Origin of the sequence: Acinetobacter lwoffii, assembly GCF_022967985.1 — a bacterium.
GTDB lineage: Bacteria > Pseudomonadota > Gammaproteobacteria > Pseudomonadales > Moraxellaceae > Acinetobacter.
The window spans coordinates 1-57671 of the sequence record NZ_JALJVC010000013.1 but is presented as its reverse complement, the minus strand read 5'-3'; the positions used below and the strand labels follow the sequence as shown (position 1 = coordinate 57671).

Here is a 57671-nt window from a genome sequence, read left to right as displayed (position 1 = left end):
CATCGACTTCACGGGCAATCAGACGTGAAATACTGTCCATGGTATCAAACGCATTTTGTACATCGCTATGCGGTAAAGCCAGGAAGAATGCCAAACCTTTCACTTCCTGCGTTGACAGGGTTTCCAGATCAAAGCCTTCCATTCCGGTATCGGTCATTTGCAATACCGAAAACAGCAGTTTTGAACCATCTTCACTATAACGGTGGAAACAGGCCAATTCACCATAACGCAGGCCATATTTCAATAAAACCTTCAAGGTTTTCTCACCCGAAAGTACACGGCCTTGCGGATAGATATGCAAAGAAATAATGGTTTCAGCATTGGACAAAGCACTTTCTTCATCCACTATTTTTTGCTCATGCAGATGTGCATCCAGAATACTGCTTTCATCATTAAATTCAGAAATTTCTGCTTTTTCGATGATGCTGTTCAGGCTGAATTCAGGCGTTTCTTCCTTGGTTTCAGTCTGGCTATTCTCCTGTTCTGCTTTTACTTGCGGAATATCTACTGCCGTGACTACCGACTTTGCCACTACTTCAGCTTCTGTTGACGAGACAACTGCAAGAGTTTCAACCGCTGCCGGCTCAACCGGAGTTAATTCAGCCTTTTGAAATACTGAAGGCTTTTCAGGAGCCGGTTCATCTATACTCAGGCTTGGCTCGATACGATCAGATTCAACATCCTGTTGTGCCAATTGAGAACGTACATGCCTTGGAATAATCGGTGTCTGGCTATCCGGGTCGATATGCAGGTTGGCATCCAGTGAAGGTACAGCCTCTACAGGTTTTTTGAACAGCATTCTTATACCAAAAAGCATAATCACAATTGCGATAACAATCCCGATAATGGTGGTGATTTCCATATTATACCTCCGCAGCTAGGCCGTATTCTTTTGCCTGTTCCAAATTAACTGTCACTAATTTTGAGGTTCCCGGTTCAGGCATGGTTACACCTAAAAGATCAGTCGCCATCATCATTGCAAGTTTGTTATGGGTAATATAAATAAATTGCACGTGTTCAGAAAGCTCTTTGACTAAATTACAAAAGCGTCCCACATTGGCATCATCCAGCGGTGCATCGACTTCATCCAGTACGCAAAATGGTGCCGGATTTAAGCGAAAAATCGCGAATACCAATGCTAATGCAGTTAAAGCCTTTTCTCCACCAGAGAGTAAGGCCAATGAGCTGTTTCGTTTACCCGGTGGTCGGGCCATCAGTTTTACCCCCGACTGCCAGCCATCTTCAAGGCTTAAACTCGCCTCACCGCCTTCAAACACTTTCGGGAACAGGTTTTGCAGTTCAGCATTGACCTGGTCAAACGTGTGCATAAACAGTTTACGGGTTTCCTGGTCAATACTCTTCATTGCAGCCTGTAGCTGTTCAACCGTATTTTCCAGATCCTGCATCTGGTGACTCAGTTCCTCATAACGTTTTGACACTTCTTCATATTCTTCAGAAGCCGCCAGATTGACTGCACCGAGTTTATCAAACTGAGCCTGAGCTTTTTCCAGTTTCGCCTGATGTGCTTTAACATCAATATCGAGCCCGGAAATTACTTCACTATTCAATTCTTTCAGTTGTTCAGAATAATGCTGCAAATCAGATTTGGCTGCCTGCCAGGCCAGACGTTTTTCTTCCAGTGTACTGCGAAGTTTTTCATCCTGCTGCTGGAAGCTGTGACGCTGTTCGGTCAGCTGCTGCTGTTTGCTCTGCACCTGATTTAATTCAATCTGCCAGTCGGCCCAGGTCTTTTTCAGCTTTTCAGTGATCTGCGCCTGTTCATTGAACTGGCTCTGTAAAGCAGGTAATTCCAGCTGTACCGGATCGACAAACTTTTTGGCCTGCTCGATTTGTGAAGTAATTTGTTGAGACTGTTCTTTTAGGAATACCTGATCTTTTTCCAGCAATTCGATCTGCTGCTGGTTTTGCATATTTTGCCGTCGCAGTACTTCCAGTTCCTGCTGCGCTTGCTGACTGAGCTGCTGTGAGTCATCCAGCTGAGCACTCAATTCTTCCAGCTGGAATTGCAGGGTTTTATAATTTGGTAGCGCCTGTTCCAGTTTGATATTCAAGGTATGCAGATCAATTTCCAGATCATCTTTCTGCATGGCATCTTCTTCAAGCTGCTCATCCAGTTGTTGTAGCTGATGCTGTAATTGCTGCTTTTGCAATGCAAAAGCCTGAGCACTACTTTGTACTTTGGCAATATTGACATCGAGTTGCTGCAGCTGCTTTTGGGTATGCTTGTGCTGCTCACTGATACTCTGAATCTGGTTTTGCAAAGCTTTAACCTGATCGGCTAATTCAGGTAACTGCTGCTCCAGCTGCATAAACTTAGGTTCAAGTTCCGCAAGCTGCTGCTCGATTTCATCTAGACGCATTCGATGACTCAATGCACCTTGTCCGGCCTGACTAGCTTCATCATAGTCCAGTGCAATCATCCAATCCGCACCAACATGGTAGCCATCTAAACTCAGTAATGTCTGGCCTTGTAATAACTCAGTTTGAAGAGGCAATGCTTGCGCTAATGTATCTACGACCGCGACTTGTTGCCACAGTGAATAATGTGGAGATTCAATCCAATCGGCCAGACACATCGTATTGGCAATCTGAATTTTATTCTGAACAGCCTGTTGCTTTAACTGACGCGCACAATCTTCAAGGAAGTGCTCGCCCTCTGTCAAAATCTGAGCAGACAGCCACTTAGCCAAAAACTTTTCGATCAGGCTGGCATGTACCTTGCCTGCATCATTGAGCTTAAGTACATGCATTAACTGTATCGCATTACTCTTGGCATTTGGGTTGGCTTTGGTCAGTAATTGGCTCAGGTTTTTCTTTTCTGAATGAAGTACCTGAATTTCAGATTTGAGCTGCATCAGCTGTTGTTGACGACTCGCCTGCTCTTCCTGAATCTGCTCGAATTGAGTTCTTAAATCTGTTAATTGAATTTCATAGCCAGCGATTTGCTGTTCAGCTTGGGCTTTGTCTGCCTGATACTGCTCCAGCTCATCTTGCTCCGCCTGTTGCTGAATCTGTGCACTTTGCTGTTGGAGCGTCTGTTTCTGCTGTTCAATCCGCTCAATATTCTTTGCCAGTTGCTCGCTTTGAGCCAACATCTGTAATTTACGCTGTTGCTGCTGTTCGACCTGGGTTTTGATCTGGGTAAATTGCGCTGCCACAGTGCTATATTGAGATTTAAGCTCAGTCAGATTCTGGCTTTGCGTCTGATTCTGGCCATCTTGCTGCTGCAACTGCGCCTGCTGATCTTCAAATTGCTGCTGTAAAGTATCGAGTTGCAGTTCAATCAACTGTAAACGCTCTTTAGTTTGGGCTTTTTGCTGTTCCAGTTTGACCAGACTGGTGGAATTTTGCTCTAGCAGAGACTGCTTTTGTTGCAGGGTCATTTCCAGTTCAGCCAGTTTTTTCTCGGCCTGTTGCCATTCACTTTGCAAAGGGGTGGATTGCTGAATCAGACGCTGAAACAGTTCACTTGTACTGCCTAAATCATGTTCAACGGTGGTCAGTTCGGAGCGCACCAGCTTAAAGTTTTCCCCGAGCGTATTCATCTCAAGGGTATATTCTTCCTGTAAACGCTGGCTTTGCTCACATTGAAAAGACAGAATTTCAATCTTGATGGTACGGATCTGCCCTTCCAGTTCTTTATATTGAATCGCACTTTCCGACTGACGTTTCAGGGTTTTTAGCTGAGATTTCAGTTCAGAGGCGATATCTTCCAGACGCGACAGGTTTTGTGTGGTGTGATCCAGATGTAGCATGGTTTCACGGCGACGTGCCTGATAGCGTGATACACCCGCGGCTTCTTCAATATAAACCCGCATTTCATCGGGCTTGGCATCGACCAGACGGTTGATCATGCCCTGTTCAATAATCGCATAGGAACGCGGACCAAGACCAGTACCCAGGAAAATATCGGTAATATCACGACGACGGCATTTGCTGCCATTCAGAAAATATTCAGACTTGCCATCGCGGTTGACCTGACGGCGTACTGCCAGTTCATTATAGGCATTATAAGCACCGCCCAGCTTGCCATAGGTATTGTCAAAGCGCAGTTCTACACTGGCCATGCCCACCGGTTTACGCTTGGCAGTTCCGGTAAAGATGACGTCCTGCATGCTGCCACCACGCAACTGGCGTGCACTGGACTCGCCCATGACCCAGCGTATGGCATCAATGACGTTGGATTTACCACAACCATTCGGTCCCACGACCGCAGTACGATTATCTTTAAAATGTAAAGTGGTACTGTCGGCAAAAGATTTAAAGCCTGAAAGTTTTAAACTGCTTAAACGCATAATGTCCTGATTTAACGTCGTGAGCGTCTGGCCCACGCGAGTTCAATTTGTTTCATCCGTGTCAGAGATTCCAACACAAGGTTGCGCAAGTGTCGACAAAAATCTTCCATAAATAAAGTGGCCTGATGGCTTTTTCGTATCAAAATTGCTTCAGTGACCAGTTTAAATAAGTCAAAAGATTCCTGTAACTCGCGTCTGGAAATATTCAGGGTCAGAAAATAGCTCCGACGCAAAGAAGGCAGCAGTTCCTGATAGTAGCGCATCAGATAAGGATTCCCGACCATCTCATGCTGCTGGGCCATGCCCTGAAAGATCAGATCATAAAACTTTTCAGTGTGTCCTTGGCGGGTTTCTGCTTCCAATTGCTCTAATAATAGCTGAATGCGCTCAGCTTCATGCACCCGCCAGGTTTCCGCCATGCGATACACCATTTGCCCGAGCAATAATGAGGTCATGTCAAATAAGGCACGTACCTGCAAGGCCGACATTTCCGAGACAATCGCCCCACGGCGCGGGAAAATTTCAATCAGCTGGGTGCGTTCCAGCAAAAGCAGGGCTTCACGAACCGAACCCCGACTGACATCAAGCTCCGAGGCAATCCTGAGTTCCTGTATACGTTCGCCTTCGACCAGTTCACCGCGAATAATCTGTTCGCTAATGTGCTTGGCAATCTGCTCAGACAAACTGTGCGCTTGTTCTAATGGCATACCGTTCCTGTCTTTATTTTTATGGATACTGGTTTAGCCCTTCATTTGGGCTATGTTGCTATTAAACGGGTTTTTATCCATAAATACTTTGACATTGTCAGACAATCTTATGTCTATATAGCCAACTTAGGCCCATAAAAAAGGAGAATAGTGAGCTATTCTCCTTATACGGTACATCAGTCCAACCGAAAAGGTTTAAATCAGGCCATAAACCCTTGATAAATAAAATACAGGCCGACGGTGGTCAGTAGTGCAGCAAAACATTTTTTTAATACGGCCGGTGAAAGCAGATGTGCCACTTTTGCGCCCAGCTTGGCAGTGAAAAAACTCATCATGCTGATCCCAATAAAGGCATAAATATGAATATAGCCAATGGTATTTGGCACAGTGACCTGCGCCTGTTTACCAAACCAGATAAACCCGAGCGCACCTGCGACTGCAATCGGCAATCCACAAGCCGCAGAGGTCGCTACTGCTTTTTGCATTACGATCCCGCAGCGATTCAGAAACGGAACGGTCAGACTTCCCCCACCAATCCCAAAGATGGCCGATGCCACACCGATCCCGCCACCTGCAGCAATTTGTACCGGGGTTGAAGGCAATTTTTGATTCGGATCAATCTGAATATGCGCCCCCCTGAACATCCTAAATGCCACCCAGACCGCAAAGAAGCCAATCAGTAACTGTAAACCCTGACCAGATAAATAGTCGGCAATCCCCGCACCCAAGAAAGAGCCAATGATCAGACCTGGCGCCAGATTACGAAATACGGGCCATAGCACTGCCCCTCGTTGATGATGCGCCATAACCGAGCTGATAGAAGTCACAATAATTGTTGCCAAGGAAGTGCCCACCGCCATATGCATAATCACGCTGGGATCGTACTGGAGCTGGGTAAAAACAATGTAGAGGATGGGCACAATAATCAAACCACCGCCGACCCCAAACAGGCCTGCGGTGAATCCGGCAATTGCACCAATCAATAAATATATGATTAACTCCATAACGATATTTACCACGTTTAGATTCAAATGGATGTAGAAACTCGTGAACTGCAACAACGATTAAGCGATGCAGGCCAACTCCCGGAAGTATTACTCATCAAACCGATTACTACATCGACCAATGATGATGTACGCGAATTGGCAACGAAGGGGGTACAGCAGGTTCTGGTGTGCAGTCATGTGCAGACCCAAGGCCGTGGACAGCGTCAACGTCAGTGGATATCACCTGAAGGGAACATCTATTTAAGCACATTGCTGCATACACAAAAACCCATTGATGGTCGTCTGGCGCTAGAAATTGCGTTAAATATCCTGCAAATGCCAAGTCTAAAAGGCCTGGAATTACAGGTAAAATGGCCGAATGACCTGTATAGCCTGCATGGAAAATGGGGCGGTATTCTGGTCGAGCCGGTTTCAACCACGCAGGTGGTGGTCGGGGTCGGGCTAAATATTGATCCTCTGCCCACCAACCTTCCAGACCAGCTGGTCAGTTCCCTGAGCGAGCTGGGTTTATCTCGCACTTCAAGAGTCGAGCTGATTGCCCAGTTATATCTGGCGATTCAACAAGCCGGGCAATGGTTTAATTATGGCAGTCAAAACCTGGCGGCGCGTTTCAATCGATCGGCTGCATTTATGCAACAAACGGTTGAATTTACCGATGTGCAAGGGCAATATTCCGGTACTTTTCTGGGGATTCAGGACGATGGTGCAGTCAAGATTTTGACCGATCAGGGAATCCAGACCTTTTATCAGGGACAGCTCCGCCTTCAACACGGTGGATGAACAGGCATACAGCAATGAAAAAATTATGGTTGGATATTGGCAATACCAGGCTGAAATACTGGATTACCGAGCATGATCAGATTATTGAACAGGCAGCGGAATTACATTTACAGTCTCCTGCTGATTTGTTACTTGGCCTGATCCAGCATTTTAAAACACTGGGCTTGCATCAGGTGGGTCTATCCTCGGTCCAGGATAAAATCAGTAATGAGCGTATTCTCAGCATTTTAGAAAGTCTGCATATTCCAGTGATTTTTGCTCAGGTACAGGCGGAATATGCTGGTCTGATCTGTGGCTATGATGAACCTTCTCAGCTGGGCATTGACCGCTGGTTACAGGTACTTGCAGTGGCGACTCAAGCGCATGAAAATTACTGTGTAATTAGTTGTGGTACAGCACTGACCATTGATCTGGCGCAAGGACAACAACATTTGGGTGGATTTATTCTGCCAAATCTGTACTTGCAACGTGACTCCCTAATTCAGAATACCAAAGGCATTAAAATTCCGGATGCCGCTTTTTCTGAACTCAATCCCGGACGCAATACCATCGATGCGGTACATCATGGCATCCTGCTCGGTCTGCTCAGCACCATCGAAAAAGTCCTGCATGATTTCCCTGCACAGCTGGTTTTAACTGGTGGAGATGCCCCGCTGTTTGCGCAACATCTCGCTCAGTATCAGCCCCGGATTGAACCTGATCTCTTGCTTAAAGGCCTGCAGCATTTTGCAGCTCATTTGCCAGACACTGTCTGATAATGTCCAGCAACTGAGGGAAATCGGCAAAGCCATCAGCCTTGTTAAAATGCCCGGCTTTTTTGATCTCAAAAATTTGTGCATTTAAGCTATGGGCTAAACGCAAGGAAACCGGTGCAGGCACATAGGGATCATTACTGGAGATCAGCATCACCGCACGTTTATAGCTATACGGTAAGTTTTTCAGATCGAGTCGCACAGCCTGCAGTATTTTATTCAGTTCTGACCAGGCCACCAAAGGCGTATCAAAGGCTGAGACCAGAATTACCCCGCCGATCTTGCGTTGCTGCTGAATATAATGTTCCTGTAAAAAGTTTAAAACACTGACGCAACTCAGGCCATGTGCAACTAAAAAGGTATGTTCATCCATGTGCGGAATGTGCAATTTCAGGTTCTGCTGCCATTCTTCTAAATTGGGCTGAAAGGGGTTGGCCAGCATAATCCGTTTAGACTCAAAACCGGCATTTTTAAGCTGGCGACTGAACCAAGGGTACCAGTGATCATTGGAGGTCGCCTGATAATCCGGCACGATATAGACTTTCTTTATTATATTTTTCATAGTGATTTACTTATTATCATTGAACGCAAATTGCGTCGACAAAAAATAAGTTTTAACCAGTCTGGAGATGGAATTCAAGTGCCTTTTTGAACACCATCTCATGTTAAATTTTAAAATTTAGCGAATACAATAACATGCCTAAATTTAAGATTTAATCAGATAAGGTTCGATTACTTTCCAGAGTTCTGGCAAATCAGTACAGCCTTGAGAATCAATAAAATGTCCGTGATGCTTGGCATTCACCACAATGGCATCCAGACTGTCCGCCTGTTCCAGACTAAATTCTGGTGCAACCCGGTCATCGCCTTCAGAATAGATCACTACACGTTCTGCAATCTGCTGTTTGAGTAAATCAAAATCGATATCAGCGGCATCAATAAAAGGGTTTACTTCATCCAGACGACCTAACCGGCCATTAAATCCCGCGATCAATACCAGTTGCTGAATTTTCTGCTGTTTTAATTCTCTGGATAAGTAATGCAATGCGGCCACAGTTCCCAAGCTATGTGCAATAAAGATACTGTCCTCGTCAATTGCATCAATCTGTTCACGCATTTGCTGATCCCAGGTGTCCAGTGTCGGTGTGGTCGATGGATCGAGCCGAAGTACTTTTAAACTGACGTTTTCCTGTTGGGCTTTTTCCTGAATCCACGGATACCAATTTTCTTCCGGGCTTGCAGTATAACCATGTACGACAATCACTTGGGTCATTTGAAATTTCTCTTTATTTTGTGCTGATATTCCCGAGTCTGCCTGATTGGATTTTTATTTTGGGTAAGTAAATGTTGTTTTGTTTAAACCAGTTTGACCATTTATTCGCAATAAAAAAAGGCGCATATTGCGCCTTTTTTTAAAATAAAACTTATTTCTTGTCGTTGCCGCCGAACAATGGACCCATACCACCGCCGCCACCAAACTGTTTCTGCAAACCGCCAAGTGACTTCATCATTTTTGCCATACCGGATGGATTGGCAAATTTTTTCATCATCTTGGCCATTTGGGCATGTTGCTTGATCAGCTTGTTGACTTCTGCCACTTCCATACCACAACCTGCTGCGATACGTTTTTTACGGCTTGGGTTCATCAAGTCCGGGTTACGGCGCTCTTTGATAGTCATCGACTGGATAATCGCTTCCATTTTCTTGACCTGCTTTTCAGGATTGGCTTGCGCCAACGCATCTTGCAGACCGGCATTGCTCATGCCAGGAAGTTTGTCCAGGAAGCCCATCATGCCGCCCATCTTGTTCATCTGCTCAAACTGCATCAGCATGTCTTCAAAGTTGAAGCTGCCGCCTTTTTGCAGTTTTTTCGCCATTTTTTCGGCTTTTTCTTTGTCGACCTTGCGTTCAAGTTCTTCGACCAAAGAAAGTACATCACCCATACCGAGAATACGCTGTGCAACACGCTCAGGATGGAATGGCTCCAAGGCATCGAGTTTCTCACCCATACCCAAGAATTTGATTGGCTTGCCGGTAATCGCGCGTACTGAAAGCGCTGCACCACCGCGCGCATCACCATCAGTTTTGGTCAGGATCACACCAGTTAAAGGCAAGGCATCATTAAATGCTTTGGCGGTGTTTGCCGCATCCTGACCGGTCATGGCATCGACCACGAACAGGGTTTCAGTCGGGTTAATCGCTGCATGCAGCTCTTTGATTTCACCCATCATGTCATCATCGATATGCAAACGACCTGCCGTATCGACAATCAGCACATCGGCAAACTGGATTTTTGCCTGTTCAATCGCGCGATTCACAATCGTAATCGGTTTTTCGTCTGCGCTAGATTCCAGGAAAATCGCACCGACTTCACCCGCGACAGTCTGTAGCTGTTTGATCGCAGCCGGACGATACACATCGGCAGAGACCATCGCGACTTTTTTCTTTTGACGTTCTTGTAAGAAGCGTGCAAGTTTCGCTGCAGTTGTTGTTTTACCTGCACCCTGCAGGCCTGCCAGCAGGACAACCACAGGTGGTTTTGCAGCGAGGTCGAGGCTTTCATTGGCCTCGCCCATCATTTTGGTCAATTCGTCATGAACGATTTTGACAAAAGCCTGCCCAGGAGATAACTGAGTCATCACTTCCTGGCCCAATGCTTCTTCCTTAACTTTCGCGATGAATTCACGAGTTACAGGTAACGCAACATCGGCCTCAAGAAGCGCCATACGCACTTCACGTAACGTATCTTTAATATTGTCTTCGGTTAGCTGCCCTGAGCCAGTAACATTTCTTAAACTCTGCGTGAGTCGTTCTGTTAAGGTATCAAACATTGCAAAATCCGCTTAAAATAGCCATGAGCAAAAAATTGTTTCTTAAAATAGAAAATTTATGCATAGAATGCTATAGGATACTGTAGTTCGCAGCGAATTTATATAAATGAATATTCATCACCCTTAAAAAGGTTTGACATGGTTAGCCTCCCCTTGGTTTATACGATCTTAGCATTAGTCGCTTATACCGCTTCCTTCTGGTATCTGTTCATTCATTTAATGACTAAACGTGCTCCTAATCAATGGTTTGTCTCGCTAACTGCCCTGCTTGGATTGGGCTTGCATGCGCTGGTCTTGTATGGTGATATGCACACCCCGCTGGGCATCAATTATGATGTTTTTGCCCTGTTTTCCTTTACCTCTGGTCTGATGCTATTACTCAGCATTATTTACAGCACTTATCGTCCAATTATTGCCCTGAATCTGATCGGAATTCCAGTAGCTGCCACAGGTTTGATCCTCGGCTTTGCGTTTACTCAGCCTGCAAAAATCATCGCACAAAACTCTTTGGGTCTGGATATTCATATTATCCTGTCTTTGTCTGCGTATGCGGTATTGCTCATGGCGACCATTCAGGCTGTGATTTTGCGACTACAGGATCGTGAGCTGAAAAAGAAGCAGAAACGCCGGGTCTGGGTCAGTTTGCTACCCTCTTATCAGGACATGGAATCGCTCCTGTTTGATATGCTGATGACCGGTTTTGTTTTACTTACCCTCGCTTTGGGCTTTGGCTTTTTTACCATCGACGATTTCTTTGCTCAGCATCTGGCCCATAAAACAGCATTCAGTATCATTTCCTGGCTGGTCTATGGTTCCCTTCTGATCGGACACTGGAAGTTTGGCTGGCGTGGCCAGAAAGCTGTGCGCTTTACCCTGCTCGGTTTTGGCTTGCTGGCACTGGGTTTTATTGGGTCTAAATTTGTGCTGGAAATGATTCTAGGGCGATAATTCTGAGCCTTGAAATATTCAATTTATTGTCCAATAAATAGGCTTTAGCTTGAATATTCTTTAAACGGTGATACGCCCCGCACGCACCGACAATGGCCAGCGAATGACTCTAGGCAATTCTGGATCTTCCCATTCTGGCAATAAGGCATCTGCCAGTACATTTAGTGGATTATGTCCCAGCGCTTTGGTTGCTGCTTTGACGGCTGACCAGGTACTCATATAACCAATTAACTGATAAAAGTTCCATTCAACCTGTAATACCGGTGGCTGAATCGCAATTTCCTGAAATGGAAATGGTAGATTTTTATATCCTTCATCCACATGGCGACGTTCAGGCGGCCAGTATGGCGCAATCGTCACTTCATAAAAATACTTAAAATAATGATTCAGATGTGGCTCATCCACACTGAACACGCCATAGCTAATTAAAGCCAGAACGGCATTAGGCCGGGCAAGACGGCGAACCTCTGCATAAAATTTTTCCAGATCGAGCCAATGCGCTGCTTGAGCCACCGAAATCAGATCAACACTCTGGTCAGCACACGGAATCTTTTCAGCGAGTGCCTGACCATACTGAATTTTTGGATGCGGTTTGGCCTGAGCAATCTGCTCACTACTCGCATCAATAGCCATCACCTGATCAAAGTAATTCGCCAAAACTTCTGAAAGCTGTCCAGAACCACAGCCGACATCTACAGCCAATTTGGTACTTAGTGATAGGTCTGCCAATATTTTCCCCAAAGCATCCGGATAATGCGGACGAAACAAGGCATAGTCCTGTGACTGCTGGGAGAAATGATCTTTAAATTCCCTGTTTTCCATATATGCTTTCCAGACCAGTTTTATTTCAGTCTAAATAGCCGGTCAGGGAATGCAGTTGGAATTTGGTTTCAGTCACTTCCTGTTTTTAAAATGCAGAATTCATCTATTCAATAAGATCATCTTGCTGAGTTAGTCATTCAAGCTATTCTGCTTGATCTGATACTCTGCCTTGAAGGCTTTATAGCTCAGCCGGTCTGCGAAGACTTCTGTTAAAGGACTGACCTCCTGCATCGAGGACAAGCAGCGCTCTGTCAGCTGAATATATTCCTGTGTCCCTTTGCTTTTCCAGGCAATTTCTTTGGCGTCCAAGGGACGGATAACCCGCGCCGGACTACCGAGCACCAATGAATTTTCCGGAATTTGGGCCTTGGCTTTAACCGTACTATTAGCACCAACAATGGTATTTTCACCAATCTCGGCTTCATCCAGAATCACGCTGTTCATGCCGACCAATACATTTTTGCGAATGATACAACCATGTAAAATCGCGCCATGTCCGATATGGCCACATTCTTCGACCAGCGTGACACTGCCGGGAAAGCCATGAATGGTGCATGAGTCCTGAACATTGGCATTTTTCTGGATGTGAATCCCGCCAAAGTCGGCTCTTAAAGTAGCGAAAGGCCCGATATATACACCCTCTTCAATCACCACATCCCCGATCAGAACGGCTTGTGGATGTACATAAGCACGAGGGCTGACCACAGGAATCACACCATCAATGGCATAACACGGCATTATTTTATTCCTTTAAAAATGCAGAATTAGATTAGCTGACGGCTTCCAGTCGCAAACCGCCAAAGCGTTTATAGAATTGTGGATGTACCGGCGGCATCGAACCTTCCGAAGTTCGGGCGATCTCCATAAAGAATTCATCCCCTGCCGCAACCACGGTTTGATATAAATTACTGCTCAGATTACGGGCATTCAGGGAAAGCCAGTTGGATGGCAATAATTCAAAAGGCAGATTTGGATCTTTTAATAAAATCCGGCGGAATTGATGAATCAGTAAAATTCGCAACTGAAAGGCCTGAACCGGATCCAGCTCATCTTCCTGTTCCACCAGATGAAAGAATTCCCGGAAATCTGCAATGAATTTTTCATAGCGCTGATGCAGCTCCTGTACCGGCCAGTTGGTGGCGACCATGCGTTTCACGGTTGGGTAGGATTCCTGCCAGAGCTGTAAGGTTTCAGCCTTAAATACCACGACTTGGTCGGTCATTTTCAAGTTCAGCAGCAGGTTTTGCAGTTTCTGGTGATCACAGCCCGGATAGGCCATGACATTAGTGGCGATATTGGCAAAGCCCAGCCATTCCAGTTCTTTTTTCAGAACCAGTTTATTTTCCAGTTCCACTGAACTGAGCAGCACCAGATCCCACTTCTGATCCCATTCGGTATGCTGAAAACTGTAAATTTTTTGATCCGCCATAATAAAACGCTGGCGGCTGCTTTCGGTTACGCGATAATAACTGGTGCGACCAATTTTCTCAGACATCAGCCAGCCATTTTGGACCAGACGAAATACGGCAGTCCGTACCGATCGTTCATTAAATCCGAAGACATCCATGAGCTGAATTAGACTGGCCAGACTGATAATGCCACCCCGGTGAAAAATACAGTCACCAAAGATGGTCATGATTAATGAGGTTCCGCTGAGTGCTTCAGTTTGAATAAAGTCATCAATTATTTGTTTTAATTTCGGATTCATTGCGTTTAACTTTACCTTATAGAAACTGGATGATAGACCATTTGGCTATCATCCAATAGTACTTCATGCAGACTTGCGGATATCAAACACGCGCTGTGCCTTGCCTTCAGAGCGTGGCAGACTCCCTTCAGGCAACACTTCGACACTTACGGTGATTCCGACCATAGTTTTAATCTGGCCCTTAAGCTGAGTTGCCAGCTGGTGCGCCATAATGTCACTGCTATCTTTACGCATTTCTGTACGGATATGCAATGTATCCAGATGTCCCTGTTTGCAAATCTGAATCTGGTAGTTCGGAATCAGTTGTTGGATCTGTAAAATCTGCTCTTCAATCTGCGACGGGAACACATTCACTCCACGAATAATCATCATGTCATCACTGCGGCCCACAATCTTGTCCATACGACGCATGGTGCGTGCCGTGCCTGGCAATAAACGGGTCAAATCGCGGGTACGGTAACGGATTACCGGCATGCCTTCTTTGGTAATGGTGGTAAATACCAGTTCACCCAGTTCGCCATCTGGCAGCACTTCTCCAGTTTCCGGATGGATAATTTCAGGATAGAAATGATCTTCCCAAATGGTTGGGCCATCTTTGGATTCCAGACATTCCATCGCTACGCCCGGTCCCATCACTTCTGATAAACCATAAATATCCAGCGCATCAATGCCTAAACGCTCTTCAATTTCCTTGCGCATTTCATTGGTCCATGGCTCTGCACCAAAGACACCGGTTTTAATCGAGCAGTTTTTGGCTGTGCCAAATTTCTTCTCAAGCGCTTCAATAATGTTCAGGCAGTAAGATGGCGTGACCATCAGTGCCGTCGGTTTAAAGTCATGAATCAGTTGCGCCTGTTTATCAGTTTGTCCGCCAGACATTGGGATCACGGTTGCACCCAAACGCTCAACGCCATAATGCGCACCTAGACCGCCAGTAAACAGTCCATAACCATAAGACACCTGAATAATATCTTTACTGCTCAAGCCAGCTGCACGTAATGAACGCGCCACTACATCCGACCAGACATTAATATCATTCTGGGTATAACCCACCACGGTTGGCTGACCGGTGGTACCAGAAGATGCGTGTACACGTACAATCTGTTCTTGTGGCACAGCGAACATGCCAAACGGATAGTTATCGCGTAAATCCTGTTTGGTGGTAAACGGGAATTTCGCCAGATCTTCCAGTGAGTTAAAATCGTCTGGATGCACGCCAGCATCATCGAATTTCTTTTTATAAACCGGGCTATTCTGATAAGCATGTTGCAACGTCTTTTTCATACGCTGTAGCTGAACACTGCGTAACTCATCAACCGATACTTTTTCAATTTTTTCCATTGCATTGTTATTCATATTCTTACTCCTGACGCAGTCTTCCTGACCACGGTTTAATTCATTGATTGAATGATGTGTTTAATCCATATTTTCTAAAACCAGTGCCACACCTTGACCCACACCGACACACATGGTGCAGAGTGCATATTTGCCTTTACGGCGTTTTAGTTCTTTCATGGCCGTGATCACCAGACGGGTGCCACTCATACCCAGCGGATGACCCAAGGCGATGGCACCGCCATTCGGGTTAATTCTGGAATCATCGTCTTGCAAGCCGAGTTCACGAATCACGGCCAGTGACTGCGCAGCAAAAGCTTCATTCAGCTCAATCACGTCCATCTGTTCCAGACTGAGTCCAGTCTGTTTCAGCACTTTATGTACTGCTGGCACCGGCCCAATGCCCATATATTTGGCTTCCACACCGGCACTGGCCATTCCAATCACTTTAGCTTTCGGGCGCAAACCATACTGCTCAGCAAACTGCTGATTGCCGAGTAATACGCAAGCCGCCCCGTCATTAACACCCGAAGCATTACCAGCGGTGACTGAACCGCCTTCTTTACGAAATGGGGTTTTCAAGGCTGCCAGATTATCCAGCGTCGTTTCTGCACGCGGGTGCTCGTCTTGGGAAATGGTCAGAGTGGTTTTCTTCGGACCTTTAACCTCTACTGGCAGAATTTCTTCGACAAAAATACCCTTCTGTTGAGCTACTGCAGTTTTCTGCTGGCTGTGATAGGCAAATAGATCTTGATCTGCGCGGCTAATCTGGTATTTCTCAGCGACGTTTTCGGCTGTTTCCGGCATGCTGTCGACGCCAAACTGCGCTTTAAATTTTGGGTTGATAAAACGCCAGCCAATGGTGGTGTCATAAATTTCAGGGGTACGGCTAAAGGCAGTTGTAGGTTTGGATTGCACGAAAGGCGCTCGGCTCATGGATTCTACGCCACCCGCCAAAATAAATTGGGCCTCACCCGATTTGATGGCACGGGCTGCCAGTCCAATGGCATCCAGACCTGAGGCACATAAACGGTTTAGGGTCAGTGCTGAAACAGATTCAGGCAACCCTGCGAGTAAAGCAGCCATACGCGCCACGTTGCGGTTATCTTCACCGGCCTGATTGGCACAGCCTAGGATCACTTCATCCAGTTCTGCCCATGGCAAGGCCGGATGCTGATCTTTCAGATATTGAATCGGTAGCGCTGCCAGATCATCAGCACGAATGCTGCTCAGTCCACCGGCATAGCGTCCGATCGGGGTGCGAATTCCATCAAAAATATAAACCTGTTCCATGATTCTTCCTTTTAGCCAGCAACACGTAATGGTTGCTGCTGAGTTTTCTGTGCATGTCCCTGCACCGCTTTCTTTGCTAAATATATACTAGTTCTATAGCGGTCTTCACCATAAATACGATACATATTTTCTAAAATTTGTAAAATTGTGTAATATCCAATTCTATCTGCCCATTCGAATGGACCACAAGGATAATTCACGCCATATTTCATAGCAGAATCAATATCTTGCTCTGATGCAATATCATGCAATACCGCTTCACAGGCTTCATTCACCAACATGGCAATACTACGTATAACATAAAGACCGGGATGATCCTTAGACCAAATAGGTATCATATCCATACCTATGAGGAATAGCTCCACTGCCTGGCGTTGTTCAGCACTACATGCTGGTGATGCAACGACTGGAATCGATTGGGCATTTTCCCAATCTGCATGCCAATCCATCAACACCACAGGCTCATGCGGATAAGCCAGTTCAACCGACTCGCCGAGCGATAATCGCAGGGAAAGATCACCAATCAGGATTTCATTCTGTTCTGCCGCCTGAAAACTCAGCTCCACATGAGAGGCCTGTTTTAAACGTTCAATCAGTGCTGCTGAATGCAGCCATTCACCTTTTATCGTGACTTTGAGCTTATTCAGCGACTTGGCATAACACACTGGCAATTCATATACAGGTGCAGGCTGGGACTGCGTATAATCATAAAAACCCTGACCGGACTTGCGGCCATAACAGCCGGCATCGACCAGCTCTTTTTGAATCAAGGATGGGCGGTAGCGTGGCTCATAGAAAAATTCCTGATAGACACTTTGTGTGACCGAGAAATTCACATCCTGACCAATCAGGTCGGTGAGTTCACACGGTCCCATGGCAAAACGGCCACATTCGCGCATGATGTAATCGAGCTGTTCGGGTGTGGTAGCATTTTCCTGCAAGGCACGAAAGGCTTCGGCATAATACGGTCGTGCGACACGATTGACGATAAAACCGGGTGTCGATTTGGCTCGTACCGGAACCTTGTTCCAGTGCTTCATTAGATCAAATACAGCATCGGCAATGACTGCTGAAGTTTTCAGTCCGCGGATAATCTCGACCAGTTTCATCACTGGGGCCGGATTAAAAAAATGCAGGCCAATCACTCGCTCGGGATGTGGAATCGCCGAGGCAATTGCGGTAATGGAAATTGAAGAAGTATTAGACGCAAAAATCGTCTGTTCCGGGCAAATGGCAGCCAGCTGTTGAAACAGGTTTTGCTTCACTTCTTTCTTTTCAACAATGGCTTCAATAATTAAGCCCGCATCGGCAAGCTGCTGAATGTCCTCTGCCACAATCAGATTGGCGAAGGTACTCTCCAGCAATTGCTGGGTCATTTTGCCATTTTGTACGCGCTTGCTCAGCTGCGCCTCTAAAGCAGTCAAGGCACTCTGAACTTTGCTGCGATCGAGATCAAACACATAGGTCGGATGCCCGTGCATGGCTGCCAGTTGTGCAATGCCAATCCCCATGGTTCCAGCACCGACCACAGCAACTTTGACTTGTTCCAAATTGATCTGTTGCATGATTTAGCATCCTTTATATTCAGGGGTACGCTTCTGCATAAAGGCTTGTACACCTTCCTTATAATCGCTTGAACGTCCAGCCAGACGTTGCAGGTCACGTTCCAGAATGAGCTGCTCATCCAAATTGTTTTCTGCTGCGGCATGAATGGCTTTTTTGATCAGGGACAGACCATAGGTCGGTTGCTGAGCCAGATGCTCCGCCAATTTTTTCGCTTCTGCTTGCAGTTGCTCATCTTCAACCACCTGCCAGATCATGCCCAGTTGTACTGCACGCTCAGCCGGAATTTTATCGCCGAGCATCGCTAGGCCCATCGCCTGAGCACGTCCAACCAAACGCGGCAGGAACCAGGTACCGCCTGAATCTGGCACCAAACCTAGACGACAAAAGGCCTGAATAAAGGAAGCCGATTTTGCTGCCACCACAATGTCACACGCCAAGGCAATATTGGCGCCTGCTCCTGCTGCCACACCATTCACCGCACAAATCACCGGTTTAGGCATTTCGGTAATCAGCTTGATCAAAGGGTTGTAGTATTTTTCAATTGACAGGCCTAAGTCCGGTGCATCGGCATTCGGATCGACCACACGGTCATTCAGATCCTGACCGGCACAGAAACCGCGGCCTTCGGCTGAAATCACCACGGCACGAATCTGGCTGTCTTTGGCCCAAGCCTTGATGACCTTGGAAACTTCCTGATGCATGGTTTCATTAAAGCTGTTGAGCTGTTTTGGACGGTTAAAAGTCAGGTAGCCCACTGCATTTTTTTCTTCGACAATAATTGTTTGATAGTCCATTACACACCTCTAAATTCTGGTTTTCTTTTTTCTAAAAATGCATTGATGCCTTCCTGGCGATCTTGGGTCGCCGCCAGCCAGACAAAATGTTGACGTTCAAGTTTCAGTCCCTGACTTAAGGTCACTTCATGAATCGACTTTAAAGATTGCTTGATGGCACGAATGGCCAGCGGTGCCTGCTTGGCAATTTTTTCTGCCAGTTCCAGTGCGTATTGCACAGTCAGTCCGGCCGGACAGATCTGACTGCTAATGCCATGTTGCAACGCGGTCTGTGCCGAAATCATTTCGCCGGTCATGGCCCAGCGCATCGTTAATTGCTGACCGACCAGACGGGCCAGACGCTGTGTTCCACCGGCACCCGGCAGCATGCCTAAACCGATTTCAGGCAAGGCAAACTGGGCATTTTCTCCAGTTAGCACCATGTCACCATGCAAAGCCAACTCGAAACCTGCACCAAAAGCATAACCATTCACAGCCATGATTAAAGGCTTGGAAAATTCATCAATTTTTTTCCAGAGCAGTGGGCGCTGATCCTGCTGGATACTGACCACATCTAACTGTGCCAGTTCATTTAAATCAGCACCGGCAGCAAAGCATTGCGTATTTCCGGTGATGACCACGGCTTTCACAGCCGCATCTGTTTCCAAGTCCTGTAAACAGGCTGCAATATTTTGCAAGGTGGCATTGTTTAAGGCATTGCGCTTTTCCGGACGATTCAGCTCGATCAATACCACACCCGGCTTGGGTGAGCTGGTTTTAATGTAGGTCATCCTTGAACTCCTGCTATACTCGCGGTGCTGTAAATTCAGCTTTTACTCATCAAAACTAAGTCGAACATTGGCCGTGGTTGGACGTGCCTGACAACTGAGTACATAGCCTTTCTGAATTTCATCTTCTTCCAGACTGTAATTCACCGCCATTTCAACCTCACCTTCCAGCACCTTACATTTACAGGTGGCACAGACGCCACCCTTACAGGCATATGGCAGGTCTGCCCCGGCACGTAGCGCAGCATCTAAAATACTGTCATCCTGTTTGGAGACTTCAACAATCAGCTCGCGACCATCGAGGATAATATTGACGCGTTCTTCGCTACGGCTTTCCATCTGCTGGGCGGTTGCTTTCGGTGCAGTACCCATATTGAAGCGTTCCGTGTGAATCTTGCTGCGCTGAATGCCCCAAGTCGGTAATACCGTTTCGACTGCTGTCATCATTTCTTCAGGACCGCAAGCGAAACAGTGATCTGCTTCGGCAGAAATCAGATTGGCCTGAAATAACTGCTGCAATTTGTCTGCATCGATCCGACCATTAAAGATCTCGCTGTCATTGAGTTCACGTGAAAAAATATTTACCAGTTGCAGACGTTCCTTAAAACGGTCTTTCAAGTCCATGATCTGTTCAGAGAACATGGTCTGTTTCCAGGAGCGGTTGCCATATACCAGAGTGAATGTTGCTTCCGCTTGACGGTTCAACACCGACTTTACAATCGATAAAATTGGCGTAATGCCACTGCCTGCTGCAAATCCTAGATAATTCTGGCCACCAGCCTTGGCGGCTTTCTGAAAGAACACCCCTTGCGGTGGCATGACTTCTAGTACATCGCCCGCTTTGAGATGCGCATTGGCCCAGGTTGAAAACTGACCCTGATCAATTTTTTTAATCGCAATGCTCATGTCTTCCTGAGTATCACTGCAGATCGAGTAGCAGCGGCGCAGCTCGCCGTCATCGGTTAAATGACGAATGGTGAGGTGCTGACCCGGCTGATATTGAAAAGTATCCAACTGCTCAGGTGCGAGATCAAAGGCAATGCAGATCGCTTGCTCGGTTTGTGGCTGAATCGATTTAATGGTTAATGGTATAAATTGGCTCATGGCAAAATCCTTCTTTTAGGTGGCGGTGTTCAGGCTTGTTATTGGTTTACCCTGCCCACCGCGCAATCGTTACAATCAAATACATTTGAAATAGTCAAAAGTTTCTAAGCAGTCCCGACATTGATATAAAGCTTTACAGGCTGTCGAACCGAATTCACTTAATAATTTGCTGTTGTTACTTAAGCACTGTGGACAGGTGATGCCATCGGTCAATGCCACATGCGTACCACAGCTATGTGACTGGCCTTGCGGCGGGGCAATACCATATTGCTGTAATTTGTGTTTGCCCGATTCACTCATCCAGTCCGTAGTCCAGGCTTGAGACAGATCCACAATGACTTTGACCGGCGTCAAACCGTTCGCCTCGAAAGCCTGGGTAATTTCTGCTTTTAATAAATCCGTGGCCGGACAGCCGCTATAGGTCGGCGTGAGTCGCACCACAATTTCATCCTGCTGATTCAGCTCGACGCCACGAATCATGCCCAGATCAATCACTGACAATACTGGAATCTCTGGATCAGAAACCTGCTGTAAAACGTCCCAACATTGATCTTCTACGTGTCGAATCAGATTCATGCGACTCACTCCCTGTGATTGTGCCGAATTACCAGTTCATGTTTGGATAAGTGCGCTGCATGTATTGCAGTTCAGCCAAAACAAAACCGAGATGTTCTGTATGTAAACCCTGTTTAGCCCCACTGCGATAAGCGCCTAGCTCTGGCAGGCTTAATTCAAATCGCGCTAACTCGGATGTAATGGTCTCCAGCCACTGGGCTTTTAAATTTTCAATATCTGGAATGACACCGCTATCGACCAACTGTCTTTCATCAGCCGTCAGAACAAAAAGTTCCTCGGTAAAACGCCATAACTGGTTTAAACCTTGCTGGGTTTTTTCATGCGCTTCTGCGGTACCTAAACTTAAGCGTTCCATCCAGGTGGTGGAAAAACGCTGGTGATATTTCACTTCTTTGAGTGATTTCACTGCAAAAGCCGCCAACTCAGCATGCTGACTTTGACTTAAGGCGCTAAACAATAAAGCGTGGTAGTGATCCATCAACCACTGGCGCACCAGGGTCTGGGCAAAGTCACCATTCGGCTGTTCACACAGCAGCAAATTACGGTATTCACGTTCGGTACGGAAATAAGCCAGCTTGTCTTCATCACGGCCCTGTCCTTCCACTTCACCCGCCAGACTGAGGGCAGTACGTGCCTGACCCAATAAATCCAGTCCGATATTGGCTAAGGCAATATCCAGCTCCAGTTCAGGTGCATGACCACACCACTCTGCCAAACGATGAGACAGGATCAGTTGACTGTCACCCACATGTAAAAGAAATTCTGCCAATACTTGATTTGTCATATTCTTCACCTTTCCCTTTACATATGCTCGATGCCAGCTGGAATGTTATAAAAGGTTGGATGGCGATAAACCTTGTCCAAAGCGGGTTCAAAAAATTCTGCTTTTTCATCTGGCTGTGAAGAGGTAATCAATTCAGATTTCACCACCCAGATACTGATCCCTTCATTGCGGCGGGTATATACATCGCGGGCATTTTGTAGTGCGACTTCCTCATCCGGTGCACGCAGGCTGCCGACATGACGGTGACTTAGACCCTGTTTACTACGCACAAACACTTCATAAAGTGACCAGTTATTTTTGTTATTCATGAGCAAATTTCCTTATATTGATCAAACTATTTTTTAAGCGACTTTTTGTGCTGCTGACTGTTGCTGCTGTTTTTGAGCATAGACAGCTGCGGAATCACGTACCCACTTGCCGCCTTCCCAAGCTTTGCGGCGTGCTTCAATACGCTCATGGTTACACGGCCCCTTGCCTGCAAGAATCGCAAAAAACTCATCCCAATTGATTTCACCAAATTCGTAATGTCCGGTGGCTTCATTGAATTTGAGGTCTGGATCTGGAACGGTTAAACCCAGCTGCAAAACTTGCGACACGGTGTTATCGACAAATTTCTGACGTAGCTCATCGTTGCTGAATAATTTAATTTTCCACTGCATGCTTTGTGCACTGTTCGGTGAATTATCATCACTTGGACCAAACATCATCAGTGCCGGCCACCAGAAACGGTTCACGGCATCCTGTGCCATCTGCTTTTGTTCCGGCGTACCATTGGCCAGTTCCATCATGGCTTCAAAGCCCTGACGCTGATGGAAACTTTCTTCTTTACACACACGCACCATGGCACGTGCATAAGGACCATAAGACGTACGGCACAGCGCAACCTGATTGATAATTGCTGCACCATCCACCAGCCAGCCAATCGCGGCAACATCGGCCCAGCTCAGGGTTGGATAGTTAAAAATTGAAGAATATTTCATGCGACCGGCAATCAGTTTATCCATCATGTCGTCACGATCCGCCCCTAGGGTTTCTGCAGCACTGTACAGATACAACGCATGACCGGCTTCATCCTGAACTTTTGCCATCAGCACGGCTTTACGTTTTAAGGTCGGTGCACGGGTAATCCAGTTGCCTTCCGGCAACATGCCCACCACTTCAGAGTGTGCGTGCTGACCGATCTGACGAATCAAGGTCTTACGATAAGCATCCGGCATCCAGTCCTTCGGCTCGATGGAAATATCCTTTTCAATCTTTTGATCGAAGATTTGTTGTTGGTTATTCATTGTTCCCTCACTTATCTCAAGTGTTGATACACCCAAATTAAAACGATACGAAATTAAAATCAATATCTATTTATTGGTATCATTTAATTTTTATCCTTTATTTTTACTAAATATTTGTTTTATATAATTTAATATTTTTTATTTTATTGTTATGCATTTTTAAACACAGATTTATGATTGACATTTTCAATTTTTCAACACAAATTATGAAACATCAAAATTAAAATACATCTCAAAACGTATCATAAATGGAGTTTTTACAATGTTAGAGTTAGACAGCAGCTCAAGCACAACGGATTATCAAGATACTGAATCAACCCATAATCCTATTGCCATCAAAAGCTTATCTTCACTGGTGTACGGCCAGGAATACGCAGCGCAAGCCGATTTACGTACGGTTTATCATGCCATTAGCGGTGAAGCGGTTTATCAGGTCGGCAGTCAGGGCATCGATACCCAAGCCGTGGTGAAGTATGCCAAACAAAAAGGCGCGACTATTGCCATATGGACCTTCCATCAACGTGCCAATGCACTGAAGCAAGTGGCTCAGTATTTGATGGAACGCAAAGAAGACTTTTATGAGCTTGCCAAAGCAACCGGCTGTACCCGTAAAGATGCCTGGATTGATATTGAAGGCGGGATTGGCACCTTATATGCTTATTCGAGTTTGGTGCGTCGTGAACTGAGTGATGAAACAGCATGGGTCGAAGATGCCTGGATTCCTCTTTCTAAGCAAGGTAGCTTTGGCGCGAAACATATTCTGACGCCTAAAGCCGGTGTCGCCGTGCATATCAATGCCTTTAACTTTCCGATCTGGGGCATGCTGGAAAAAATCGCACCGACACTGCTGGCAGGCGTACCCTGTATTGTCAAACCGGCGACCGAAGGTGCCGAGCTGACTCATGCCGTAGTTAAAGCCATTCATGAAAGCGGTTTCTTGCCAGAAGGTTCACTGCAGCTCATTTGCGGACAGGTCTATGATTTATTTGATCATTTAAATCCTCAAGATACGGTCACTTTTACCGGTTCTGCTTCAACAGGGCAAAAACTGCGTTCGCATCCACACTTAAATGCCTACTCGATTCCATTCACCATGGAAGCAGACTCGGTCAACAGTGCGATTTTGACGGCGCAAGCTAATGATGAAACGATTGATTTATTTGTCCGTGAAGTTTTCCGTGAAATGACCACCAAAGCCGGACAAAAATGTACCGCAATTCGTCGTGCCTTTGTGCCGGCCGAATTACTGGATACAGTACAAAGTCGCCTGATTGAAAAATTGAAAAAAGTGGTTGTCGGTGACCCTGCTCAAGAAGGCGTGACGATGGGTGCTTTGGCCAGCGTCAAACAGAAACATGATGTCGCGGCAAAAGTTGAACAGCTGAGCCAGGATGCAAAGATCGTATTCGGTAGCCACTTGCGTCAGGACTTTAATATTCAAGTACAAAATACGGAGAAGGCTGCATGTTACCCACCGACAGTACTGGTCTGCAAAGCACCAGTTCAGGCAGAAAACATTCATAAGATTGAAGCCTTTGGGCCTGTAGTGACTTTAATGCCATATACTGACTTGGCTCAGCTGGCTGACCTGGTGGCACGTGGCGAAGGTAGCCTGGTGGCATCCATCGTACGCAATACCGATGAAAATATTGAACAACTGCTCAGCAAAATTGCGCCATGGCATGGTCGTGTCCATATTCTGGATGCTGAAAGTGCCAAAGAAAGTACCGGACATGGCTCTCCATTACCTTTGCTGGTTCATGGCGGACCGGGACGTGCCGGTGGCGGTGAAGAACTCGGCGGCTTGCGTGCAGTCAAACATTATATGCAACGTACTGCGATTCAAGGCTCGCCAAATGCCATGACTCAGGTCGGCCATAGCTGGACGGCTGGTGCTCAGGTCTTTGAAGACCGTGTGCATCCTTTCAAAAAGTCATTTGATGAATTGCGTATCGGCGAACGTTTGCTGACAGCACGACGTAGCGTGACCGAAGCGGATCTGGTGAATTTCGGCTGCCTGAGCGGTGATCACTTCTATGCGCATATGGACAAAATTGCTGCAGCAGAATCCCTGTTTGGTGAGCGCGTGGCACATGGTTACTTTGTGGTATCTGCCGCGGCCGGCCTATTCGTTGATGCCGCCCAGGGTCCAGTCATTGCCAACTATGGTATGGACAACTTGCGCTTTGTAGAACCGGTGAAAATTGGCGATACCATTCAGGTAGAACTGACCTGTAAGCAGAAAACTCCAAAAGCACTGCGCGATCCGGCACAGAAGCCACATGGTGTCGTGGTCTGGGATATTAAAGTAAAAAACCAACGCAATGAACTGGTTGCAACCTACGATATTTTAACGCTGGTTGAGCGTGGCTAAAAATTTAAACTCAAAAAAAGGAATCATTATGATTCCTTTTTTTTTCCTTTAAAAATTATTTGTATCTATTTTTAAAAACAGATTGACGTCTCTCTATTTAGGCTCTAGATTAATTAAATACGATACAATATAAAAATAACAAGCATATTAAAAGTATCAAATAAATATCTCAAACGATCAGCACAGGATGTTGCATGATGAATGATAAATCGCTGAACCTAGAAATGGTTGAAAGGACGATTCAACCAACAGATCAAAATTTTGAGCCTATACCGACAGAAACGGCCGTACCGCTGTCTGAACAGATTGAACCACGACCGGAAAGCAGCACCTATCAATGGTATGTGGTGGTCATTTGTATGGTGGCTTACATTCTGTCATTTGTAGACCGTCAAATTTTATCGCTCATGATTGAACCGATTAAAGCCGATTTAATGCTGAGCGACACCCAGTTCAGCCTGTTACAGGGTCTGGCCTTCTCCTTGTTTTATGCCATTATGGGTCTGCCCATTGCCGCGTTGGCGGATCAAAAGTCCCGGATCAAAATTATTGCGACCGGGATTGCGTTTTGGAGTCTTGCCACAGCGGCCTGTGGTCTCAGTAAAAACTTTATTCAAATGTTTATTGCACGTTTGAGTGTCGGTGCCGGTGAAGCCGCGCTTTCCCCTGCCTTTTATTCAATCGTTGCCGATTTATTTCCGAAAGATAAATTAGGCCGTGCACTCGGTGTATATGCGATTGGTGCCTTTATTGGTTCGGGTTTAGCTTTCCTGATTGGCGGCTATGTGATTGGCTTGCTAAAAGATGTCAGCTTCGTGGCTTTACCGCTTATTGGTGAAGTGAAAACCTGGCAACTCACCTTTATGATTGTGGGTCTACCGGGCGTATTGCTGGCACTGCTCATGGTACTGACGGTGCGTGAACCTGCACGTAAGGGCATGAAAGTCGGTCAGGATGGTCAGGTCATTAAAGCCTCTTTTAAAAACTCGATCGGTTTTATCAAGACACATAAAAAGACCTTCTTCTGTCATTTTATTGGTTTTTCTTTTTATACCATGATGTTGTATTCGCTGCTGGGCTGGGCACCTGCCTATTACATGCGTAATTTCGGTCTGGATGCGAGTCAAACCGGTTATATCCTCGGTACGATTATTCTAGTCGCGAATACTTCGGGTGCCTTGTTCTGTGGCTGGCTGATCGACTTCTTCTCGAAACGTGGCTATAGCGATGCTGCAATTCGTACCGGTGCGATTGGCTGTGCAGCGCTGATTATTCCGAGTGTGCTGTTCACTCAGGTCGATAATATGCAGCTTTCATTTGCGCTGATTTTTGTGGCGATGTTCTTCTCCACTTTCCCGATTCCTGCATCGGCTGCTGCTACGCAAATGCTGACACCAAACCAGCTACGCGCACAGGTATCTGCCAAGTTCCTGCTGGTTTCAAACCTGATTGCCTTAGGCGTCGGAACCACCGCTGTGGCATTAATCACGGATAAATATTTCCAGAATACCTTAATGGTTGGTAACTCGATCTCGATCGTCAATGCGATTGCCGGATTGATTGGTTGCTTCCTGTTGTACAAGGGCTGTCAGTATTATCGTGAGAGTATGAAAGTCGAGAAACTGGCTGATTAAAATGGCTGGATATCGCTAAATCATCCTAAGCTTCACTTTTAAAGGCCTTTAATCCACATTAAAGGCCTTTTTATATCAGCCCAAAAAGTTCAATTTTCAGGTACTCATCATTCAATTCCGATCCAGCCTAGACAGGCTGCCTAAAAAAACGTATAACACCGTTTTAAATTTACAGGTGTGCACCGTTGAAACTTGTGCTTGCTCCCATGGAAGGCTTAACCGATCCGATTATGCGTGATGTGCTGACATCCGTAGGTAGCTTTGACTGGTGTGTGACCGAGTTTATCCGTGTCACCGATTCCCTTCTGCCCGATCATATTTATCATACTTACTGCCCGGAACTGTTGAATGATGGCAAGACGGCGGCAGGTACACCGGTACATGTCCAATTCTTAGGAAATAATCCGGAGATGCTAGCAGCGAATGCCGCCAAAGTGGCAGCCATGGGCGCACCGGCAATTGACATGAATTTTGGCTGTCCGGCCAAAACCGTGAACCGTCATCGTGGTGGTTCAGTCCTGCTCGATGAACCCGAAGTCGTGCATGAGCTGGTTAAAGCCGTGCGTGATGCAGTGCCTGCGCATATTCCGGTTTCCGCCAAAATGCGTCTGGGTTATATGGACCGTAATTTCATGCTGGAAAATGCCCATGCCATTGAAGATGCAGGAGCAGCATGGGTTACCGTGCATGCGCGCACCAAAGCCGATGGCTATACTCCGCCCGCATTCTGGGACCAGCTACAACCGATTCGTGAGACACTTAAGATCAATGTGATCGCCAATGGTGAAATCTGGAACAATGCCGATGCCAAACAGTGCCGTCTGGAATCCGGTTGCGAAGATCTGATGATTGGCCGTGGTGCAGTGACTACACCCGACCTGACCCAATGTATCCGTCAAAACTCGGATGCACCTTTGATGAACTGGAATGAACTACTGCAACTACAAATTCGTTTTATCAACGGCCCAGCCAAAACTGAGATCGGGATGGTCGGCCGTTACAAGCAATGGCTGGGCATGATGTCGAAACATTATCCTGAAGCCAAAGCCTTATGGGACGAAGTGAAACGGATTAAAGTTCTGGCCGAGATTACCGAAAAACTGAAAGCTTCAAATATTTAACACTAAAAAGCCTTTGAATCATTCAAAGGCTTTTTTATGGGCTCGTAAAAGCTTATGACTGCTTAGGCTGTTTTGAATACCACTTCGAAATAAATCCAATCACAAAGTATGAATAGATTAATTTCTACTAGCAGAACATCCATATTCTAATTTTTCATTTGTTTTAAATTTTTAGATATTAAAGTTCTTTCATAAATCATTTTTTATAATTACTACAAAGGAAATACCCTCTCCTTGTAGGAGAGGGCGAGGGAGAGGTTTTTACCCCCTCATCTCCTTGCTAAGCAGTGCTTCTTATCCCAGAGGGAGAAGGAACTTTTAATATTCATTTTAAAATGAATAGAACGATCATTTTTTGATTTATAAAAGAGATTTATGAATGCGTCCGCTCAATATTTAACAGGATTTCTTTTTTATCCAAACCACCGGCAAATCCTACCAGCTTGCCACTGCGACCAATCACCCGATGACAGGGTGCAATAATCGAAATCGGGTTTTTGCCATTGGCTGCACCCACGGCACGTACTGCCTTGATATTACCCACCTGTTCAGCAATGTCGCGATAGCTTCGGGTCTGTCCGTAGGGAATATTCAGTAGCGCCTGCCAAACCTTTTTCTGAAAATCAGTACCTGCAAAGTCCAAAGGCAGGTCAAAAACATTGCGCTGACCAGCAAAATATTCTTGGAGCTGATGTCTGGTTTCAATCAATACCGGATGCTGCGGATCTTCAACCAAGGTCGCCATTTTCACCCGATTCGGCTGTTCACAGTCCCAAAGCACAGCTACCAGTGCGGTTTCATTCGCGACCAGTTGCAGCTGACCTACGGGAGAATCCATATAGAGATAACTTAAGTTCATGATGGCGCCCTGTCCCAATCGCTGGAGTTCATTTTCTATATTAACCCAGTTCACCGAGACAAGCAGAAACAAATTATGAAGAGGATACTTTCATCAGCACCAGACCGGAAATGATGAGTACGGCAGCCAGCATACGCAACGCTGTAGCGGGTTCACCCAAAACCCAAATACCAATGAGAAATGAACCCACTGCACCAATCCCGGTCCAGATCGTATAGGCTGTACCTAGCGGCAAAGTACGCATCGCATAAGCCAGCAAAGCAAAACTCAGTACCATGAAAACAATAGTAATGATACTGGGGGTTAAACGAGTAAATCCTTCGGACAGCTTCATCGAATATGCCCACACGATTTCAAAAATACCCGCAAGAATAAGTACTATCCAGGCCATGCAGCCCTCCTCTTTTTATATAAGAATCAGGCCGTCCTGACGATTTTTCCTGTAAATTCCGACACGCAATTCACAAGGGAGGTCGTTCCTCCTAGGTGTAAAAATTTTATAAAACCACATTGCAGTAATCTGGCTATTTTTACAAAAAATGACTTATCGAGATACAACTTAACTTTGCCTTACTCAAATCTCCACGACATTCATGGCTACTCTGGTTATGGTAGATCTTGAAAATGCCAAGTCAGAAATAGTTCTAATAATCGGGCAATTCATTCACAACAATTACATGAGAATGGACTCAGAATATTAAGTTATACACATCAATTAAATTTAAACTTTGTCTGGAGAAATTACATAATGAAACACAAATATACGACACATTGATCACTTTTTGCCTGGTTCCATTATCAACCTATGGTGAATAAACAACCACCAAACACAAGGGTTATAAGCAATAAAAAAGAACCCGATTTGAGTTCTTTTTATACAAATTTTGTCTAAATCGCAATCAATCAGGCTACAAATGATTACATTTTATGCAACATATCCATATGGTTATCAACATAGATATCTACACACTTATCCATAAAGTTATCCACATATTTATGCACTTATGAGTTTTTAACGATTACAGTTGAACCTGCCCTACTCTCGCTAATTCCGCACGCATTTCATCAATCACAGCTTTATAATCCAGCTTACCAAAAATAGCTGAACCAGCTACAAACATATCCGCACCCGCTTCGGCAATTTCACGAATGTTGCTTGGTGTAACACCGCCATCAACTTCCAAACGAATATCACGACCTGAAGCATCAATCAGTTTGCGTGCCTGACGCAATTTATCCAAAGTCATTGGAATAAATTTCTGTCCGCCAAAGCCCGGGTTCACGCTCATAAGCAGGATTTGATCGACTTTATCCAGCACATAATCAAGGTAATGCAGTGGCGTTGCTGGGTTAAATACCAGCCCCGCTTTGGCACCACCTGATTTGATCAACTGTAAAGAACGGTCAATATGATCAGAAGCTTCTGGATGGAAAGTAATGATATCAGCACCCGCTTCAAGGAAATCCCCGATCATGCGATCCACCGGCTTAACCATCAAATGCACATCAATCGGTGCCTTGACCCCATAATTTTTCAAGGCCTTGCAAACACCCGCACCAAAAGTCAGGTTCGGCACATAATGGTTATCCATGACATCAAAATGGACAACGTCTGCACCTGCTTCCAACACGTTCTCGACTTCTTCACCTAAACGGGCAAAGTCAGCAGATAAAATAGAAGGGGCAATTAAATAAGGCTTGGACATGGGAGAACCTGGCTTGTTGAAATTGGATTTTTCCCATTATATCAAATCCGCTCCGGCTACTGTGATTCGATGTTGCAAGATTAAAACGCTGTGTAACGCTTTGAGGCTTATGCCGGCATCACCGCTTGGTTTAAAATGCAGGATAATGATGAATAGTGTAGAAAACTGATGAAAAGTATTGCCCATATCCAGACGCAACAAGCAGCACGAATTGCCAAACGCCTGGCCAATCACTGGAAACATAAATTTAATATTGATGAAACCGAACAAAATTTCCTGATTCATTTTCCAAATGCTGAAGTGATATTGGCTCCTGAACAGGATCATCTAACCGTAACGATTCAAAGTAATGATGAATCCACTGACCTGAATAAACTTGAAAATGTAGTACTGGATCATCTGATCCGTATGGGACAGGAAAATCTGACTGCTAACTGGCAAAGATAGGTATTAAAAAGCCTTGATGATCAAGGCATAGCAATGATCAGAAACTAAATACGATGATTCGCCTGTTCATTAAAGGCATGAATACGCTCAATTCTTTTATCCAGTTCGGGGTGAGATTCCAGATATTTTTTAAACTTCCCGATCAGGCGAATCCATTTCAGTTCGGTTTCTGTCAGGTGTCGGTCTTTTCCATCGATATTGAGGGTGAAATTTTTCATTTTTAAGGTTTGAGACTCCTCTGCCAGTATTCTGGCATTTTCCACCCGCTACAAAAAGTTAGACAAATGAATACTGGAAATCTGCTGTTGATGCAAATGCTGCATGGCACAGTCATCGGCATCCAATTCAATCGCCTGCGAATATCCGGCATCAGTCAACACGACTACAGATGCTGTGACCACATCACTTAAATCTCCAGTTACTAAGGCAAACAGTCCCGCCGCACCCAGATTAGAAATCACTTTTTGCATGCTGTGCTTCTGTACCAGATGGCCTTGTTCATGGGCCAGTACTGCAAGGACTTCTTCATCGGTGCCGCTGATTTTCACCAGTTCATCAGTCACAATAATAGTGTTATTCGGGATGGCTGCGGCATTCATGCCCATGCTTGATCCACCTTGACGGAAAATAATTTTTGCCGGTGGTCCAACGGCAATCTTTTGTTCATACAAAGTTTTTAATCGCGTCTGCTGTTCTGCCGGGAGTGTACTTGGTTGGGTTTGGGCAATTAACTGCTGCTCTGTCCGGTTGCCTACTTCAACCAGAGTCTGCTCCGGAAGGAGTTTTGCCAGCTGTTTGGCGCTATAAGGAATCCCCCATTTTAAAATAACAATCACTGCACTAATTACGATGATCATGGAAAAGAAAATCAGGATCGGTGAACGTTCAAACTTCCAGATCGCATGATAAATATCTTTATGTTTAATCCTGAGCCAATGCGGCGCTTTGCTTAAAAACTCAATCCGACGCTCTTCAGGCAGCTCAATAATCGGTTTACGACCACCGACACCACCAATATAGGCCATGTCCGGATAAGCAAAATAAAAATCTGCATCGCTAACTTGTGCTGGAACATCCTCATCAAGTTTCAGGACAATCCCTTGTTGCTGATCCGGTACAATCCAGGCACGACGAGCTTCAGCGAGAATTCCATCATAAAACTTAACTTCGACAGGTCGTTTCATCACATTTACTTCTATAACGACGCATCGAAATCAAATACGTCCAGGATTTCATCGGCCAAAGCACTCGGGTCAGGTTGCAAGATATGCTCAAGATTAGCTTCATCTTCTGCCACATATAGCTCTAAGTGTTTTAACTGATATTCATATAAACGGATGGCAGCCCAAGGCGTCATTAAACCCAGACTAAGAACACGTACCATCCAGTTGCTCAGCACAATCCAGCTATAGCGCCAGGTCGTGACCCGTGTTTTAAAGTAACTTTGACCGAGCTCCACATGATTTCAGGTAATGAGGTATAAACGTGCAGAAATGACCGGCCAGACCAGCGCCAGACAAAGCAGATAGCTAAGCAGTAAACCCAGACTAAACAAATTGGTTCCAATCCGGTCCACCCAGTACACTACTGCTGCAAGCCAGCCAATACCAACCAGCAGGCAAAGCCCCAAGGGCAGATAAACGGCAGACATAAACTTGGACCAGTTAATATTCAGCTTGAATTGCAACTGACCAATCGATAAATGATTAAAGCAATAGCGTTTATAGAGCCAGATCATCACCGGACTAAACAGCAGCAAAGTAAAGATATTGAGCAGGATGGCTAGAAATAAGACCCTATAAGCCTCGCGGTTGCTGCCATTAAAATAAAAACGCACATTGCCATATTTGCTATTTCGGGCCTTGAATTTCAGCGTCATCCGAATAAGCCAAGGCAAACACAGCGCAGCGACCATTAATAAAGAACTGGTGGCAAGGATTGAATAGTTGGTCAGTACGACGGTAACCAGATATAGTTCCAGTGCAAACAGACGACCCAGCAGGATCCGGCTCGGCATGGCCACAAAGTCGAAGCGATGGTTTAAAAATTGGGTATTGCCGTAGAAATAACGCATACGGCGTGCCTTGGCCCAAGGGCTGTACAAGGTCAATGTCACTATGGTCAGCATCAGATTCACCATCCAGATACCAAAATATTCGGATGCACTGCCATGAAATCTGAATCCATAACGCTGATATTTGGGGCGGACTGAAGGCGTGGCTTCAGTCGAAAAACTTGAAGCAGCTGGAAATAATGGCTCACTGACACGAATACCGTCTGCTGTCTGCTGCATGACGACCCCAATTTTTTATACTTTTATACACCTGATATTAAAAGAAAAACCCCCAGAATGTAAAAACATTTTGGAGGTTTTTTAATCTTTTTAGTACTGCTAGATGTGTGCAGTCTTGCTTTAAGGATTTAACTGCACGGCATGGAATTGCAAATGGTCATCTACGAAACTTTGAATAAAGTAATAACCATGATCATAGCCCTGATGTTCACGCAAAGTTAGCGGCTGGTTGACGGCATCACAAGCTTGCTGAAACAAGGCTGGATTAAGCTGACTATAGAACTGATCCGAAAAACCCTGATCAATCAGGATATCGCTAAATAAGGCGCCCTTTTCTTGAACCAAAGCGGTTGCATCATGTTTCAGCCATTCCTCTTTCTCAGTACCCAGATAATTCGAGAATGCTTTGTCCCCCCAAGGACACTGGCTCGGGGCACAAATCGGTGCAAAGGCTGAAACAGATTTGAATTTTTCTGGATATTTAAATGCCAGAGTCAATGCGCCATGACCGCCCATAGAGTGGCCAAAGATGCCGATCTTGCCGGGATGGATCACGAATTCCTCAGTGACCAGTGCGTAAAGCTCATCGACAATAAAGCTTTCCATCTGATAGTGTTCAGCCCATGGTGCCTGGGTAGCATTGATATAAAAACCCGCACCCTGACCGATATCCCAGTTGTCGCCTTCTGCCACACCTTCGCCACGCGGCGAAGTATCTGGTGTAATCAGGATCAAGCCAAGCTGTGCCGCCAGACGCTGTGCATGTGCCTTGATGGCAAAGGTTTCTTCAGTACAGGTCAAACCTGCCAGATAGAATAATGCAGGACAGCTGTGGCCTTCTAAAGCTTGAGGCGGCAGAAAAATGCCAAACTTGGTCGGGGATTTAAGATAGCGCGAATCAAAACGATAAATGCGCTGTTCACCTTCAAAGCTTCTATTGTTCTGTATAAGTTCCATGGCTATTCCTTATTATTGCAACCGGTCTGTGGATGACATTGATCTAGGGAGATGCTGTTGCCGTACTGTTCTGGGGAAATAAACGTTGCTCCAGTTGTGGCAACATCAATTCCATATTCTTGCCGATGACCCATTGCGGTTCTGATGGCTCAAAGCCTTGAGCCGATTCCCATTTTGCTACAGTATCTGTGGCCTGTGCGAAAGCGCTTTGCAAGCTGCTATTTTCACGCATGGCTTCATCAAAGAACGCACGACCAAAATAGGTATAATCCGCTTCATTCGAACAGCCAAAAGACTGACGGTCGGCTGCAGAAGCCGTAATCACCAAAGTATTGTCATTCTGTAAGGCAGAAGCAAAACTGCCTGAAAAACATGCCGAGATTACGATCACTCGCCAACGTATGCCTGATGCATCTAGTGTTTCACGCAACCATTTTGGATCGACTTGTGCCAGATCCAGCGGTGCATTTTCCATTTCGAACACATTCGGCAAACCGTGAGAGGTCATATATAAAAACAGCACATCACTTTCCCGGTTCATCTGCTGCCCCATACGGCGCAATGCCAGCTCCATACTGGTTTTGGAAGCAATCGGCATGGTGGTGCGTGTCGCTGGGTGATTGACCAAGGCAATCGATCGGCCAAAAGTACCAAAACGGGTATCAAACTGTTCTTTAATCCGCTCGACTTCAGAATGGAATACATCCTGATAGCTCGCTCCGGCCACCCCCATGAAATACCAGTGCGACTGTGCGAATTCACCGTATTCGATATTTTCCAGCGCTTTGTTCAGCAGAGTTGGCTGGGCATAGAAAGCATCTTCGGCAAAACTCGGTGGAATTTCTTCAACTTTCCAGATGGGCTGATCTTTAACTGAAATCTGCCAGACCACCAGGGTAAACAAGGTCGCCAGCATAATCAGCGCACGTTCCCACCACGGCCATTTTAATTCACGCGAGATGACCCAGACGACTGCCAGACTTTGCCAGACAAACAGCATGACAAAGAGCGTTGGAATATAGTCGTAGAGGATATAAGGCAGATAATCCAGATCACCCAGATACTGGATCAGACACTGGAACAGCATGATATGGGTATCTAATACCAGCCACAACAAGGCTGGCACCAGCATCAGGCGTGGATTATTGACCCGCTGTGACAGAAAAATACCGACAATCAGGGCAATGAAAGGCCAAAGTGCATAACTGATCAGACCTTGAGAGTTAAAATCTCCCATACGGCCTGAACTGAGCCAGCTAAACAAACTGTTGGCGCAGCCACCCAAAATCCCCCAGAACACCAATTGCATGATGGATGGACGGACCAGTTGTAAAGAACGCCTCGACCCCAGAAATAACCACATCCCGGCAATTTGGTTGCTCTTAAAATCGTGCCAAAAATTAATGGAGGGTTTAAAGTCGATCATAGGATTTCAAGGAGATGAGTGGCTCGCTAATGTGCTGAATAAGTTTATGCTTGATAAGTATTTAATCAATGCTAATTTTAAATATATAACAAATCTTTGCTTAATAAAGAAGCCATTATCCTATTCAGCTACAAGTTCATGCTGAAAATACGCATCAAAGCGACAAGCATCGCCTTGCCATTGATGATTTGGCTCTTTTCCGGCTAAAAATACCGCCAGACGCGGACGTTTGACCACAACACGTTTGCCAATTTTCTGCGCCAGTTCTAGAAGGTTATCGCCCAGATCCATTTCACCATCTTCAGGCAATAACATATGCAACAGCTGCATCTGTTTTTTGACCTGCGCCTGCTTTTTGACTGCCTGCTGGTTTTGATCCCGCTGCGGAAACATTGGATCAAGATAAACTACATCGACAACTTTATGCTGCTGGGCCTGTTGCTGCAGATAATCGGCTGAATCAGAAAAGACCAAATGAATCCGTGATACGACCTGACTCAGGAATGCATCCGACTGGGCACGTATATGGCTATCTTCAAGCAAGGTGAATAGAACCGGATGCCGTTCAACCAGAGTCACTTGCGCACCTAAATGCGCCATCAACAGACTGTCATGTCCCAAACCCGCAGTCGCATCCACTAAGCTTGGTTTTTCACTTAAATTACAGGCGCGTGCAATCATTTCTGACTTTAAAGAAGCCCGTTTTAACCGTCCGGTTTCCGCTTGCCAGTCCGGTTGCATCTTCATGCCGTTGGCACAGAGCCAGAGTCCGTCAGCATCAACACAAAGGGCCAGTTCAGGATTTAAACGGAAAAAACGAGCATTGAGTTTTTCAACGGTTGCAATCTCGACCTGTACCCCACGAGAAGAAAGCACAGCCTCAAAGTGCTGTGCTTTCTCTTGATAGTCAGATTCGGCATATAAGCGAATCGCACTTACCATAATTTCCAACCTGTATAGGCAAATAATAAAATCAGCAGACCCGAAGCAATACGATACCAGGCAAAGATCATAAAGTCGCGTTTGGCCACATAAGCGACCAGCGCACGAATTAATATCAATGCCGAGATAAAGGAAACCAGAAGCCCAACTCCGATCACGGTCCAGTCTTCAGTCGTATTTAAGACATCATAGCTTTGATAAAGATCCAGCAGGCCAGCACCGATAATGACCGGAATACCCAAGAAAAATGAGAATTCAGTCGCTGCCTTACGGGACACACCTAGGAACATCGCACCGATAATGGTTGCGCCTGAACGGGAAGTACCCGGTATCAAGGATAAAACCTGAATTAGGCCAATCCAGATTGCATCTCTAATGCTGAGTTCTTCAACTTCATGGACACGGACTTGTGGTGGATTCTTTTCAATCCAGATAATGATCAAACCGCCGACAATCAAACCAATGGCAATTGCAATATCATTAAATAGTAATTGTTTGACAGTTTGTCCCAGCGTCAGACCAATCAATATAATCGGAATAGAAGCCAGAATCAGGCCAATGCCTAAACGGCGACCTTGCGGTTCACCGCTGACAATCCCGGTCGCTGCACCCCAAAGACGTGCCCAATATTCATAAATAACGGCAGCAATTGCCCCCATCTGGATCGCGATGACAAATACATCACTCTTTTCCTTGGTCCAGAAATTCATTAATTCTGATGCCAAAATCAAATGGCCGGTACTGGAAATAGGCAAAAACTCGGTAATGCCTTCGATAATACCCATGATGGCCGCTTTGAGTAGCAGTAAAAGATCCATGCTTTATCCTAATTAATTATGCTTTGCCTTGTTCTGGAATTTTTTTCCACGCGTTATCGCGTAAATATACGGGTAATGCCAATTCTGCACTGACCCAGTTTTCTGCTTGCGCCGCTGCACGTGCAATGCTAGCAATATCCTGTGCGGTCGCATGCACATCTTTATAAATTGAAGTTTCGCTTTGTACCAGTTCAGCACCTGAGCCAACCGGGGTAAAGCGCACAGCTTGGCTGCCTTCTGCATAACTTAATAGTTGCTCATCATCGACCGGTTGCATAATCCCCTTCGCATCCAGTTGATAGCTCGCGATATAGACTTCGCTCATGCGCGCATCCAATACCGCAGACACTTCCTTGAGGCCGTGTAAACGATAGGCTGCTTGTGCCAAAGCCTGCAAAGTTGACACCGGAATTACCGGCACATCATTTGACCAAGCCAAGGCCTGAGTCACGGCAGCATTAATACGCACACCGCTAAAAGAACCCGGACCACGACTAAAGGCAATCGCGGTCAAATCAGCAATGGCCAGCCCAAGATCTTGCAGACCTTGTTCAATCATCGGGAGAATCGTTTGCGTTTGTGCCTTGGCGCGCGCATCAAGCTGAAAAAATAGTTCTTGAGTATCATCGATTACAGAAACGGAACACTGCTCATTGGCAGTCTCCAATGCCAGCACTTTCATGCACAACCTTAATTCAGAGAATATAAAAAACGCGGATATGATACTCCACTCATATCCGCTACGCGAGATTTTCCCGAAACAGATACAAAAATGCCTAGAAAATCTAGGCTTATGATTCACTCATTAAAAGAGTGCCTTAGAGTTGCACTTCTTCCAAATCCTGAAATTTCTGAAAATGCTCGGCATAATGCATGGCACTCATTGTTAATTTTTGAATACTGTCATCATCCAGCATTTTCACCACTTTACCGGGTGAGCCCATCACCACGGAATTATCCGGAATAATCTTGCCTTCAGGAATCAAGGCATTGGCACCAATAATACAATTCTTGCCAATCACGGCATTGTTCAGAATGACGGCCTGAATTCCGATCAGGCTGTTATCTCCAATGGTACAGCCATGCAGCATAGCCTGATGCCCAATTGTCACATAATTGCCAATATTCATCTCGATGCCGGCATCCGTATGCAGTACTGCATTTTCCTGCACATTACTAAAGTCACCCAATTTAATTTTACTGTTATCTGCACGTACTACGGCACCGAACCAGATACTAACTTGTCGCCCAAGTTCAACCTGTCCAATCACCGTTGCAGTCGGTGCTACCCAGCCATCCCAGGGCTGATGTAGAGCGGTGGGTAAGTGTCCCTGAAATTTGTACAACATTGATAAAATCCTGTTCAATGGTTAAAAAAATTTGGAGCGTTTAAACGTTGGAGAATTAAGCAAGAATGGCCAGTCTTTTTTATAATCTAGCCCATATTGAAATAAAGAAATCAGCATACGTGCGGTCAATCCCCAGACCACTTCATTTTCTACCCGCATACTCGGAAAATATAAAGATTGCTGGGCAAAGCGAACTTCATAAGGCGTAGGCGTCACTTCAAGCAAATGCTGCAATGAGGCAAAGAAAATCCGGTCGATTTCCGTCGGTTGTGGAATCAGCTTCACTTGCGGAGGAATCAGTCCCACAATCGGTTTGACCAGCATGCCATTGCGGGCTTTTTGCATGGGTAAATCACCCATTAAATGCACATCAAAAGGATTGAGTGCCGTTTCCTCATAGGCTTCCCTTAAAGCCACCACAATATTACTGGTATCTTGCGGATCGCGCTTGCCACCCGGAAATGAGACTTCTCCGGCATGATTATTCAAATAAGCTGAACGGCGCGTCAGCAATACTTTCGGATCAGCTTCATCTGTAATTGCAATCAACACGGCAGCATGCGCAGATCGGATACGCTTGGAAAAACGTAAGCGTTGCTGCAACCTTTGTGTCAATTCACATGCATCCATTCTTTCAACCCTGACGATGATCATAATTTCATCATAGCTGATTTTAGTCGGGGCGGGAGAGAAATGATGCCAAATTTTGCTTTTTCAGTTATCCTGAGCATACTTTTATCATTGATGATGAATATGAACTTCTGTGTGAATTGTGGACATAAAACCACTGCTAAAATTCCTTTGGGCGATCAGCAAATTCGCAGCGTATGTGATTCATGCGGCTCTATTCATTACATTAATCCAAAAGTGATTTGTGGTGCTTTAGTCTTATTCGAAAACAAAGTACTGTTGTGCCGTCGTGCCATTGAACCACGCTATGGCTTATGGACTTTACCTGCCGGCTATATGGAACTGTTTGAAACCATGGAGCAAGGGGCTGCCCGGGAAACCCGCGAAGAAGCCGAAGCTGAAGTAGACATTGAACAATTGTACTGTATGTATAACATTCCACGTATTGGTCAGATTTATGTGCTATTTAAAGCCAATCTGATTGATGGAAAATTTGGTGCGGGTGAAGAAACCATCGAAAGCCGTCTGTTCGATGAAGCTGATATTCCCTGGACTGAACTTGCTTTCCCGAGTGTAGAACATACTCTCAGACATTATTTTGAAGACCGCAAAAATAATATTTTTCCAATGCATCTGGAAACATTAGGCACGCGTCTAGACCACACGGGTTAAATCTAACATCCATAAAAAAATCCCATACTAAGATGGGATTTTTTTTATTTTTAAAGAATATTATTTAGCTTTGACTTGATAGCAATCCGCGAGTTTAAACTCAACCGAACCACCGTTTAATTTTGCCAGGCTAATATCTGCCGGTGTTTCACCCTCATTGTTATTATTATAAACTTTTTGAAAACTCGCATAGGTATTGGCCCATTGTACCCCATCACCTGCCGAATTCAGGAAAGTTACACGCCCATTCTGGCCCACATTAGTATCCAACACATTAGACAAATTGAGCAGCGCACCACCGATCACAATCGAATCCCTAGAATCCGGTGAAGACTGGATGCGTGAGTCTACCCCTACCAATGCGCCATTGATATTACCAAACTTTTCATTGGCCAAAATCAGGCGCATGGAAACCGCTTTATCAGCGACAAATGCACGTCCCAAAGTTCCAAGGCGATATTGTTGTATGCCTTGATGATCTAAGAGCGTATCTGCCAACACATCGCCTTGACAGCCATTCACCGGATCAGTCGCGAAATTACTAGAGGATTGCATATTGGTGCGTACATCACCATTGCTGTCAATTACGATTCCTAAAGTAATTGGGCTGACAGTGGTATCTGTAAATTTAAATTCCAGATTGGCATACATTGGGAAGATATATTTCTCCTTATCTGCCACATTCTGCGCTGTTTTAAAGACCTGACGATCTAGATAACTAATCGGGAAAATCTTGTAGAGATCAATGCTTCCCGTATAGTTTTCACCATCGGCCTGCAAACGCCACAACCCCAAGTTGGCTTGATCGGAAGTATCCAGCGATTTTTTGTCAGTCACCACTTTATAGAAAGCTTCTTTACCCGCGATCACATAATCATTCAATAATCTGCCTTGATACAACTCAAGCGGAGTCGCATTATTTGCGATATTCAGACGGTAAGGCGTGTTAATGGTTTTACTGGTTGGATGAATCCATGAACTTTGCGGATCAGCGGTCATTTGTACCGGTTTCACCTTACGGATGAGTTGAGCATTAATCCCCCCTAAGGAAGATAAATTTTCTTTAGCCAATGTTAACTGGGTATCACGCCATTGCAGGCCGCTGCCAAAGGTATAGCCCTGGCGATCAGTAATCAGCATGAAATGGCCAAATAAATATTTAGTATTCTTATTCTTAATATCACAAGGGTTTTGATTACAGCCCACCAGTCCATCTGAACCCGTCAAGTTACTACCAATTACGCCTGAAGTTGAGAATAATGAAAATTCTGGCTGATATACGGCTGCGTTAGCAATCGTTACCAGCTTTTTAACTGTGGCAAAAGCCACCTCATCCGAAATTGTGCTGATATCAACAAAATCTTTAATTTTGGTCGCCAAATCGGCATCCATCAAATTGATATTCTCACTGGTTTTCGCCAGGTCTTTACGCATCTCTTCAGTAATATACAAAGGTTGTACATCAGATGGATTATTAATACGCCCTTCTTCTAGCGCCAAAGCTTGCAGAATTTTAACCAAACGCATGGCCACCTGAACGGTAGGATCATTAGGCACCAAATCCCCTACCGGACGTCGAGCAATCCCAGTTGCAATATCGATTACACTTAAACGCGGCAGCTGGGTCTGGGCACTAAAACCGGCATAATCGCTGAGTTTAATTTGACCTAAATTAATCTTGCGCGAAGCAAAACTTTGAATATAAAACTCAATATTATCCGTCTTTTGACAGGTTCCAGAAGCAACCCCATTTTTACTGTCAAATAACGTAATAAAGGTATTTTCTGTATCGCTACTACAGTTAAAGTTCAAACCATCGAGCGGATATTCCAGCCCCCATTCCACACAGTTAGTTGTACCTGGGGTACAAGTACCATTGGTCGTGGCTTCATCGTTTTTTTCTGGAATGACATTGGCACTTTCCCCACCACACCCGCTCAGTGCCGTTAAAAGTGTGGTTAAAACAAATGGAAATAATATTTTATTTTTCATCTTTTTGTACTCGAATAGTCCTTATCGAATGGCGACTAATTTTAGTTGTCCATGATTTGTCAGCATCTTGTCTTCAATATCTATCGCGGAGGCCAAAGGCGTCAATAATACATATTCAGTTTGTGCCGGAATATGGAGAACCCCTTCGATACGCTCATGTTGAATAATATTCGCCTGACCTTCCTGATTTTTAAAACCGCCCGCTCCTTCAATCACACAACCATGACTGTCTAAAAACACAACAAAAGGCCAATAATACGTTGGATTTTTCTGGCTAGAGGCATAAGAGTTGATCTGAATATTCTGGATATCGGATTGAAGCTTTACCACTTCAAAATCAAATTCGTCTGCTTTAAGAGGTGCACGAGGCCAGAGGTTAACTGCTTTTTTAAGGCTGATTTCTTTCGCTTTTTTAATTTTCTTATCATTAAAACACTGCTTGCCCAAGCTCTCGATGGTCTCCGACTGTGAAATACGATAATAACTTTGAGCCAGTACCACAGGACCAGAATCTACTTCTGGCGTTTGAAACAAGGATTTTAATACGGATTGTCCCACCCCTTTTTCACGTTCAATTGTCTGGATCCGGGTAGTTCCAATATTTTTATCTACTACTCCTTCGGGCATGCTATAGAAACGTTTTTTGCCTTCCAAATTAAATTCTTTATTTTCCAGATACTCACTATCCACATATTCAATGCCTTCAACCTGGCTAAATCCCGGTTTTTGTATAATAGCAACAGAAGATCCAGCTCCAATATCAGGATTTTGAATAGCTTGAGATTCAGGTTTTAATTGTGGTTTAGACTGAATCTTTTCTTGCACAGTATGCAGTTGTACTGGTTGTACTGGTTGTACTGGTTGTACTGGTTGTACAACCATATTATGGTCATGCTTAAGTTTAACTTGCCTATTTTCTACGACGGGCAATTTTTCTATGTTTTGTCTTACAGTTACAGGCTGAACTATTGCAGCTTCTACTTTTTTCAACAATCGAGATTTGTCTTCAGTTTTTTTCTCTGCATTATTACGGGGTACGACTAATGGTCGGCCATCTGGACCAATAATCGTAATAAATTCTTTAGCGCTTGTATAAAAAGACACGGATACCAGATTTAATGCCAGTACCGCTGTCAATCCAACGTTCCTTGTCTTGATCATTTTTCCCTTACCAACGCGTGCGATAGTTCAAACCTAAAATTGTAATTTTGGTATCTGTTTTTACGTTTAAACCTGCATATGGGTTTAATAACAGGTTATTTACCCCTGTCTGGTTGGCTAAACTACTGGTATTTGCTGGAATCTGATCTTTGCTACGCAAGAAACCAATTGATAGATCCAGATCAGTGTCTGCATCAAAACGGTAACCCACACCTAAACCAAATAACTGTGCACCATTGATCGGTACCATGGTATTACGCTTATTTTTTGGAATAGCACTGGTCCGTGGTTCATAACCTGCCCGAAGCTTCAAACGGTCTGTAGCGGAATACTCCATCCCGATACCAAAGTTCCACGGCGATTCAAATCCCATCGGTAAAGCCAAGGTTGAGTCAGTAACATTGGCAGACAAAATTTTGGCAATTTTTAGGGCTGAAATGGTACGATCAAATTCGAATTTAAATTCGTCCCAGACCTTGTAATCTGTCCAGCCAATATCAAAATTCACTTGCAAATCTGGCATCACTTTATATTTGATACCTGCCTGAAAATGCGCCGGATATTCAAAATCCTGCGACACCAGACCAGATTCACTCGATGGTATGTAATTAGGAAATCCAAGAATTGCAGCCAGAATCTGGCCGGTCGGTGAGGTCATTAAACCTTTAATCATTTCCTGAGGAGCTTTGGCATTATCAATATGATATTTACCTTTTAAGCGCATTTTTGCAGCACTTTGGTACACCATACCAAAACTAAAGTCTTCGCGCGGTTCCCACAATATTCCCAGGTTATAACTTGGGCTTAAGTTCTGCTCAAGCTCCAGTTGCATTTGACCAAACTTGCCAAATGGGTTCATCCCCTCATCCGCATTACAGATCCCGAGCAAAAGAATATCTGTAATAATGTCGGAATTTTCTTTAAACGGCGTACACACGACTTCGTCGATCATACGCAACATCCCAATCAACTCATTCGGGAAACGCAAGTCCGTTTTCATCCCGATGGCTTGATAAGACATCCCGATAGAAGCACCAATCGACAGTTGGTCATTGACCTCATAACCGATGGATGGTGACAGATAGGTAATCCGCTCTAAAGCAACCTGCTGTCCCATAAAGTTTGCCGGGTTCCCATCTTCATGACCAAAACCTGCCATGAGAGGAGCATAAACAGCAGTCGCATAAGTGGCTTTCGATCCAGGGGGATTGTATGCGATCCCCATCGTGGGTGCAGTCAAAGGAAGACCTTCGCCTAAATCCACCATTTTTTTCAGAAAAGGAACATACAGGCTGACATATTCCACATCGCCTTTGACTGGGCCTTTAAAATCGGTACACAAATCAGATGAAACTTCAGGACCGTCATTACAGACAATAGGATCATCAGAATAGCCAAATACGTTATATCCGGCCGGTACTGAAAACTCACGCTGGATATCAAAATTAGCCACAATGATTTGCTGTTCGGTTTGCAGACCATCAATTTTAGTCAGTGCAGCCGGGTTAAAGTGGATGGCATTGACCCCTGGAGGATCTGCGGTGACGGCATTCCCCATGGATAGTGCACGTAAATCAACTGAAAGGTTGGTTCCCAATTGTGCAAAGGTATAACTTGAACAGCCCGCAAGAATAATTCCTGTTAATAACGGGCTAAGTCGAATGTTTTTCATACGACACCCCTATTAACTAATTTTTTTACCAAAACCTAAAATATCAAGTGGGAATGACAGTCCCAACGAAACATCCGGTGCATCTTCGGTCAGCCCTAGGCCAACGGTACCATTAACAATTGTTTCTGGAGAAACTCGCACCCCTAAGGAAATTGCAAAGGTAGAACTGGTCTGATCTGCAGCAGAATAACTTTCACCAGTGTTATAGTTAAATTCCGCACCAGTATTAAAGCTTTGCTGATAGGACATGGTCATCGAAACATCATAGTTAAATGAATATGCGAAACCAAAGGCAAAGCCTCCACTAACACCAGGTTCAAACTCCTCAATAATCCGGCTACCTCGACGCTGATTCAGGCCCGATTCTTTAAAACCATAGTTCGCAGAAACCGATGCAAACAATACAACTGGGTCAATGTATTTACGTGTACTAGCACCCACTCCAGCAGAGTAATAGCCCTTTCCTGCTGCCAGATCTGTCGCGGCATTAATTTCATAAGGGCTATCACCGGTTTTAGTTGATAAATTACCAAATAAAATCAGAGGCAGACGACCTGCTTTTAGTGGGAAGGGCTCCCAGCGAGCACCCAGACTAATATCACCCAAGCCTGCCGTAGACGTATCTTTTAACAAGTCAGTTTTAGCCACTAAAGGTAGGGATGCAGTCAAGGTCAGGTTATCTTTCACGCCATATTGGAAAGTGAAAGTATTAGTCATACTATGTGTTGCATTTTCTTGAACACGTAGTTGATACAATTGGCCCTGTGCCATTTCTATATCAAGTTGGGTGTCTCGATAATAGGTATAATCAATATCGTAATATGATGAAATTTCGCCTTGTTTTATCAGAGAGTATTGGCGTTCATTTGACGTAAACACTTCTTCCAGGTTAGCTGCTTGAGTAGCATCTCCTTCTTGTTGCTGTAAAGCTTGAGATGCATCTACTACTTGGTTAGCCTGAGTCTCTACAGGTGCTGCTGTTTCCACGACAGCCTCTTCAACCGCTTCATATTCACCTAGTTCTGACTCTTCTGCAGCCTGCGTTTCGACTTGCCTAGTTTGATCGGGTACAGATGCAGCAGTTTCAACGACAACTTCTTCATTAACTGTTTCGTATTCACCTAGTGCTGGTTCTTCTGCAGCAAATGCAACGCCCATTACCATTTGAATGCTCAGTGCCAAGAACGTCTTGTTCATCCATTTACTGTTCATATCCATTTCACCATTTTAATTTTTATTACTGTTTTTCGTTTTATTTATTCTTGTAATACAGTCTCAGGAAGTTATGTTGATATTCCCCAAATTGTTCTGACTCTGTATTACGATTACGGTCCATACGGATCGTAGAAGCTTTATCAGCAATTTTGTCCATATAAAATTGTGGATACTGCATGTCAACCAAGGCATAGCGATTGATCGTAGCATCTTCTACATGGCGCATATCTGATTCTTTTAATGCTAGAAAATTTTTGCGATATTGTTCAGGTACATTAATCAGGAACAAAGTGTTATTTTCCCAAATATCCTGAAAACGCCGTTCCTCAAAACTGATATTACCAAGTGCCGGATCTGCAACATAAACCCGGCCATTTTTATAACCTTTATAAACTACAAAATGCTTAAATCCCGCATAAGAAATCGGAACAATGGCAGGCTGATCTTGATTGACTAAATCTTTGAACTCTCCTCGATAGCCTCCACTTTCCAACCCTAAGGCTGAAACAAAGCGCTTCATATCAAGCAGAGAAAAACTACGGCGTTCAACAATTTTATCTGTTTCACCGAATTTCATTAGCCCACTCATGACTTGCTGCTCATCCAGCTGCGTACCGACATAACCATTGAGGAGGGTCGTAAGTGCTGCTGAACCACAACTATAATCATAAGCTTGACGTACAATGCCCTGAAACTGATCTAGAAGTGCCGGTTTTACTTCTACAGTTTCACGGTGCATACGCACAAAAGAGTCATTTCTTGAATCAAGAACTTCAGTATAGTGAACAGCCCCATTCGACTGTTTTTTGATATCCAGAGCTTCTTTGGCAGCGTAATACATCAACGCCGAGCCCAACGCGATCTCTAACATAATTATTAACTTTTCTTATAATGGGCATGATGTGCCTATTTTTCTTTTTATAGAGCATTCACTCTACTTCCCTGTAACTAGAAAGATACCTGCTTTTTCAAAAAAATACAGTATTTTTTTTATTTTTTAGATAAGTGAGATAGTCATAAAAAAGCGCGTGTAAACACGCGCTTTTTTAAAATAAAGATTAGTGACCCGAAATGGTAATAATTGCGCCTTTAGTATAACTACCTTGAGCTTGAGAGTAGAAAGTTTGTAAACCTTGAACTTCCATATCACCAATTGATGATCTTGCTTCACGGTTACCTAAATGAATACCTTTAATGTATTGGTCTTTCGCCCCAGTATCATTACTTACAATACGAACATGCGCTGCCTTACCTAACTGAGCTGTAGTACCTACATAAGCATCGTTATATACAGAAATATTCTGACTAATGGTTAAATTATTAGAATCCGCATCTGCAATTTTGATACTTTCAACAAAAATCTCACCGGCTTCACGTGTAGTCACTGGAGTCGTACCTACAAGCCCCACTGCTTTATTTTTAGACGAGTTATCTAAAATACCTAGGTTTTTAATTTCTAGACCACCTACCATTACACTATTCATCTTGATCATAGCGCCTTGTGGAGCAGCACCCAGTTGAATATTGGCATTTATCACACCAGTTTTAACGTCAAAACCACTAATGATGTCGTTTACAACACCGGCACCACCTCGACGAATCGAATCCGGATCATCTGTACCAGATGCAGTTACACCAATTCGGCCAACTTTGATATCTAGACCCGATACTTGTGCAGCAACATTAATGAAAGGATTACCAGCACCAGCATCCGAATCAATTACCAAGTCAGCAAGGTTACGGGATGCAAGTAAATAGGCACCATTATTGTCATAATTGGCACCGATTACTACACCATGCGTTGCAGTAGTAGGATCAGCAAGAGCAGCAGCATCAGGTGCTGTATCAGTCTTACCACGGATTACGATCGCACCTGCTGTAGAAGTACCTCCGAAACCCGCCTCATTTGCAACACCTTTTGGCGCTAAACCGTCGTTATCATGGATAAATAATTTTTCAATAGCAATTTTCGAGATGCCAATACCAATTGTCAAACCGTCTTGACCCGTTGTTTCGCTTAGAGATGCATCATCCATTGCTTGCATCGCCATCGCATTGGCACTAAATGCAACTGAAGTCGCTAAAACTAATTTTGTAAATTTTTTCATTGTTTACTCTCCCAAGAGTACTATTTTTTTTGGTTGTGAATTACTCAGTGTTTAGGCTGTATTTTTTATTTTCTGACAGCTTAAGCATCTTTCCTTGAGTAATTTGCTAGCCCACTTAAATTAGCGTCGAGTCAAATTTTGATCAACTGTTGTTGGTCGCAATCTGTCGCTTACCGATAAACGGTATTTCATGATTTAAAAATATTTTCCTGGCTTCTTGATATAAAATAGTAAGTCATATCGAACTCTCCATAACTGAATGACCGAAGCTCTCTATCATCGTCCCTTAAAGTTTGAATCTCGTCTGGTTGCAGATCTATTATCCGCATTGAAGACATTGGATCATCTGGTGTATTTAAATAATAATGGTCAGCCTTTTATTGCCTGCTGCGCTCAAGAATATTTTATTGCCCAGACATCACAAATTCAGTCTTTTAAAAGAACAGGGATTGAACACTATCAGCCCAGACCATCTGAGTTTAATTTAGCAATCGATGCATTAAAAACTCCTCAAGAGAATGGCTTTCGTGGAGGTTATGTCGGTTTTATCGGCTACGATTATGCGGCTCAACAATATATTCAGTATTCAGATCGCCCTCAACCTAGTTTATTTATTGGTCAATTTCCTTCCTACATTAAACCAACCCCTGATGGCTGGATGTTCTATAGTGATGATCCACAAGCAGAACAGCTTTACAATCATATTCAGAACTTACTTAATCAAGATAAAATTCACTCGACATTTCATTTAAAAAATCCTTGTACCTCACGCTGGACTAAATCTGTCTATACTCAGGCTTTTCAGAAAATTCAGGACTATATTGTTGCAGGTGACTGCTATCAGATTAATCTGACCCAAGAGTTTAAAGGTCGTGCCCAAGGCTCCCTCTTAGCCACTGCCCAAGCATTCTGGGCATTAACCGAAGCCCCCTATGCGGGTTATTTGCGTATTGGTGATTTTGAATTACTCAGTTGCTCACCCGAGTTATTTATTGACTTTGAAAAAAATCGGAAAATTATCACTAAACCAATTAAAGGCACCATGCCACGCTATACAGATCCCGTGCTGGATGAACAATCTAAACAAATCTTAAAAGCATCGGAAAAAGATCAAGCAGAAAATGTCATGATTGTGGATTTATTACGTAATGATTTAAGTATTTATGCGGAAACAGGCTCGGTTAAAACACCCAAATTATTTAATATCGAAAGTTTTAATCAAGTGCATCATATGGTGAGCGAAGTTGAAGCGACCTTAAAAGCAGATATCAATCCTTTCGAGGTGTTAATGTCAGCCCTACCAGGTGGCTCAATTACGGGTGCACCTAAAATTCGTGCCATGCAGATTATCGCTGAATTGGAAGGTGCAGCACGTGGGGCTTATTGTGGATCAATGGGTTATTTTAATTTTGATGGTACCGGTTCCTGGAATATTCTGATTCGTTCCATCCAAAAATATCAAGAAGATGTTTCTTTATGGGCGGGTGGTGGTATTACCATTTCTTCGGATTGTGATGCGGAATATCAGGAATGCTTTGATAAAGTTTCAGCGATGCTGAATCTATTGAATACGTGGTATCAGCCTGAATAAATAAAAAAGCGAATCATTTGATTCGCTTTTTTCTACAAATCCACCCTCACCCTCCTTTAGTAAAGGAGGGAATCCTCTAATTCAATAAAACTAAGAAAATCCTTCTTTTATAGGAGATTAAGCTAAAATCTCATTTTTTAGCGTGTCGACTAAACGCTGATTTTGCTCATCTGTGCCAATAGTAATTCTTAAGAACTGGTTAATACGTGGCTTGTTAAAATAACGTACGATAATGCCACGTTCACGCAACTCACTTGCAAGTTCGCCTGCATCCTTAGATGGCAATGAGGCAAAAATAAAGTTAGCACTCGATGGTAAAACTTTAAAACCAAGCCCATTTAATTGGGAAACTAACTTTTCACGGCTAGCAATGACTTTCTGATTTTGTGCTTCAAAGTAGGTTTGATCTTCAAATGATGCGACCGCTGCTGCAATTGCAAAACGGTCCATCGGATAGGAGTTAAAGCTATTTTTGACTGCTTCAAGTGCTACAATCAAATGTGGCTGGGCAATCGCGAAACCTACTCGCAGACCTGCAAGAGAACGTGACTTCGATGTGGTTTGACATACGACTAAGTTTTCATATTTCTCAACCAGCTTAACTGCTGATTCAGCACCAAAATCCACATAGGCTTCATCAATCACCACCACTGAATCCGGATTGGCTTGCAGAATTTCTTCAATCGCAGCCAAACCTAGATCAATACTGGTCGGCGCATTAGGATTAGTAATAATAATGCCGCCATTAGCCTGTTTATAGTCATCCACAACAATTTCAAAGTCATCATTTAATGGCAAGATTTTGGTTTTGACGCCAAAAAACTGACTATAAACTGGATAGAAACTATAGGTAATATCTGGATAAAGTACAGGTTTTTCTTGAACAAAAAATGCTTTAAAAATATGCGCCAAGACTTCATCTGAGCCATTGCCAACAAAGACGGTTTCAACAGGTACATTTTGTTGTTTAGCGATCGCCTGTTTCAACTCTGATGCATCAGGGTCTGGATACAAACGCAAAACATCTGCCGAATTCGCAAGTACCTTTTGAACCGCTTCTACCACTTTGGGTGAAGGTGGATACGGATTTTCATTAGTATTAAGTTTTAAAATATTCTGGATTTTTGGTTGTTCGCCTGGAGTATACGGTTTTAATTCACGTACTTCAGGACTCCAAAAACGCATTTGTTCTGTTGTGATATTCATTTTGTATTCTCTTTAAACCCTCTCCTAACCTCTCCCTGAGCCATATATGGCGCAAGAGAGGAATTTTCATTACTAAAGACACAAGATTTTTGTGGTTTAAATTCTCCTCTCCTTTTAGGAGAGGGTCAGGGAGAGGTTGTAATGCTATTTATGATTGATAACGATAACGTGCTGACTGTGCATGTGCATCCAAGTTCTCTTGTTGCGCCAAGATATCCGCAGTTTTTGCTAAAGTTTTTACACCTTCTTGTGAGCACATGATCAAACTTGAACGCTTCTGGAAATCATAGACACCAAGTGGCGATGAAAAGCGCGCAGTACCTGAAGTTGGCAAGACATGGTTTGGCCCGGCACAGTAATCACCAATGGCTTCAGGCGTATAACGACCCATAAAGATTGCACCTGCATGACGAATGCTATCAGACATTGCTTCTGCATCATCTAAACATAACATCAAATGCTCAGGTGCCACCTGATTAATCAAATCCGATGCTTCCTGACGGTCTTTTACGAGCACCAAAGCACCACGATTGGCAATCGAAGTACGGGCAATTTCTGCCTTTGGCAATGTTGCCAGATGCATTTCTATTGCCTGTTCAACGGCATTTAGCAACTGTTCATCTGGTGTGATGAAAATGGCTTGTGCCACAGTGTCATGCTCAGCTTGCGAAAGTAAATCCATCGCCAGCCATTCAGCATTATTTTGGCCTTCGGCATATACCAAAATTTCAGAAGGCCCTGCAATCATGTCGATGCCGACCTGACCAAATACCGCACGTTTCGCCGCAGCAACAAAACGGTTACCTGGGCCGGTAATTTTATCTACTGCTGGGACAGTTTCGGTACCATAAGCCAAGGCCGCAACTGCTTGTGCACCACCAATGGTAAAGACACGCGTCACACCTGCCAGATATGCAGCCGCCAGTACCAATGGGTTTAAATCACCATTCGGCGCAGGCACCACCATAATAATTTCCGGTACACCTGCGACATGTGCAGGCACCGCATTCATCAATACTGAAGATGGATAAGACGCCAGACCACCCGGTACATAAATCCCGACACGACCCAATGGGGTCACTTTCTGACCGAGCGTATTCCCCAAAGCATCGACATAGGTCCAGCCGTCCTGTTTTTGTACCTGATGAAACTCACGCACGCGTACTGCAGCAAGCTCCAAAGCTTCGCGCACTTCAGTTGTTAAGCCCTCAAAGGCAGCTTGTAGTTGCTCTTGGCTTAACTCTAAATCTGAAAATTGATGTGCCGGATGTCGATCGAACTGTTGAGTGAGTTTAAGAACTTGAGCATCACCATGCTGACGAACATCAGCAATAATTTGATCTACAGTTTTTAAAAGTTCAGGATCATTAACAGTTTCAAAAGCCAACAAGTCAGCAAATACTTGCTTGAAGTTTTGATCTTGGGTCGATAAACGTCGCATCAATTTACCCATCAGGTTTGAATTCGAAGGCTTTAGTTTACCTGTTTTCCAGACTTTTGTCGGCAGCTATAGTGCTCTAGCCCTATGAGTTTTATTGGAAATAACTTTTGGTAAAATTGATGAAAGAATTTACATCGTATTTATGTTCAATCGAATAAAAAACCGCCCTAAGAGGACGGTATTTTTATGCAACAAATTTAAGCTTGTTTGGCCTTTTCACGTTCTTCCACAGCTTTTTCAAGCTGTGCCAGAATCGGATTTAACAACGCTTGCTTACGCTTGAAGCTGGCTTTATTCACGATTAAACGCGAAGACACTTTGCAGATTTCTTCAAGTGGCTCTAAACCATTGGCACGCAAGGTATTGCCTGTATCTACGACATCGACGATGTAATCGCCCAGACCAACTAATGGTGCAAGTTCCATGGAGCCATACAGCTTGATCACATCCACTTGCTCACCCAGGCTGGCATAGTATTGACGGGTCAAATTCACGTACTTGGTCGCAATTTTTAAGCGACCTTTAGGACGTAGCATCCCCACCTTACCGGCGGTCATCAATTTACATACCGCAATTTTCAGGTCCAATGGTTCATAGACATTTTGTGCACCATGTTCCATCAATACATCTTTACCGGCCACGCCAATATCGGCTGCACCATTTTCAACATAAGTCGGTACATCTGAAGCACGTAAAATTAGAATACGAACCTGTTTATGCGTGGTCGGGAAAATCAATTTACGAGATTTATCAGGATCTTCTAAAAGATTAATCCCTGCTGTTTCTAGCAAAGGTAAAGTCTCTTTTAAGATACGCCCCTTACTTAATGCCAAAGTTAAACCATGATCAAAATTGCCCATTACGTCAAAGTTTGGATCATCGTTTCTCATATCGCTCATTAATTTACTCGCTTAATTTGGGCACCTAAACTTTGTAACTTTGCTTCTACATCTTCATAACCGCGGTCAATATGATAAATGCGGTCAATCAGCGTTTCACCTTCAGCGGCAAGTGCTGCCAGCACCAAAGAGAACGAAGCACGTAAATCTGTTGCCATTACGGGTGCGGCAGAAAGTTTTTCTACACCCGTTACCACAGCATCATTACCTTCTACCTGAATATTGGCACCCATACGTGCCAATTCAGGAACATGCATGAAACGGTTTTCAAAAATCGTTTCAGAAATTGTCGCAAAGCCTTGAGCAATGGCATTCACAGCCATAATCTGGGCTTGCATATCGGTTGGAAATTCTGGATGTGGTAAGGTTTGGAAGCTGACAGCTTTCGGACGTTTACCCAGCATATCCAGTTCAATCCAGTCGTCACCACGGGTCACTTCTGCACCCATTTCTTCAAACTTGTCCAGCACCGCTTCCATCAGGGACGGATCAGTATGCGTGGTTTTGATACGACCGCCAGTGATCGCTGCTGCTGCCAGATATGAACCGGTTTCAATCCGGTCAGCAACAACCGCATATTCACAGCCATGCAGACGTTCGACACCGGTCACAATTAAAGTATCGGTATCTAGACCTTCAATCTTGGCACCCATCTTGATCAGCATTTGCGCAAGATCAGTGATCTCAGGTTCACGTGCTGCATTGCGAATCGTGGTCACACCATCGGCCAACACGGCAGCCATCAGAATATTTTCTGTTCCACCTACAGTCACCATATCAAAAACGACTTCGCCACCTTTCAGGCGACCATCGACTTTGGCATGTACATAACCAGCTTCGACTTCAATCTCGGCACCTAAAGCTTCTAAAGCTTTCAAATGCTGATCGACAGGACGGGAGCCAATCGCACAACCGCCTGGCAAAGACACTTTTGCACTACCGTAGCGCGCCAACAAAGGCCCAAGCACCAAAATAGAAGCGCGCATAGTTTTTACGAGCTCATACGGTGCGAACTGGTTATCTAATGTAGACGTATCAGCAATAACTGTATCGCCTTCATAAGTCATGGTGATCCCAAGACCAGCAATCAGCTTCACCAGCGTATTGACATCTTTTAAATTAGGAACATTTCTGAGCGTAATCGGGGTATCAGCAAGAATCATTGCTGCCAATAATGGAAGTGCTGCGTTCTTTGCACCAGAAATGCGCACTTCACCTTCGAGCTTGATACCGCCCTGAATTAAAAATTTATCCATTAAATGATTAAGCTCCAAATAAGCTTGCTTTGCGCCATTCTTCTTTTGTCATCGCGCGAATCGTTACTGCGTGAACTGCACCACTGGCAATATGGGCATTGAGAGGAGCATAAACAGCTTGTTGGCGTGCAACTGGACGCTTACCTTCAAATTGATCATCCACAATACGGAGATCAAATTTTCCGCCCTGACCACTCACAGCAACATCCGCCTCTGGAAAAGCGGCTTCTAAAATTTCAGCGAGCTGTTCATTATTCATCACAAGACCTCTTATAGGACTAAGGGTGTAAAACGAGCCATTTTACTATAAATAGCAAAAATAATTCATGGATCCATACATTATATATATAAAAAAAAGAGGCTTTTAAAACCTCTTTTTCATCATTTGTCCTTTATAGGGCTAAAGGATGCTGCTGTAAATGCATTTCCCGGTATCGATCAATCTGCCGTTTAAGTTTTTCGGTTAATATTTTAATTGAGGTATACATATCATCTGCGGTGGCGTGAGCAAAAAATTCAATGCCCGGTAATCGAATAATAGCCTCTGCGATATGATTACTACTGCCCTTTCTAGAGCGTTTATCAATTTGATGATCTTTCGAGAGTTTCACTTGCATACTATTCACCTGATCCAGGTGCTTCGTCATCTGTGAAAACTTGGTTTTTATACTTTCTTCAATAGCTGGCGTAATCGATAAATGATGTCCACGAATTGTTATTTGCATAGTTCTATCCCTCACCTTCGTTAGGATTAGAAGAGTCACAATATAAAATAATTTAAATACAGCAACTTATAAATAAAATATCCGTATTTTAAGTCCTGACTCAAATCATTTTTACTGCTCCTCAAAAGAAAAAAAGATTCATTATGCTGTCATAATGAATCTCTAGAATAGCCAGATTTCAAATTTTAGATCAAGACTTTTCGCTCAGAAGATGAAGGAATATGTAACGATTCACGATATTTCGCCACCGTACGTCGTGCCACATCAATGCCCTCATCTTTTAACATATTGGCAATTGCATTATCAGACAGAGGCTTACGGGCATTTTCTTCGGAAATCAGTTTTTTGATTTTGGCGCGGATAGCAGTAGAAGATGCTTCACCACCTGAAGTAGTCCCGACATGACTCGAGAAGAAATATTTCAACTCGAACAATCCACGTGGGGTCAGCATATATTTATTGGTGGTTACGCGAGAAACTGTAGATTCATGCAATTCGACTTCTTCAGCAATATCTCTTAAAACCAAAGGTTTCATGCCTTCTGCCCCAATTTCCAAGAACATTTTTTGATGTTCCACAATACAAGTCGCGACTTTTAATAATGTTTTATGCCGCTCATCGATACTTTTAATGAAGTTCTTCGCTTCAAGCATCTGATTACGCAGGTACTGATTATCATCACTTTGATCTGCACGACGAATCATTTTGGCATAAAAAGAATTGACGCGTAACTTTGGCAGTACATCCGAGTTCAAATTGACTTGCCAGCAGTTATTCTTTTTCATCACTACGACATCTGGCACCTGATAATCAGATTCCTTGTTTTCAAATTCCAGCCCCGGGTGCGGTTTTAATGTTTTTAGCAAATCTACAGCACAGCGCAACTGCTCCGGATTAAGTCCAGTCTGTTTGATCAGCTTAGGAAGCTCATTGGTAATCAACAATTCATAATGTTGCAGAAGTTTGATCGCATCATTTCGGCAAGGCGTTGACGCAGGTAAATTATCAAGTTGAACCAATAGGCATTCTGCCAAGCTTCTAGAACCTACCCCCACCGGATCCAAACGTTGAATATGCTTTAATACAACGGCAACCTCATCATCTTCAATTTCTTCTTCAGACCCCATAGAAGAGAGTAAATGTTGTACTGATACAGTAATTTCACTTAACTCTGCATCTAAAAAACCTTTGTCGTCTAAAGAATCCACGATGCAATAAGCGATTAATTTATCAACCTGTGAAAAATTCAACAGATTAATTTGTTCTAGCATATATTCTTGCAGGCTCTGATGTCCTTGACGATTATCTTCACGCTCTTCGAACTCGGCTGCCCCCAGACTTGTAGGTTGATGGGTATAGACATCATCCCAATCGGTATCTACAGGTAAGTCATCAGGAAGATGATCGGCATTAAGTTCATTGGTTAGATCGTGATTTTCATTATTTGATTCAATTGTAGATAAGCTTTCAAGGGTAATTTGCTCTTCAACTTTTTCTAATAGAGGATTACTATCAAGTTGCAACTGAACTTCTTGCTCCAATTCCAGACTTGAAAGTTGTAATAGCCGAATTGCTTGCTGTAATTGTGGAGTTAATGACAGCGAGTTCGCAATTTTTATGCCCACTGATAATCTCATTGTTACCCCCCTTAATAGAAAATCCCGTTTTATAAGCAATTTTTATGCCGTTTTATTTTTTATAACACAGATTTACCAAAAAACATACAAATCGGATTTTAAATTTCTAGTCTTTCGCGACTAATAATTTTTAAATACTTAATTTTTCGCATAAAAAAACACCC

At 44.3% G+C, this 57671-nt stretch carries 54 protein-coding genes and 1 pseudogene (1 of these 55 running past the window's edge); 9 read left to right on the top strand and 46 right to left on the bottom strand.

The window, feature by feature from the left end; genetic code table 11:
* From MWG72_RS09265 to MWG72_RS09250, 4 genes are all read right to left on the bottom strand, one after another.
* Positions 1-862: the 5' portion of a cell division protein ZipA C-terminal FtsZ-binding domain-containing protein gene (locus tag MWG72_RS09265; RefSeq protein ID WP_247143876.1), read on the bottom strand. Its footprint begins 104 nt before the window's first position; only the first 862 of its 966 coding nucleotides appear in the window; its start codon is at positions 860-862; its stop codon lies off the left edge, out of view.
* 1 nt (position 863) lies between these two features.
* The gene (gene smc / locus MWG72_RS09260; RefSeq protein ID WP_247143902.1) at positions 864-4316 is read right to left on the bottom strand and encodes a chromosome segregation protein SMC; all 3453 of its coding nucleotides are present in this window, start codon (positions 4314-4316) and stop codon (positions 864-866) included.
* An 11-nt stretch (positions 4317-4327) separates the two neighbouring features.
* Positions 4328-5023: a GntR family transcriptional regulator gene (locus MWG72_RS09255; protein ID WP_004279202.1), complete on the bottom strand. Its 696-nt coding sequence runs from the start codon at positions 5021-5023 to the stop codon at positions 4328-4330.
* Positions 5024-5223: 200 nt separating this feature from the next.
* Positions 5224-6027 (bottom strand): sulfite exporter TauE/SafE family protein, encoded by an 804-nt coding sequence (locus MWG72_RS09250; RefSeq protein WP_005247146.1) that lies wholly within the window; start codon positions 6025-6027, stop codon positions 5224-5226.
* Positions 6028-6054: 27 nt separating this feature from the next.
* Here MWG72_RS09250 and MWG72_RS09245 point away from each other — a divergent pair, with 27 nt between their 5' ends.
* A complete protein-coding gene (locus MWG72_RS09245; RefSeq protein ID WP_247143874.1) occupies positions 6055-6810 on the top strand; it encodes a biotin--[acetyl-CoA-carboxylase] ligase in 756 nt (251 codons plus the stop codon).
* Positions 6811-6824: 14 nt separating this feature from the next.
* Positions 6825-7565: a type III pantothenate kinase gene (locus tag MWG72_RS09240; protein WP_247143872.1), complete on the top strand. Its 741-nt coding sequence runs from the start codon at positions 6825-6827 to the stop codon at positions 7563-7565.
* Here MWG72_RS09240 and MWG72_RS09235 read toward each other — a convergent pair.
* The 3 genes from MWG72_RS09235 to ffh form a co-directional block, all read right to left on the bottom strand.
* Positions 7519-8124, bottom strand: a complete 606-nt coding sequence (locus MWG72_RS09235) for an RBBP9/YdeN family alpha/beta hydrolase (protein WP_184413232.1) — start codon at positions 8122-8124, stop codon at positions 7519-7521. The two genes, MWG72_RS09240 and MWG72_RS09235, sit on opposite strands and share 47 nt — an antisense overlap.
* 144 nt (positions 8125-8268) lie before the next feature.
* The gene (locus tag MWG72_RS09230) at positions 8269-8835 is read right to left on the bottom strand and encodes an RBBP9/YdeN family alpha/beta hydrolase (protein ID WP_005262538.1); all 567 of its coding nucleotides are present in this window, start codon (positions 8833-8835) and stop codon (positions 8269-8271) included.
* A 151-nt stretch (positions 8836-8986) separates the two neighbouring features.
* Positions 8987-10393 carry a signal recognition particle protein gene (gene ffh, locus MWG72_RS09225; protein WP_004279196.1) on the bottom strand — a complete coding sequence of 469 codons (1407 nt, stop codon included), beginning with the start codon at positions 10391-10393 and terminating at the stop codon, positions 8987-8989.
* Positions 10394-10531: 138 nt separating this feature from the next.
* Between ffh and MWG72_RS09220 the strand changes: the two genes are divergently transcribed.
* Positions 10532-11341 (top strand): cytochrome C assembly family protein, encoded by an 810-nt coding sequence (locus MWG72_RS09220; RefSeq protein ID WP_247143870.1) that lies wholly within the window; start codon positions 10532-10534, stop codon positions 11339-11341.
* 60 nt (positions 11342-11401) lie between these two features.
* On the opposite strand, the gene MWG72_RS09215 is transcribed toward MWG72_RS09220, so the two are convergent.
* The 13 genes from MWG72_RS09215 to paaA form a co-directional block, all read right to left on the bottom strand.
* Positions 11402-12163, bottom strand: coding sequence for a class I SAM-dependent methyltransferase (locus tag MWG72_RS09215; RefSeq protein ID WP_247143868.1), 762 nt, complete (start codon positions 12161-12163; stop codon positions 11402-11404).
* Positions 12164-12292: 129 nt separating this feature from the next.
* Positions 12293-12901, bottom strand: coding sequence for a DapH/DapD/GlmU-related protein (locus MWG72_RS09210; protein WP_247143866.1), 609 nt, complete (start codon positions 12899-12901; stop codon positions 12293-12295).
* A gap of 31 nt (positions 12902-12932) precedes the next feature.
* Entirely contained in the window at positions 12933-13871 is a 939-nt protein-coding gene (paaX, locus tag MWG72_RS09205) for a phenylacetic acid degradation operon negative regulatory protein PaaX (protein WP_004279192.1), read from the bottom strand.
* Between the two features lie 63 nt (positions 13872-13934).
* Positions 13935-15227 carry a phenylacetate--CoA ligase PaaK gene (paaK, locus tag MWG72_RS09200; RefSeq protein ID WP_005247155.1) on the bottom strand — a complete coding sequence of 431 codons (1293 nt, stop codon included), beginning with the start codon at positions 15225-15227 and terminating at the stop codon, positions 13935-13937.
* A 60-nt stretch (positions 15228-15287) separates the two neighbouring features.
* Entirely contained in the window at positions 15288-16499 is a 1212-nt protein-coding gene (pcaF, locus tag MWG72_RS09195; RefSeq protein ID WP_168730706.1) for a 3-oxoadipyl-CoA thiolase, read from the bottom strand.
* 11 nt (positions 16500-16510) lie between these two features.
* A complete protein-coding gene (locus tag MWG72_RS09190; protein ID WP_247143864.1) occupies positions 16511-18064 on the bottom strand; it encodes a 3-hydroxyacyl-CoA dehydrogenase in 1554 nt (517 codons plus the stop codon).
* Between the two features lie 3 nt (positions 18065-18067).
* The gene (gene paaG, locus MWG72_RS09185) at positions 18068-18859 is read right to left on the bottom strand and encodes a 2-(1,2-epoxy-1,2-dihydrophenyl)acetyl-CoA isomerase PaaG (protein ID WP_004279188.1); all 792 of its coding nucleotides are present in this window, start codon (positions 18857-18859) and stop codon (positions 18068-18070) included.
* Entirely contained in the window at positions 18859-19629 is a 771-nt protein-coding gene (locus tag MWG72_RS09180) for an enoyl-CoA hydratase-related protein (RefSeq protein WP_247143862.1), read from the bottom strand. Before MWG72_RS09180 ends, paaG begins: the two co-directional genes overlap by 1 nt.
* Before the next feature lie 42 nt (positions 19630-19671).
* Entirely contained in the window at positions 19672-20730 is a 1059-nt protein-coding gene (locus MWG72_RS09175; protein WP_247143860.1) for a 2Fe-2S iron-sulfur cluster-binding protein, read from the bottom strand.
* Between the two features lie 75 nt (positions 20731-20805).
* Positions 20806-21306, bottom strand: coding sequence for a 1,2-phenylacetyl-CoA epoxidase subunit PaaD (gene paaD / locus MWG72_RS09170; protein ID WP_005247163.1), 501 nt, complete (start codon positions 21304-21306; stop codon positions 20806-20808).
* Between the two features lie 28 nt (positions 21307-21334).
* Positions 21335-22090 carry a 1,2-phenylacetyl-CoA epoxidase subunit PaaC gene (paaC, locus tag MWG72_RS09165; protein WP_247143858.1) on the bottom strand — a complete coding sequence of 252 codons (756 nt, stop codon included), beginning with the start codon at positions 22088-22090 and terminating at the stop codon, positions 21335-21337.
* 17 nt (positions 22091-22107) lie between these two features.
* Positions 22108-22398 carry a 1,2-phenylacetyl-CoA epoxidase subunit PaaB gene (gene paaB / locus MWG72_RS09160; RefSeq protein WP_004279183.1) on the bottom strand — a complete coding sequence of 97 codons (291 nt, stop codon included), beginning with the start codon at positions 22396-22398 and terminating at the stop codon, positions 22108-22110.
* A 33-nt stretch (positions 22399-22431) separates the two neighbouring features.
* The gene (gene paaA / locus MWG72_RS09155; RefSeq protein WP_247143857.1) at positions 22432-23376 is read right to left on the bottom strand and encodes a 1,2-phenylacetyl-CoA epoxidase subunit PaaA; all 945 of its coding nucleotides are present in this window, start codon (positions 23374-23376) and stop codon (positions 22432-22434) included.
* Positions 23377-23638: 262 nt separating this feature from the next.
* Here paaA and paaZ point away from each other — a divergent pair, with 262 nt between their 5' ends.
* From paaZ to MWG72_RS09140, 3 genes are all read left to right on the top strand, one after another.
* Positions 23639-25750 carry a phenylacetic acid degradation bifunctional protein PaaZ gene (gene paaZ / locus MWG72_RS09150; protein WP_247143855.1) on the top strand — a complete coding sequence of 704 codons (2112 nt, stop codon included), beginning with the start codon at positions 23639-23641 and terminating at the stop codon, positions 25748-25750.
* 194 nt (positions 25751-25944) lie between these two features.
* A complete protein-coding gene (locus MWG72_RS09145) occupies positions 25945-27384 on the top strand; it encodes a spinster family MFS transporter (protein WP_247143854.1) in 1440 nt (479 codons plus the stop codon).
* A 185-nt stretch (positions 27385-27569) separates the two neighbouring features.
* Positions 27570-28505 (top strand): tRNA-dihydrouridine synthase, encoded by a 936-nt coding sequence (locus MWG72_RS09140; protein ID WP_005251039.1) that lies wholly within the window; start codon positions 27570-27572, stop codon positions 28503-28505.
* Between the two features lie 373 nt (positions 28506-28878).
* Here the strand turns inward: MWG72_RS09140 and MWG72_RS09135 are convergent, their stop codons facing one another.
* The 3 genes from MWG72_RS09135 to rpe all read right to left on the bottom strand — a co-directional run bounded on the left by MWG72_RS09135 (position 28879) and on the right by rpe (position 31070).
* Positions 28879-29364: a methylated-DNA--[protein]-cysteine S-methyltransferase gene (locus MWG72_RS09135; protein WP_004730698.1), complete on the bottom strand. Its 486-nt coding sequence runs from the start codon at positions 29362-29364 to the stop codon at positions 28879-28881.
* Between the two features lie 73 nt (positions 29365-29437).
* The gene (locus MWG72_RS09130) at positions 29438-29755 is read right to left on the bottom strand and encodes a DMT family transporter (RefSeq protein WP_004279177.1); all 318 of its coding nucleotides are present in this window, start codon (positions 29753-29755) and stop codon (positions 29438-29440) included.
* Between the two features lie 628 nt (positions 29756-30383).
* A complete protein-coding gene (rpe, locus tag MWG72_RS09125; protein WP_247143853.1) occupies positions 30384-31070 on the bottom strand; it encodes a ribulose-phosphate 3-epimerase in 687 nt (228 codons plus the stop codon).
* Positions 31071-31238: 168 nt separating this feature from the next.
* Between rpe and MWG72_RS09120 the strand changes: the two genes are divergently transcribed.
* A complete protein-coding gene (locus tag MWG72_RS09120; protein WP_005104887.1) occupies positions 31239-31517 on the top strand; it encodes a DUF2218 domain-containing protein in 279 nt (92 codons plus the stop codon).
* A gap of 44 nt (positions 31518-31561) precedes the next feature.
* Here the strand turns inward: MWG72_RS09120 and MWG72_RS09115 are convergent, their stop codons facing one another.
* From MWG72_RS09115 to MWG72_RS09065, 10 genes and pseudogenes are all read right to left on the bottom strand, one after another.
* A complete protein-coding gene (locus MWG72_RS09115) occupies positions 31562-31735 on the bottom strand; it encodes a hypothetical protein (RefSeq protein WP_247143851.1) in 174 nt (57 codons plus the stop codon).
* Between the two features lie 48 nt (positions 31736-31783).
* Positions 31784-32701, bottom strand: coding sequence for a M48 family metallopeptidase (locus tag MWG72_RS09110; protein ID WP_247143850.1), 918 nt, complete (start codon positions 32699-32701; stop codon positions 31784-31786).
* An 11-nt stretch (positions 32702-32712) separates the two neighbouring features.
* Positions 32713-33810: pseudogene (locus tag MWG72_RS09100) on the bottom strand (YjgN family protein).
* A gap of 120 nt (positions 33811-33930) precedes the next feature.
* The gene (fghA, locus tag MWG72_RS09095) at positions 33931-34767 is read right to left on the bottom strand and encodes an S-formylglutathione hydrolase (protein ID WP_247143844.1); all 837 of its coding nucleotides are present in this window, start codon (positions 34765-34767) and stop codon (positions 33931-33933) included.
* A 43-nt stretch (positions 34768-34810) separates the two neighbouring features.
* The gene (locus MWG72_RS09090; protein ID WP_121979674.1) at positions 34811-36193 is read right to left on the bottom strand and encodes a C13 family peptidase; all 1383 of its coding nucleotides are present in this window, start codon (positions 36191-36193) and stop codon (positions 34811-34813) included.
* A gap of 120 nt (positions 36194-36313) precedes the next feature.
* Positions 36314-37135 (bottom strand): class I SAM-dependent methyltransferase, encoded by an 822-nt coding sequence (locus MWG72_RS09085; RefSeq protein ID WP_276520271.1) that lies wholly within the window; start codon positions 37133-37135, stop codon positions 36314-36316.
* On the bottom strand, positions 37129-37953 hold the full coding sequence (locus tag MWG72_RS09080; protein ID WP_004279167.1) for an undecaprenyl-diphosphate phosphatase: 825 nt from the start codon (positions 37951-37953) through the stop codon (positions 37129-37131). Before MWG72_RS09080 ends, MWG72_RS09085 begins: the two co-directional genes overlap by 7 nt.
* Positions 37954-37969: 16 nt before the next feature.
* Positions 37970-38635 (bottom strand): tRNA (adenosine(37)-N6)-threonylcarbamoyltransferase complex dimerization subunit type 1 TsaB, encoded by a 666-nt coding sequence (gene tsaB, locus MWG72_RS09075; protein WP_247143843.1) that lies wholly within the window; start codon positions 38633-38635, stop codon positions 37970-37972.
* A 136-nt stretch (positions 38636-38771) separates the two neighbouring features.
* The gene (locus tag MWG72_RS09070; protein WP_247143900.1) at positions 38772-39299 is read right to left on the bottom strand and encodes a gamma carbonic anhydrase family protein; all 528 of its coding nucleotides are present in this window, start codon (positions 39297-39299) and stop codon (positions 38772-38774) included.
* 24 nt (positions 39300-39323) lie between these two features.
* The gene (locus MWG72_RS09065; RefSeq protein WP_004279164.1) at positions 39324-39932 is read right to left on the bottom strand and encodes an NUDIX hydrolase; all 609 of its coding nucleotides are present in this window, start codon (positions 39930-39932) and stop codon (positions 39324-39326) included.
* Positions 39933-40055: 123 nt separating this feature from the next.
* Between MWG72_RS09065 and MWG72_RS09060 the strand changes: the two genes are divergently transcribed.
* Positions 40056-40604 (top strand): NUDIX hydrolase, encoded by a 549-nt coding sequence (locus MWG72_RS09060; protein WP_243475454.1) that lies wholly within the window; start codon positions 40056-40058, stop codon positions 40602-40604.
* A gap of 60 nt (positions 40605-40664) precedes the next feature.
* On the opposite strand, the gene filF is transcribed toward MWG72_RS09060, so the two are convergent.
* The 6 genes from filF to filA form a co-directional block, all read right to left on the bottom strand.
* Positions 40665-42596 carry a putative pilus system protein FilF gene (filF, locus tag MWG72_RS09055; protein WP_247143841.1) on the bottom strand — a complete coding sequence of 644 codons (1932 nt, stop codon included), beginning with the start codon at positions 42594-42596 and terminating at the stop codon, positions 40665-40667.
* Positions 42597-42617: 21 nt separating this feature from the next.
* A complete protein-coding gene (gene filE / locus MWG72_RS09050) occupies positions 42618-43757 on the bottom strand; it encodes a putative pilus assembly protein FilE (protein WP_247143840.1) in 1140 nt (379 codons plus the stop codon).
* A 7-nt stretch (positions 43758-43764) separates the two neighbouring features.
* The gene (gene filD, locus MWG72_RS09045) at positions 43765-45429 is read right to left on the bottom strand and encodes a putative pilus system OmpP1/FadL family transporter FilD (protein ID WP_004279160.1); all 1665 of its coding nucleotides are present in this window, start codon (positions 45427-45429) and stop codon (positions 43765-43767) included.
* A gap of 12 nt (positions 45430-45441) precedes the next feature.
* A complete protein-coding gene (gene filC / locus MWG72_RS09040; RefSeq protein ID WP_247143839.1) occupies positions 45442-46647 on the bottom strand; it encodes a putative pilus system protein FilC in 1206 nt (401 codons plus the stop codon).
* A gap of 34 nt (positions 46648-46681) precedes the next feature.
* Positions 46682-47515: a putative pilus system C39 family peptidase FilB gene (gene filB, locus MWG72_RS09035; RefSeq protein WP_247143838.1), complete on the bottom strand. Its 834-nt coding sequence runs from the start codon at positions 47513-47515 to the stop codon at positions 46682-46684.
* Between the two features lie 187 nt (positions 47516-47702).
* Positions 47703-48752 (bottom strand): putative pilus system protein FilA, encoded by a 1050-nt coding sequence (gene filA, locus MWG72_RS09030; RefSeq protein WP_180038487.1) that lies wholly within the window; start codon positions 48750-48752, stop codon positions 47703-47705.
* 259 nt (positions 48753-49011) lie between these two features.
* Here filA and MWG72_RS09025 point away from each other — a divergent pair, with 259 nt between their 5' ends.
* On the top strand, positions 49012-50343 hold the full coding sequence (locus tag MWG72_RS09025; protein WP_247143837.1) for an anthranilate synthase component I family protein: 1332 nt from the start codon (positions 49012-49014) through the stop codon (positions 50341-50343).
* A 117-nt stretch (positions 50344-50460) separates the two neighbouring features.
* On the opposite strand, the gene hisC is transcribed toward MWG72_RS09025, so the two are convergent.
* From hisC to MWG72_RS08990, 7 genes are all read right to left on the bottom strand, one after another.
* On the bottom strand, positions 50461-51549 hold the full coding sequence (gene hisC, locus MWG72_RS09020) for a histidinol-phosphate transaminase (protein ID WP_247143836.1): 1089 nt from the start codon (positions 51547-51549) through the stop codon (positions 50461-50463).
* Between the two features lie 148 nt (positions 51550-51697).
* Positions 51698-53002, bottom strand: a complete 1305-nt coding sequence (gene hisD, locus MWG72_RS09015; protein WP_247143834.1) for a histidinol dehydrogenase — start codon at positions 53000-53002, stop codon at positions 51698-51700.
* 185 nt (positions 53003-53187) lie between these two features.
* Positions 53188-53889, bottom strand: coding sequence for an ATP phosphoribosyltransferase (hisG, locus tag MWG72_RS09010; protein ID WP_004730740.1), 702 nt, complete (start codon positions 53887-53889; stop codon positions 53188-53190).
* Positions 53889-55145: a UDP-N-acetylglucosamine 1-carboxyvinyltransferase gene (murA, locus tag MWG72_RS09005; RefSeq protein ID WP_168730682.1), complete on the bottom strand. Its 1257-nt coding sequence runs from the start codon at positions 55143-55145 to the stop codon at positions 53889-53891. The genes hisG and murA overlap by 1 nt, the downstream gene beginning before the upstream one ends.
* Positions 55146-55152: 7 nt before the next feature.
* Complete coding sequence (ibaG, locus tag MWG72_RS09000) at positions 55153-55404, bottom strand: BolA family iron metabolism protein IbaG (protein ID WP_004730742.1); 252 nt, start codon at positions 55402-55404, stop codon at positions 55153-55155.
* A gap of 133 nt (positions 55405-55537) precedes the next feature.
* A complete protein-coding gene (gene hpf, locus MWG72_RS08995) occupies positions 55538-55870 on the bottom strand; it encodes a ribosome hibernation-promoting factor, HPF/YfiA family (protein ID WP_004730744.1) in 333 nt (110 codons plus the stop codon).
* A gap of 185 nt (positions 55871-56055) precedes the next feature.
* Positions 56056-57507, bottom strand: a complete 1452-nt coding sequence (locus MWG72_RS08990; protein WP_247143832.1) for an RNA polymerase factor sigma-54 — start codon at positions 57505-57507, stop codon at positions 56056-56058.
* Between the last annotated feature and the right edge of the window lie 164 nt (positions 57508-57671).

What these genes read in the sequence shown, in the direction of transcription:
- ibaG (WP_004730742.1), bottom strand. Translation starts at nt 55,404, where the DNA reads ATGAATAATGAACAGCTCGCTGAAATTTTAGAAGCCGCTTTTCCAGAG.
- MWG72_RS09220 (WP_247143870.1), top strand. Translation starts at nt 10,532, where the DNA reads ATGGTTAGCCTCCCCTTGGTTTATACGATCTTAGCATTAGTCGCTTAT.
- paaA (WP_247143857.1), bottom strand. Translation starts at nt 23,376, where the DNA reads ATGAATAACCAACAACAAATCTTCGATCAAAAGATTGAAAAGGATATT.
- MWG72_RS09080 (WP_004279167.1), bottom strand. Translation starts at nt 37,953, where the DNA reads ATGGATCTTTTACTGCTACTCAAAGCGGCCATCATGGGTATTATCGAA.
- MWG72_RS09250 (WP_005247146.1), bottom strand. Translation starts at nt 6,027, where the DNA reads ATGGAGTTAATCATATATTTATTGATTGGTGCAATTGCCGGATTCACC.
- hisC (WP_247143836.1), bottom strand. Translation starts at nt 51,549, where the DNA reads ATGAATATCACAACAGAACAAATGCGTTTTTGGAGTCCTGAAGTACGT.
- filF (WP_247143841.1), bottom strand. Translation starts at nt 42,596, where the DNA reads ATGAAAAATAAAATATTATTTCCATTTGTTTTAACCACACTTTTAACG.
- hisD (WP_247143834.1), bottom strand. Translation starts at nt 53,002, where the DNA reads ATGGGTAAATTGATGCGACGTTTATCGACCCAAGATCAAAACTTCAAG.
- MWG72_RS09215 (WP_247143868.1), bottom strand. Translation starts at nt 12,163, where the DNA reads ATGGAAAACAGGGAATTTAAAGATCATTTCTCCCAGCAGTCACAGGAC.
- fghA (WP_247143844.1), bottom strand. Translation starts at nt 34,767, where the DNA reads ATGGAACTTATACAGAACAATAGAAGCTTTGAAGGTGAACAGCGCATT.
- MWG72_RS09175 (WP_247143860.1), bottom strand. Translation starts at nt 20,730, where the DNA reads ATGAGCCAATTTATACCATTAACCATTAAATCGATTCAGCCACAAACC.
- paaB (WP_004279183.1), bottom strand. Translation starts at nt 22,398, where the DNA reads ATGAATAACAAAAATAACTGGTCACTTTATGAAGTGTTTGTGCGTAGT.
- filD (WP_004279160.1), bottom strand. Translation starts at nt 45,429, where the DNA reads ATGAAAAACATTCGACTTAGCCCGTTATTAACAGGAATTATTCTTGCG.
- murA (WP_168730682.1), bottom strand. Translation starts at nt 55,145, where the DNA reads ATGGATAAATTTTTAATTCAGGGCGGTATCAAGCTCGAAGGTGAAGTG.
- paaK (WP_005247155.1), bottom strand. Translation starts at nt 15,227, where the DNA reads ATGAATAACAATGCAATGGAAAAAATTGAAAAAGTATCGGTTGATGAG.
- rpe (WP_247143853.1), bottom strand. Translation starts at nt 31,070, where the DNA reads ATGTCCAAGCCTTATTTAATTGCCCCTTCTATTTTATCTGCTGACTTT.
- MWG72_RS09240 (WP_247143872.1), top strand. Translation starts at nt 6,825, where the DNA reads ATGAAAAAATTATGGTTGGATATTGGCAATACCAGGCTGAAATACTGG.
- paaZ (WP_247143855.1), top strand. Translation starts at nt 23,639, where the DNA reads ATGTTAGAGTTAGACAGCAGCTCAAGCACAACGGATTATCAAGATACT.
- MWG72_RS09110 (WP_247143850.1), bottom strand. Translation starts at nt 32,701, where the DNA reads ATGAAACGACCTGTCGAAGTTAAGTTTTATGATGGAATTCTCGCTGAA.
- pcaF (WP_168730706.1), bottom strand. Translation starts at nt 16,499, where the DNA reads ATGGAACAGGTTTATATTTTTGATGGAATTCGCACCCCGATCGGACGC.
- MWG72_RS09060 (WP_243475454.1), top strand. Translation starts at nt 40,056, where the DNA reads ATGAACTTCTGTGTGAATTGTGGACATAAAACCACTGCTAAAATTCCT.
- MWG72_RS09145 (WP_247143854.1), top strand. Translation starts at nt 25,945, where the DNA reads ATGATGAATGATAAATCGCTGAACCTAGAAATGGTTGAAAGGACGATT.
- MWG72_RS09235 (WP_184413232.1), bottom strand. Translation starts at nt 8,124, where the DNA reads ATGAAAAATATAATAAAGAAAGTCTATATCGTGCCGGATTATCAGGCG.
- hisG (WP_004730740.1), bottom strand. Translation starts at nt 53,889, where the DNA reads ATGAGCGATATGAGAAACGATGATCCAAACTTTGACGTAATGGGCAAT.
- MWG72_RS09025 (WP_247143837.1), top strand. Translation starts at nt 49,012, where the DNA reads ATGACCGAAGCTCTCTATCATCGTCCCTTAAAGTTTGAATCTCGTCTG.
- MWG72_RS08990 (WP_247143832.1), bottom strand. Translation starts at nt 57,507, where the DNA reads ATGAGATTATCAGTGGGCATAAAAATTGCGAACTCGCTGTCATTAACT.
- MWG72_RS09210 (WP_247143866.1), bottom strand. Translation starts at nt 12,901, where the DNA reads ATGCCGTGTTATGCCATTGATGGTGTGATTCCTGTGGTCAGCCCTCGT.
- paaC (WP_247143858.1), bottom strand. Translation starts at nt 22,090, where the DNA reads ATGACAAATCAAGTATTGGCAGAATTTCTTTTACATGTGGGTGACAGT.
- paaG (WP_004279188.1), bottom strand. Translation starts at nt 18,859, where the DNA reads ATGGACTATCAAACAATTATTGTCGAAGAAAAAAATGCAGTGGGCTAC.
- MWG72_RS09180 (WP_247143862.1), bottom strand. Translation starts at nt 19,629, where the DNA reads ATGACCTACATTAAAACCAGCTCACCCAAGCCGGGTGTGGTATTGATC.
- MWG72_RS09090 (WP_121979674.1), bottom strand. Translation starts at nt 36,193, where the DNA reads ATGATCGACTTTAAACCCTCCATTAATTTTTGGCACGATTTTAAGAGC.
- MWG72_RS09230 (WP_005262538.1), bottom strand. Translation starts at nt 8,835, where the DNA reads ATGACCCAAGTGATTGTCGTACATGGTTATACTGCAAGCCCGGAAGAA.
- smc (WP_247143902.1), bottom strand. Translation starts at nt 4,316, where the DNA reads ATGCGTTTAAGCAGTTTAAAACTTTCAGGCTTTAAATCTTTTGCCGAC.
- filC (WP_247143839.1), bottom strand. Translation starts at nt 46,647, where the DNA reads ATGGATATGAACAGTAAATGGATGAACAAGACGTTCTTGGCACTGAGC.
- hpf (WP_004730744.1), bottom strand. Translation starts at nt 55,870, where the DNA reads ATGCAAATAACAATTCGTGGACATCATTTATCGATTACGCCAGCTATT.
- paaD (WP_005247163.1), bottom strand. Translation starts at nt 21,306, where the DNA reads ATGAATCTGATTCGACACGTAGAAGATCAATGTTGGGACGTTTTACAG.
- MWG72_RS09085 (WP_276520271.1), bottom strand. Translation starts at nt 37,135, where the DNA reads ATGGTAAGTGCGATTCGCTTATATGCCGAATCTGACTATCAAGAGAAA.
- filA (WP_180038487.1), bottom strand. Translation starts at nt 48,752, where the DNA reads ATGAAAAAATTTACAAAATTAGTTTTAGCGACTTCAGTTGCATTTAGT.
- paaX (WP_004279192.1), bottom strand. Translation starts at nt 13,871, where the DNA reads ATGAATCCGAAATTAAAACAAATAATTGATGACTTTATTCAAACTGAA.
- filB (WP_247143838.1), bottom strand. Translation starts at nt 47,515, where the DNA reads ATGTTAGAGATCGCGTTGGGCTCGGCGTTGATGTATTACGCTGCCAAA.
- tsaB (WP_247143843.1), bottom strand. Translation starts at nt 38,635, where the DNA reads ATGAAAGTGCTGGCATTGGAGACTGCCAATGAGCAGTGTTCCGTTTCT.
- MWG72_RS09130 (WP_004279177.1), bottom strand. Translation starts at nt 29,755, where the DNA reads ATGGCCTGGATAGTACTTATTCTTGCGGGTATTTTTGAAATCGTGTGG.
- MWG72_RS09135 (WP_004730698.1), bottom strand. Translation starts at nt 29,364, where the DNA reads ATGAACTTAAGTTATCTCTATATGGATTCTCCCGTAGGTCAGCTGCAA.
- MWG72_RS09120 (WP_005104887.1), top strand. Translation starts at nt 31,239, where the DNA reads ATGAAAAGTATTGCCCATATCCAGACGCAACAAGCAGCACGAATTGCC.
- MWG72_RS09115 (WP_247143851.1), bottom strand. Translation starts at nt 31,735, where the DNA reads ATGAAAAATTTCACCCTCAATATCGATGGAAAAGACCGACACCTGACA.
- MWG72_RS09255 (WP_004279202.1), bottom strand. Translation starts at nt 5,023, where the DNA reads ATGCCATTAGAACAAGCGCACAGTTTGTCTGAGCAGATTGCCAAGCAC.
- MWG72_RS09190 (WP_247143864.1), bottom strand. Translation starts at nt 18,064, where the DNA reads ATGCAACAGATCAATTTGGAACAAGTCAAAGTTGCTGTGGTCGGTGCT.
- ffh (WP_004279196.1), bottom strand. Translation starts at nt 10,393, where the DNA reads ATGTTTGATACCTTAACAGAACGACTCACGCAGAGTTTAAGAAATGTT.
- filE (WP_247143840.1), bottom strand. Translation starts at nt 43,757, where the DNA reads ATGATCAAGACAAGGAACGTTGGATTGACAGCGGTACTGGCATTAAAT.
- MWG72_RS09065 (WP_004279164.1), bottom strand. Translation starts at nt 39,932, where the DNA reads ATGGATGCATGTGAATTGACACAAAGGTTGCAGCAACGCTTACGTTTT.
- MWG72_RS09245 (WP_247143874.1), top strand. Translation starts at nt 6,055, where the DNA reads ATGGATGTAGAAACTCGTGAACTGCAACAACGATTAAGCGATGCAGGC.